Annotated in this window: 53 protein-coding genes, 1 tRNA gene, 1 pseudogene and 1 riboswitch (1 of these 56 cut by a window edge); of the genes and pseudogenes, 30 read left to right on the top strand and 25 right to left on the bottom strand. The window is 64.6% G+C overall.

Annotation, left to right across the window (positions count from 1 at the left end; translation table 11 throughout):
- Positions 1-620, bottom strand: partial view of an ECF transporter S component gene (locus ACSVIE_RS16095; protein WP_426004387.1) — the 5' portion only. The gene continues 1 nt to the left of window position 1, outside the view; the window shows 620 of its 621 coding nt (coding positions 1-620); the start codon lies at positions 618-620; its stop codon straddles the left edge of the window (only 2 of its three bases are visible, at positions 1-2).
- 78 nt (positions 621-698) lie between these two features.
- A riboswitch (TPP riboswitch) is annotated at positions 699-835 on the bottom strand.
- A 135-nt stretch (positions 836-970) separates the two neighbouring features.
- Here ACSVIE_RS16095 and ACSVIE_RS16090 point away from each other — a divergent pair.
- Both ACSVIE_RS16090 and ACSVIE_RS16085 read left to right on the top strand, forming a co-directional pair.
- Positions 971-1648, top strand: a complete 678-nt coding sequence (locus ACSVIE_RS16090; RefSeq protein ID WP_426004389.1) for an NUDIX hydrolase — start codon at positions 971-973, stop codon at positions 1646-1648.
- 63 nt (positions 1649-1711) lie between these two features.
- Positions 1712-1972: a DUF4235 domain-containing protein gene (locus tag ACSVIE_RS16085; protein WP_442424488.1), complete on the top strand. Its 261-nt coding sequence runs from the start codon at positions 1712-1714 to the stop codon at positions 1970-1972.
- Positions 1973-2059: 87 nt separating this feature from the next.
- Here ACSVIE_RS16085 and mnhG read toward each other — a convergent pair whose 3' ends face one another.
- The 6 genes from mnhG to ACSVIE_RS16055 are packed head-to-tail and all read right to left on the bottom strand — an operon-like array spanning position 2060 to position 8353.
- Entirely contained in the window at positions 2060-2464 is a 405-nt protein-coding gene (mnhG, locus tag ACSVIE_RS16080) for a monovalent cation/H(+) antiporter subunit G (RefSeq protein WP_426004392.1), read from the bottom strand.
- The gene (locus ACSVIE_RS16075; RefSeq protein WP_426004393.1) at positions 2454-2732 is read right to left on the bottom strand and encodes a monovalent cation/H+ antiporter complex subunit F; all 279 of its coding nucleotides are present in this window, start codon (positions 2730-2732) and stop codon (positions 2454-2456) included. The genes mnhG and ACSVIE_RS16075 overlap by 11 nt, the downstream gene beginning before the upstream one ends.
- Entirely contained in the window at positions 2729-3295 is a 567-nt protein-coding gene (locus tag ACSVIE_RS16070; protein WP_426004394.1) for a Na+/H+ antiporter subunit E, read from the bottom strand. The genes ACSVIE_RS16075 and ACSVIE_RS16070 overlap by 4 nt, the downstream gene beginning before the upstream one ends.
- The gene (locus ACSVIE_RS16065; RefSeq protein WP_426004396.1) at positions 3292-4857 is read right to left on the bottom strand and encodes a Na+/H+ antiporter subunit D; all 1566 of its coding nucleotides are present in this window, start codon (positions 4855-4857) and stop codon (positions 3292-3294) included. The genes ACSVIE_RS16070 and ACSVIE_RS16065 overlap by 4 nt, the downstream gene beginning before the upstream one ends.
- The gene (locus tag ACSVIE_RS16060) at positions 4854-5354 is read right to left on the bottom strand and encodes a Na(+)/H(+) antiporter subunit C (RefSeq protein ID WP_442424487.1); all 501 of its coding nucleotides are present in this window, start codon (positions 5352-5354) and stop codon (positions 4854-4856) included. The genes ACSVIE_RS16065 and ACSVIE_RS16060 overlap by 4 nt, the downstream gene beginning before the upstream one ends.
- A complete protein-coding gene (locus ACSVIE_RS16055) occupies positions 5351-8353 on the bottom strand; it encodes a Na+/H+ antiporter subunit A (RefSeq protein ID WP_442424486.1) in 3003 nt (1000 codons plus the stop codon). The genes ACSVIE_RS16060 and ACSVIE_RS16055 overlap by 4 nt, the downstream gene beginning before the upstream one ends.
- A 196-nt stretch (positions 8354-8549) precedes the next feature.
- Here ACSVIE_RS16055 and ACSVIE_RS16050 point away from each other — a divergent pair, with 196 nt between their 5' ends.
- From ACSVIE_RS16050 to ACSVIE_RS16040, 3 genes are all read left to right on the top strand, one after another.
- Positions 8550-9953, top strand: coding sequence for an MFS transporter (locus ACSVIE_RS16050; RefSeq protein ID WP_442424485.1), 1404 nt, complete (start codon positions 8550-8552; stop codon positions 9951-9953).
- Between the two features lie 121 nt (positions 9954-10074).
- Positions 10075-10557, top strand: coding sequence for a cation:proton antiporter regulatory subunit (locus tag ACSVIE_RS16045; RefSeq protein ID WP_426004401.1), 483 nt, complete (start codon positions 10075-10077; stop codon positions 10555-10557).
- An 8-nt stretch (positions 10558-10565) separates the two neighbouring features.
- The gene (locus tag ACSVIE_RS16040) at positions 10566-11765 is read left to right on the top strand and encodes a cation:proton antiporter (protein ID WP_426004402.1); all 1200 of its coding nucleotides are present in this window, start codon (positions 10566-10568) and stop codon (positions 11763-11765) included.
- Between the two features lie 142 nt (positions 11766-11907).
- Here ACSVIE_RS16040 and dcd read toward each other — a convergent pair whose 3' ends face one another.
- On the bottom strand, positions 11908-12483 hold the full coding sequence (gene dcd, locus ACSVIE_RS16035; RefSeq protein WP_426004403.1) for a dCTP deaminase: 576 nt from the start codon (positions 12481-12483) through the stop codon (positions 11908-11910).
- A gap of 110 nt (positions 12484-12593) precedes the next feature.
- On the opposite strand from dcd, the gene ACSVIE_RS16030 reads away from it, so the two are divergent.
- The gene (locus tag ACSVIE_RS16030) at positions 12594-14621 is read left to right on the top strand and encodes a CAP domain-containing protein (protein WP_442424484.1); all 2028 of its coding nucleotides are present in this window, start codon (positions 12594-12596) and stop codon (positions 14619-14621) included.
- Positions 14622-14714: 93 nt separating this feature from the next.
- On the opposite strand, the gene ACSVIE_RS16025 is transcribed toward ACSVIE_RS16030, so the two are convergent.
- The gene (locus ACSVIE_RS16025; RefSeq protein WP_442424483.1) at positions 14715-15011 is read right to left on the bottom strand and encodes a hypothetical protein; all 297 of its coding nucleotides are present in this window, start codon (positions 15009-15011) and stop codon (positions 14715-14717) included.
- Between the two features lie 357 nt (positions 15012-15368).
- On the opposite strand from ACSVIE_RS16025, the gene ACSVIE_RS16020 reads away from it, so the two are divergent.
- Positions 15369-16868, top strand: coding sequence for a M15 family metallopeptidase (locus tag ACSVIE_RS16020; protein ID WP_442424482.1), 1500 nt, complete (start codon positions 15369-15371; stop codon positions 16866-16868).
- A 69-nt stretch (positions 16869-16937) separates the two neighbouring features.
- Positions 16938-17008, top strand: a tRNA-Gly gene (locus tag ACSVIE_RS16015).
- 79 nt (positions 17009-17087) lie between these two features.
- Here the strand turns inward: ACSVIE_RS16015 and ACSVIE_RS16010 are convergent.
- Positions 17088-18509: an MFS transporter gene (locus ACSVIE_RS16010; RefSeq protein WP_426004407.1), complete on the bottom strand. Its 1422-nt coding sequence runs from the start codon at positions 18507-18509 to the stop codon at positions 17088-17090.
- A gap of 170 nt (positions 18510-18679) precedes the next feature.
- On the opposite strand from ACSVIE_RS16010, the gene ACSVIE_RS16005 reads away from it, so the two are divergent.
- From ACSVIE_RS16005 to ACSVIE_RS15990, 4 genes and pseudogenes are all read left to right on the top strand, one after another.
- Positions 18680-19534 (top strand): LysR substrate-binding domain-containing protein, encoded by an 855-nt coding sequence (locus ACSVIE_RS16005; protein WP_426004408.1) that lies wholly within the window; start codon positions 18680-18682, stop codon positions 19532-19534.
- Positions 19535-19604: 70 nt separating this feature from the next.
- Positions 19605-20378: a sugar phosphate isomerase/epimerase family protein gene (locus ACSVIE_RS16000; protein WP_426004409.1), complete on the top strand. Its 774-nt coding sequence runs from the start codon at positions 19605-19607 to the stop codon at positions 20376-20378.
- Between the two features lie 121 nt (positions 20379-20499).
- Positions 20500-21394: pseudogene (pyk, locus tag ACSVIE_RS15995) on the top strand (pyruvate kinase); the annotation flags it as partial.
- 443 nt (positions 21395-21837) lie between these two features.
- The gene (locus ACSVIE_RS15990) at positions 21838-22935 is read left to right on the top strand and encodes an AAA family ATPase (RefSeq protein WP_442424481.1); all 1098 of its coding nucleotides are present in this window, start codon (positions 21838-21840) and stop codon (positions 22933-22935) included.
- A gap of 25 nt (positions 22936-22960) precedes the next feature.
- Here the strand turns inward: ACSVIE_RS15990 and ACSVIE_RS15985 are convergent, their stop codons facing one another.
- The 3 genes from ACSVIE_RS15985 to ACSVIE_RS15975 all read right to left on the bottom strand — a co-directional run bounded on the left by ACSVIE_RS15985 (position 22961) and on the right by ACSVIE_RS15975 (position 24711).
- Entirely contained in the window at positions 22961-23116 is a 156-nt protein-coding gene (locus ACSVIE_RS15985; RefSeq protein WP_442424480.1) for a hypothetical protein, read from the bottom strand.
- A gap of 21 nt (positions 23117-23137) precedes the next feature.
- Positions 23138-23446, bottom strand: a complete 309-nt coding sequence (locus ACSVIE_RS15980) for a hypothetical protein (RefSeq protein ID WP_442424479.1) — start codon at positions 23444-23446, stop codon at positions 23138-23140.
- 227 nt (positions 23447-23673) lie between these two features.
- Complete coding sequence (locus ACSVIE_RS15975) at positions 23674-24711, bottom strand: LacI family DNA-binding transcriptional regulator (protein WP_442424478.1); 1038 nt, start codon at positions 24709-24711, stop codon at positions 23674-23676.
- A gap of 197 nt (positions 24712-24908) precedes the next feature.
- Between ACSVIE_RS15975 and ACSVIE_RS15970 the strand changes: the two genes are divergently transcribed.
- The 3 genes from ACSVIE_RS15970 to ACSVIE_RS15960 are packed head-to-tail and all read left to right on the top strand — an operon-like array spanning position 24909 to position 28128.
- Complete coding sequence (locus ACSVIE_RS15970; protein WP_442424477.1) at positions 24909-26078, top strand: Gfo/Idh/MocA family protein; 1170 nt, start codon at positions 24909-24911, stop codon at positions 26076-26078.
- Entirely contained in the window at positions 26078-27292 is a 1215-nt protein-coding gene (locus ACSVIE_RS15965) for a dihydrodipicolinate synthase family protein (protein ID WP_426004434.1), read from the top strand. The genes ACSVIE_RS15970 and ACSVIE_RS15965 overlap by 1 nt, the downstream gene beginning before the upstream one ends.
- Entirely contained in the window at positions 27289-28128 is an 840-nt protein-coding gene (locus ACSVIE_RS15960) for a sugar phosphate isomerase/epimerase family protein (RefSeq protein ID WP_442424476.1), read from the top strand. Before ACSVIE_RS15965 ends, ACSVIE_RS15960 begins: the two co-directional genes overlap by 4 nt.
- Before the next feature lie 101 nt (positions 28129-28229).
- Here ACSVIE_RS15960 and ACSVIE_RS15955 read toward each other — a convergent pair whose 3' ends face one another.
- Positions 28230-29312 (bottom strand): YihY/virulence factor BrkB family protein, encoded by a 1083-nt coding sequence (locus ACSVIE_RS15955; RefSeq protein WP_442424475.1) that lies wholly within the window; start codon positions 29310-29312, stop codon positions 28230-28232.
- Between the two features lie 128 nt (positions 29313-29440).
- The gene (locus tag ACSVIE_RS15950; protein WP_442424512.1) at positions 29441-30706 is read right to left on the bottom strand and encodes an ROK family protein; all 1266 of its coding nucleotides are present in this window, start codon (positions 30704-30706) and stop codon (positions 29441-29443) included.
- Between the two features lie 58 nt (positions 30707-30764).
- Between ACSVIE_RS15950 and xylA the strand changes: the two genes are divergently transcribed.
- From xylA to ACSVIE_RS15915, 7 genes are all read left to right on the top strand, one after another.
- Positions 30765-31952, top strand: coding sequence for a xylose isomerase (xylA, locus tag ACSVIE_RS15945; RefSeq protein ID WP_442424474.1), 1188 nt, complete (start codon positions 30765-30767; stop codon positions 31950-31952).
- 72 nt (positions 31953-32024) lie between these two features.
- The gene (gene xylB, locus ACSVIE_RS15940) at positions 32025-33455 is read left to right on the top strand and encodes a xylulokinase (RefSeq protein ID WP_442424473.1); all 1431 of its coding nucleotides are present in this window, start codon (positions 32025-32027) and stop codon (positions 33453-33455) included.
- Between the two features lie 69 nt (positions 33456-33524).
- Positions 33525-34508 (top strand): LacI family DNA-binding transcriptional regulator, encoded by a 984-nt coding sequence (locus tag ACSVIE_RS15935; RefSeq protein WP_442424511.1) that lies wholly within the window; start codon positions 33525-33527, stop codon positions 34506-34508.
- Positions 34509-34706: 198 nt separating this feature from the next.
- On the top strand, positions 34707-36485 hold the full coding sequence (gene araB / locus ACSVIE_RS15930) for a ribulokinase (protein ID WP_442424472.1): 1779 nt from the start codon (positions 34707-34709) through the stop codon (positions 36483-36485).
- Positions 36482-37189 (top strand): L-ribulose-5-phosphate 4-epimerase, encoded by a 708-nt coding sequence (locus ACSVIE_RS15925; RefSeq protein ID WP_442424471.1) that lies wholly within the window; start codon positions 36482-36484, stop codon positions 37187-37189. The genes araB and ACSVIE_RS15925 overlap by 4 nt, the downstream gene beginning before the upstream one ends.
- 56 nt (positions 37190-37245) lie before the next feature.
- On the top strand, positions 37246-38775 hold the full coding sequence (gene araA, locus ACSVIE_RS15920; RefSeq protein WP_442424470.1) for an L-arabinose isomerase: 1530 nt from the start codon (positions 37246-37248) through the stop codon (positions 38773-38775).
- On the top strand, positions 38772-39668 hold the full coding sequence (locus ACSVIE_RS15915; protein ID WP_442424469.1) for an aldose 1-epimerase family protein: 897 nt from the start codon (positions 38772-38774) through the stop codon (positions 39666-39668). The genes araA and ACSVIE_RS15915 overlap by 4 nt, the downstream gene beginning before the upstream one ends.
- Positions 39669-39740: 72 nt before the next feature.
- On the opposite strand, the gene ACSVIE_RS15910 is transcribed toward ACSVIE_RS15915, so the two are convergent.
- The 7 genes from ACSVIE_RS15910 to ACSVIE_RS15880 form a co-directional block, all read right to left on the bottom strand.
- Entirely contained in the window at positions 39741-40583 is an 843-nt protein-coding gene (locus ACSVIE_RS15910; protein ID WP_442424468.1) for a substrate-binding periplasmic protein, read from the bottom strand.
- A 26-nt stretch (positions 40584-40609) separates the two neighbouring features.
- Positions 40610-41263, bottom strand: a complete 654-nt coding sequence (locus ACSVIE_RS15905) for an amino acid ABC transporter permease (protein WP_442424467.1) — start codon at positions 41261-41263, stop codon at positions 40610-40612.
- Positions 41260-41898, bottom strand: a complete 639-nt coding sequence (locus ACSVIE_RS15900; RefSeq protein WP_442424466.1) for an amino acid ABC transporter permease — start codon at positions 41896-41898, stop codon at positions 41260-41262. The genes ACSVIE_RS15905 and ACSVIE_RS15900 overlap by 4 nt, the downstream gene beginning before the upstream one ends.
- Position 41899: 1 nt before the next feature.
- A complete protein-coding gene (locus ACSVIE_RS15895; RefSeq protein WP_426004450.1) occupies positions 41900-42670 on the bottom strand; it encodes an amino acid ABC transporter ATP-binding protein in 771 nt (256 codons plus the stop codon).
- A gap of 23 nt (positions 42671-42693) precedes the next feature.
- A complete protein-coding gene (locus ACSVIE_RS15890; protein ID WP_426004451.1) occupies positions 42694-43479 on the bottom strand; it encodes a hypothetical protein in 786 nt (261 codons plus the stop codon).
- On the bottom strand, positions 43472-43966 hold the full coding sequence (locus tag ACSVIE_RS15885) for a RidA family protein (RefSeq protein ID WP_426004452.1): 495 nt from the start codon (positions 43964-43966) through the stop codon (positions 43472-43474). Before ACSVIE_RS15885 ends, ACSVIE_RS15890 begins: the two co-directional genes overlap by 8 nt.
- A 150-nt stretch (positions 43967-44116) precedes the next feature.
- Positions 44117-45034, bottom strand: a complete 918-nt coding sequence (locus ACSVIE_RS15880) for a LysR family transcriptional regulator (RefSeq protein WP_426004453.1) — start codon at positions 45032-45034, stop codon at positions 44117-44119.
- A gap of 130 nt (positions 45035-45164) precedes the next feature.
- Between ACSVIE_RS15880 and ACSVIE_RS15875 the strand changes: the two genes are divergently transcribed.
- A complete protein-coding gene (locus tag ACSVIE_RS15875) occupies positions 45165-46445 on the top strand; it encodes an amidohydrolase (RefSeq protein WP_442424465.1) in 1281 nt (426 codons plus the stop codon).
- Between the two features lie 25 nt (positions 46446-46470).
- Positions 46471-47436 carry a LysR family transcriptional regulator gene (locus tag ACSVIE_RS15870; protein WP_426004455.1) on the top strand — a complete coding sequence of 322 codons (966 nt, stop codon included), beginning with the start codon at positions 46471-46473 and terminating at the stop codon, positions 47434-47436.
- Between the two features lie 2 nt (positions 47437-47438).
- On the opposite strand, the gene ACSVIE_RS15865 is transcribed toward ACSVIE_RS15870, so the two are convergent.
- Positions 47439-48515, bottom strand: coding sequence for a LacI family DNA-binding transcriptional regulator (locus tag ACSVIE_RS15865; RefSeq protein WP_442424464.1), 1077 nt, complete (start codon positions 48513-48515; stop codon positions 47439-47441).
- A 127-nt stretch (positions 48516-48642) separates the two neighbouring features.
- On the opposite strand from ACSVIE_RS15865, the gene ACSVIE_RS15860 reads away from it, so the two are divergent.
- The 4 genes from ACSVIE_RS15860 to ACSVIE_RS15845 are packed head-to-tail and all read left to right on the top strand — an operon-like array spanning position 48643 to position 53736.
- Positions 48643-49017 (top strand): L-rhamnose mutarotase, encoded by a 375-nt coding sequence (locus ACSVIE_RS15860; protein WP_442424463.1) that lies wholly within the window; start codon positions 48643-48645, stop codon positions 49015-49017.
- Positions 49014-50180 (top strand): L-rhamnose isomerase, encoded by a 1167-nt coding sequence (gene rhaI, locus ACSVIE_RS15855; RefSeq protein WP_442424462.1) that lies wholly within the window; start codon positions 49014-49016, stop codon positions 50178-50180. Before ACSVIE_RS15860 ends, rhaI begins: the two co-directional genes overlap by 4 nt.
- 5 nt (positions 50181-50185) lie before the next feature.
- Entirely contained in the window at positions 50186-52222 is a 2037-nt protein-coding gene (locus tag ACSVIE_RS15850; RefSeq protein WP_442424461.1) for a bifunctional aldolase/short-chain dehydrogenase, read from the top strand.
- Between the two features lie 8 nt (positions 52223-52230).
- Complete coding sequence (locus ACSVIE_RS15845) at positions 52231-53736, top strand: rhamnulokinase (RefSeq protein WP_442424460.1); 1506 nt, start codon at positions 52231-52233, stop codon at positions 53734-53736.
- On the opposite strand, the gene ACSVIE_RS15840 is transcribed toward ACSVIE_RS15845, so the two are convergent.
- Together ACSVIE_RS15840 and ACSVIE_RS15835 are read right to left on the bottom strand one after the other, a co-directional pair.
- Positions 53715-53993: a putative quinol monooxygenase gene (locus tag ACSVIE_RS15840; RefSeq protein WP_426004463.1), complete on the bottom strand. Its 279-nt coding sequence runs from the start codon at positions 53991-53993 to the stop codon at positions 53715-53717. The two genes, ACSVIE_RS15845 and ACSVIE_RS15840, sit on opposite strands and share 22 nt — an antisense overlap.
- A gap of 102 nt (positions 53994-54095) precedes the next feature.
- Positions 54096-55019 (bottom strand): AEC family transporter, encoded by a 924-nt coding sequence (locus ACSVIE_RS15835; protein ID WP_442424459.1) that lies wholly within the window; start codon positions 55017-55019, stop codon positions 54096-54098.
- Positions 55020-55145: 126 nt separating this feature from the next.
- Here ACSVIE_RS15835 and panD point away from each other — a divergent pair, with 126 nt between their 5' ends.
- Both panD and ACSVIE_RS15825 read left to right on the top strand, forming a co-directional pair.
- Positions 55146-55577: an aspartate 1-decarboxylase gene (gene panD / locus ACSVIE_RS15830; RefSeq protein WP_426004465.1), complete on the top strand. Its 432-nt coding sequence runs from the start codon at positions 55146-55148 to the stop codon at positions 55575-55577.
- A 164-nt stretch (positions 55578-55741) separates the two neighbouring features.
- Complete coding sequence (locus ACSVIE_RS15825) at positions 55742-56668, top strand: AEC family transporter (RefSeq protein WP_442424458.1); 927 nt, start codon at positions 55742-55744, stop codon at positions 56666-56668.
- The last annotated feature ends 120 nt before the right edge of the window (positions 56669-56788 follow it).

Genomic DNA, 56788 nt, shown 5'->3' with positions numbered 1-56788 from the left:
CAGTTGAAGACGGGCTCCGAGGCGGCCTTGCGCGATGCGAAGGCGCTCAACACGCCGGTTTTGGCCAGGCCCCGGGTGGCGACCCAGGAGAGGGCACCGGCAATGATGGCGCCGGACAACGTGCAGAACGCGATGTAGGCCAGCTTGTCCACGGCCTCGTAGGCGATGTTCCAGCCCCACGGCATGAAGGAGTCGTTGAGGCCGCAGAAGAGGCCCGCACCGGCACCGGCCAGCAGCGCCGTGGGGAGGTTGAACTTCTTGTAGCGGAACGCAGCGAACACCAGCTCGGCACCCAGGCCCTGCAGGACGCCGGAAATCAAAACGGTGGTGCCGTACTGGGAACCCATGATCAGCTCACCCGTCGCGGCCACAGCCTCGCAGAACAGCGCGGCACCGGGTTTGCGGATGATCAGCATGCCCAGAACTGCGGGGATCATCCAGCCGCCGGCAATCAGGCCGGTCAAGGGCGGGTAGGCCGCGTTCATGGGAATGGATACGATCGCGGCGCCCTGGGACCATGCCCAGAAGATCACGCCGCCGGCGATGGCGATCAAAGCTGCCACCACGATGTCTACTACACGCCAGTTGTAACTGGTCTTCTTCACGCTTGCCGTGGTCATTTCTTTGCCTCCTGAGGTTACAGGAGGGGAAAGTGCTCCCCGGATTCCCGGCAGGCATGCGCCACCGGTGTTCCGGACACTCTGAGAAGCTCGACTCCCTTGCGCCGGTACTAACCGGATCAGGTTCGAGGGTCTGCGGCTGTCCGCACTCTCAGCGCCCTCGCGTCACCTGCATCCCTGCAGGGTTCGACGGCGGCGCTCCCCTGTCGTTATCAATCTGCCCTGATGGGCGAGGTCCAGTTTACACCCGGGTCCGTGCGTTGGCCCTCGCTGGCAGTCATAAAGGGTTGCGGTTTCTCCCGGCCCGTTTGCCGGCTTCCTCTCTCATGCACACCTGAGAGAATGACTTCATGACGGATCATCCCGGCTTAGGCCAGCCTGCACCCGAACCACGGCTCGCTGCCAGCGTGATCCTGCTCAGGGACGCCGCCGACGGGCTCGAGGTCTTCGTCCAGCACCGGGTGTCCACCATGGACTTCGCCGCGGGCATGGTGGTCTTTCCCGGAGGCCGCGTGGATGCCGCGGACAGTGAAGGGTGGGACTACCCGCAGGAGTTGCTGGCAGGGCACGCCGATGCGTGGTCGGAAGCATCCATCGCCGCCAACCCGGACCAAGCCATCCGGGAAGCGGGCACCGTGCTGACTGCCGCCCTCCGCGAGGTGCAGGAGGAAGCCGGACTCACGCTTGAGCCTGCAGATCTGCGTCCGTGGGCCAACTGGGTGACCCCGGTGGACATGCCCAAGCGCTTTGACACCTACTTCTACGTCGCCAAGGCCCGTGACGGGGCAGCGCCCCAACACCAAACAACGGAAGCCTGGCAGTCGCTCTGGATGCCCGTGGCCGGCGTCCTCTCCGCTGAAGCCGAAGGCACGCTCCACCTCATGCCACCCACCTACTACCTGCTCAAGGAACTTGCGAGCCTGGGCACCGTGGATGCTGTGTGGGGCGCCCGGCACCCCGTAGTTCCCGTCCTGGCACCCCGGGGTTCCATGGCGGCCTTCCTGAAAGACAGGGAAAACCGCCGATAAAGGCTCCCATTGCGCCCGCGAATGGTGCCTGGTGCACGCTGTAGGTGAGGTTAGGCTTGGGACATGAACTTCTTCTTCAAGCTGCTGGGGACCGGAGTGAGCCTCGGAGCAGGATTCGTCGGCACCAAACTGGTCAACCTGGCTTGGGAGAAGGCCAGCGGCAACAAGCCGCCCGCAGGTCATGACGACCTCGAAACCAGCCTGCGCTCAGCACTGACATTCGCGCTGGTTTCGGCCTTCGTGAGCACCCTCATCCAGGTCCTAACCAGCCGCGGCACGCAGCGCGCGATCGCCCGCTTCGCCAAGACGCACGACATCGTCTGACCCGCTGCCCGGGGACAAGCCAAGGCACCCCACCACCGGCGGCGCACCCTTGGGCGACCCATTTCCAAGGTGCCCTGACCGCCGGACTCAGCGGCCGGCGTCGTGCGTTCCGTCCCCCGGATGTTCACCGGCAGCCCGCTGGACCACGGCCTCAAGTTCGTCCTTGGTGAGGAGCTCGCGGTGGCCGTGCTTGGTCCGGTAAGCGGAACGGCCCACCATGTGCGCGGACACGGGCGCGGTCAGCAACTGGAATATCCAGGCCACCAGCAGGACCGGCCACACCCACCACGTCCGCATCTGCAGGCCGATGGAGGCCAGCATCAGGAAGAGGCCCAGAACCTGCGGCTTGGTCGCGGCGTGCATGCGGCTCATGAGGTCCGGGAACCGCAGCAGGCCGATCGCCGCGCCCAAGGACATGAGGGCGCCGACCACCAGGAAAACGGCCGTCAGAACATCGATCACGGCGTCTACGCCCGTAGCGTCAGGAGTCATTGCTCTGTTCCCGCCTTTCGGCCACGAACCTGGCCACCGTCACGGAACCGATAAAGCCGATCACGGCCAGGGCCACCAGCAGCATCAGGTTGTTGAGGTGCCGGTTGATGGCCATGTCGATTGCCAGGGCCGCGCCCACGATGGCCAGCAGCACGTCGGATGCCAGCACACGGTCCAGCAGGGAAGGCCCGATCGCAATGCGGATGATGGCACCGGCCCCTGCCAGGCTAAGGATCACGGCAGTGACCACCAGGACAAGTTCCTTCACAGCGCCGCACCTTCCATGCCCGGACGCGTTTCGCTTCGGAGCGCCTCTACTTCTTCGCGTGTGCCCATGATCCTGATCAATCCGGCCTCGATGTTCTGTACCTCCCGGCGGATTTTGTCGATGTCAGCCTGGTTGTAGATGTTCAGCGCGTGCAGGTACAGCGTGGACGTCGACCGGTCCACCTCCACCACCAGCGACCCGGGAATCAGGGAAATGACGTGGCCGGTGGCCGTCACCATAAGGTCCGAATGGCTCCGCAACGGAACCTCGACGACGGCGCTGCGCACCTTGGGTCCCTTCACCACGGCCAGGTACAGCACCAGGAAGCTCGCCGCCACCACTTTGCCGAGGAACAACAGGGCAAAGGGAACGGCCCGCAGCACATTGAACCGGCCGCTGAGTTCCACCGGCGGCAGGTAGAACAGCTTGGCCACCACAATGGCGATCAGTGCGCCGAACAGCAGGTTGCCCGGGCTAAAGTCCTGCCACAAGGCACCCCACACGATGACCAGCCAGATGAGCAGCGGGAGTTCGGTGCGGAAGGAGATCGGCTTGCGGCTCATTTGGCACCGCCCTGGGCCAGCGGCGGAACTGGGGCGGCATCTCCCAGGACTGAATGGATGTACGCCGAACGGTCAAGCATGATTTCCGCGGAGCCTCCTGCCAGTTGGAAGAGCGGGCCGGCAAAGACGGTCAGGGCAACCCCGAACACCACCAGGCCGGCTGTGGAACCCACCATGGTCCGCGGGAGGACGCCCACGTTGCCGGGTGTCTGCAGGACGGGATCGGGGAAGTCCGCGTCTTCGGGTTTCCGCCAGAACGCCCTGTTCCACACCCTGGCTATGGCCAGCAGGGTCAGGAGGCTGGTGACCACGCCGCCCACCACCAGGACGATCGCCAACGGCGTCCCCAGCTCGACCCCGGCCTGCAGCAGGCCCAGCTTCCCGAGGAATCCGGAGAACGGCGGAATGCCGGCGAGGTTCATGGCTGGGACAAAGAACAGCAGGGCCAGGAGCGGGGACAGCTTGGCGAGCCCACCCAGCCGGTCGATGGAGGACGACCCACCGCGCCGTTCGATGAGCCCTGTGACCAGGAACAGGCTTGTTTGCACGGTGATGTGGTGCGCAACGTAGAAGACCGCGGCGCCAAGTCCTGTCACGGAGGACATGGCCAGCCCGAACACCATGTACCCGATGTGGCTGACCAGGGTGAAGGAGAGCAGACGCTTGATGTCGCTCTGCGCCAGGGCACCAAGGATCCCCACCACCATGGTCAGCAACGCAACCACCATCAGCGGGACGTTGAGCGTATCGCCGGGAAACAGGAGTGTCTCTGTCCGGACCATGGCGTAGACACCCACTTTGGTCAACAGACCGGCGAACACGGCAGTGACCGGGGCGGGGGCTGTCGGGTAGGAGTCAGGGAGCCAGAACGACAACGGGAAGACGGCCGCTTTGATCCCGAAGGCCACCAGGAGCATCACGTGCAGCAGGTTCTGGGTGCCTTGATCCAGTTCCGCCAGCTTGATGGCGAGGTCGGCCATGGTGATGGTGCCGGTGGCTCCGTAGATCATGGCAATGGCGATGAGGAACAGCACCGACGACACCACCGAGACCACCACGTAGGTGACACCGGCCCGGATGCGCGGCCCCGTCCCACCCAGCGTCATCAGCACATAGCTGGCGGTCAGGAGGATTTCAAAGCCCACGTAGAGGTTGAAGAGGTCGCCGGTGAGGAAGGCGTTGGAGACGCCGGCCACCAGGATCAGGTAGGTCGGGTGGAAGATCGAGACGGGAGCTTCCTGGTCTCCGTCGGCCATGCCCTGGCCCGTGGCGTAGATGAGGACAGCAAGGCTCACCACCGTGGAAACCACGAGCATCAGCGAGGAGAACTGGTCCACCACCAGCACCACGCCCCAGGGTGGAAGCCAGCCACCCAGCGTGACCGACGTCGTTCCGCCGTCCCACACGGAGAAGAGGAGCAGGCACTCGAGGAGCAACGTGGCGCTGAGGATGCCGATGCTGACCATGCGCTGCGCCGCCGTGTGACGGATCAGCACGAAGGCAAGGGCGGCGCCCAGGATCGGCAGGAGGACAGCGAGCGGGGACAGGTTGGCGAGGTTCACGCACTGCCTCCTTCCTGGTTCTTCACCGTGTTGGGGGTTTCGGTCGCCTCGGCCGGGGAAAGGTCTTCCGTAGACGAGGGGGTTACTGCGAACTCGGACGTTTCCAGCGGAACGATCGCGTCGTCCTCGGCATCGAAGCTCGGCGTATTGGCCACGCGGCGGTCTTCGATATCGTCCTGGATGTCGTCCTGGCGGGCCAGGGCCCACGTGCGGTAGATGATGCCGAGCATGAAGGCCGTGACTGCAAACGAGATCACGATCGAGGTGAGGATCAAGGCCTGCGGCAAAGGATCGTTATAGCTGCCGGGATCGGTGTCCTTGTTGAACAGGGGGGCCAGTCCGGCGTATCCACCGGTGCAGAGAATCAGCAGGTTGGTCGCGTTTGCCAGCAGCATCAGGCCCAGCAGCACCCGGGTGAGGCTCCGTTCCAGGATCAGGTAGATGCCGCAGGCGTACAGGACGCCCATGACAACCAGCAGGGTCAGGTTGATGGTCATGAGTTGCCCTTCCCTGAAACGGCCTGCTCGGCGGCGTCGGCTTCCGCGAGCGGTACGCGCTTGCCTTCGAAGTGTTCATCGATCTCGGCGCCCAGGCTGCGGAGTACATCCAGGGCCAGACCGACCACCACGATGTACACGCCGATATCGAAGATGGTGGAGGTGACGAACTTGACGTCCCCGAACACCGGCAACCAGAACTCGATAATGGCGCTCTGGAACACCTGCCCACCCAGGAGGAGCGGCACGAAACCGGAGGCGGCAGCCGTCGCAAGTCCCGTTCCCAGCAGTGTTCCGGCGCTGACTGTCGCTGCTTCACTGAGCTCGAACCGGCCACCGGCAAGGTATCGGATGGTCAGGGCCAGGCCGGCCGTCAGGCCGCCGGCGAATCCGCCGCCGGGGAGGTTGTGTCCAGCCAGGAGCAGGTAGATGGAGAACACGATCATCGAGTGGAAGATCAGCCGGGTGACCACCTCGAAGATGATGGACCTGCGCTCCGGTGCCAGCGTGCGGCCGGCAACCAGCCAGGCGTCACGCGCTACATCGCTGAACTTGCGCGCCACGGCCAGCGTGACGCCGTCGCGGGAGTCACGGTCGACGCCGGTGCGGCGCCCCACGCTGCCCTCCGGCACCGAGGCTGCGGTTCTGATGCGGTCTCCCCGGCTCCGCACGAAGATCAGGCTGGCCACACCGGTGGCGGCCACGGCCAGCACGGAGATCTCACCGAAGGTGTCCCAGGCGCGGATGTCCACCAGGGTCACGTTGACGACGTTCAGGCCACCTCCGCCTTCATAGGCCAGCCGCGGGAATTCAAGCGACACCGGAGTAGCAACACGCGCACCCATGGCAAAGATGGCCACGAAGATCATGGTGATGCCAAAAGCTGCCCCGATGATCACACGGATCACCCGGAGCCGTCCTCCGGTCCGGTCCCTGAGCTCGGCGGGAAGGCTTCGCATGGCCAGGACGAACGCCACCAGCACGATTGTTTCCACCAGCATCTGGGTCAGGGCGAGGTCCGGCGCACCCTGCAGCGCGAACATCAGCGCGATGCCGTACCCCGTGACGGACACCATGAGCACAGCAAGGAACCGTTTGTTGGCCCGCACCGCAGCCAAGGCCCCGGCAATGATGCCCACGCCGGCGATCATCTGCAGCGGGGAGTTGGGGTCAATCCAGTACATGCCCTCCGGCAGCGGCCTGTTGGCCAGCAACAGTGCGGCCAGAGGCACCGCGAAGGCAACCGACAGGATCACCGTCAGGTAGAAGTACAGCGAACCACGCTGGGTACGGCCGGTGACCCAGACCGCGATGTCATCCAAGGCGCCGATGGTGTGCTGGTACGCCCGGTCCCCATCAACCCAGTCGGGCACCAGGCCCTGTGCCCGGGCCACCACATTGCGTCCGTAGAACATCGCCGCTCCGGCTACGAACGTGATGGCCGTCAGCCCCAGCGCGGGGGTGAGGCCGTGCCACAAAGCCAGGTGGCCGGCGTCGGCGGTTTCACCGGGGGCGGCAAACAGGGCGGCATAAGGCTGGATCCACGTGTCCACCGGTACCGGCCACAGGCCATAGACAACCGTCAGGAAACTCAGGATCGCCGGCGCCGCCAGGAACGAAGGCTTGATCGCCTTGAACGGCGTGGGTTCCACGCCCGGCTTGGTGGCGAACGCACCCCACATGAAGCGTGCGCTGTATGCGAAGGTCAGGATGGACCCGGCCACCAGGCCGGCCAGGATCCAGATTCCCCAGGCAGGAGCATCGTGTCCCGTGCCGTAGTGGACGAAGGCCTCGAACACCGATTCCTTGGCCACGAATCCGGCCAGCGGCGGAACGCCTGCCATGGAGGCCGCGGCAACTGCGGCCACGATTCCGAGGGCGCGGGAGGACCTGAAGACGCCGGACAGTTTGCGGATGTCACGGGTCCCCGACTGGTGGTCGATGATGCCCACCACCAGGAACAACGCGGCCTTGAACAGGCCGTGGGCCAGCAGAAGGGCCAGGCCTGCCAGGGCGGCGTCCGGGCGGCCAAGCCCCACCACCATGGTGAGGAAGCCGAGTTGGCTCACCGTGCCGTACGCGAGGATCAGTTTGATGTCCGTTTGGCGGAGGGCCCGGTAACCGCCCACCAGCATGGTGGCAAGGCCCAGTCCCAGCGTCAGCGGCAACCAGAACTCCGACGCGGCAAATCCCGGGGCCAGCCTGGCAACGATATAGATACCGGCCTTGACCATGGCAGCGGCGTGCAGATAGGCACTCACCGGCGTCGGCGCGGCCATGGCGCCGGGCAACCAGAAGTGGAAGGGGACCAGCGCCGATTTGGTCACGGCACCTACCAGGACCAGTACGACGGCGGCACTCACCGCGCCCTGCATGGGACCGGTCATCAGGGACCCTGCTTGTTCGAGGACGCCGGAGATGCGGTACGTGCCGGCTGCCTGCCCGAGGATGATCAATCCCACCAGCATCGCAAGGCCGCCTGCAGTGGTGACCATGAGTGCCTGGAGGGCCGAGCGGCGGGCTGCCAGGCGGGTCCGGGCATACCCGATCAGCAGGTAGGAAAGGATGGTGGTGAGCTCCCAGAAGATGAAGAGCATCAACAAATCATCTGAGGTCACAAGACCGAACATCGCGCCGGCGAAAGCCAGTAACTGCGCGCCGAAGCCACCCAGCCCCGGGTCCTTGGTCTTGAAATACCGGGCGCAGTACACCAACACCAGGGAACCGACGCCCAGGACCAACAGGGACATGACCCACGCCAGGACATCCATCCTGAAGGCAAACTCAAGCTTGAGGTCCGGGATCCACGGGAGGACTTCCTCCAGGGTTCCACCCGTGCGCCCCTCTGCGGGGTAGACCGCGCCGTACTGGAAAAGCAGCCACACAAAGGCACCGGCAGGCACAGCTGCCAGGACGTGGAAGGCGTTCCGACCAAGTTTCTTAAAGATGAAGGGCGCCACAGTTGCCGCTGCAAAGATGATGGCAAGGACTGTGATCACTTTTTCTCCGCAAAGTCAGGAACGAGTTGTCAAAGTTGGAGCAGGCGGTCATACGTTGGGTTCGGAAGATCCAGTTTATCAAGGTGAACAGCCACTTTTTTGCACGATGACGTCCGGAGGAGTATCTTGCCCCCTTTATCCACATAGCGGTCTGTCGGGTGCAGGCACCCGGTCGAGTCCCGATAGCATGCACCTTATGAACCCGGCCGCGCTCCCCCATGCTTCCCAGCCGGCCTCCGAGCTCGCCTCGGGGCCCGCCGCCTCCAAGAAGGGCCAGATCCTCGCGTGGGCTTCCTGGGACTGGGGCTCGGCTGCCTTCAACGCCATCATGACCACCTTCGTGTTCACGGTGTACCTGACCTCCAACGCCTTCGGTGGGGAGGACACGGCATCCGCTGCCTTGGGAACTGCCCTGGCCATCGCCGGCCTTGCCATCGCTGTCCTGGCGCCCGTCACCGGTCAGCGCTCCGACGCCGGGGGACGCCGCAAGTTGTGGCTGGGAGTGAACACAGCGGCCACCGCAGTCCTGACCGCCCTGTGTTTCTTCGTCTTTCCCCGGCCCGAGTTCCTCCTGCTGGGCGTCTGCCTGATTGCGCTGGGGAACATTTTCTTTGAGTTTGCCGGCGTCAACTACAACGCCATGCTTGCCCAGATCTCCACGCCCAGGAACATCGGCAAGGTCAGCGGCTTCGGGTGGGGCATGGGCTACCTGGGCGGGATCGTGGCACTGCTCCTGGTGCTGCAGCTCTTCGTGCAACCGTCGTTCCAGTGGTTCGGTGCCTCCACCGAAGACTCCCTCAACATCCGGCTCGTGGCGGTCTTCTCGGCGCTGTGGTTCTTTGTGTTCGCGCTCCCCGTATTGTTCGCCGTGCCCGAGGTTCCTGCAAAGAGGGACACAGCTTCCCTGGGGTTCCTTGCCTCCTACAAGCTCCTCTTCCGGCGCATCGCAGCCATTTACAAGACGAGCCCGCACACTATCTATTTCCTCCTGTCCAGCGCCATCTTCCGCGACGGATTGGCTGCGGTCTTCACTTTCGGTGGTGTCATCGCAGCCGGAACGTTTGGGTTCGAGCTCAAAGACGTCATCTTCTTCGCGATCTTCGGAAACGTCGTAGCGGCTGTCGGTGCCATCATCGGCGGCTTCCTGGACGACAGGATCGGACCGAAGGCCGTGATCATGCTGTCGTTGGTCGGCCTGCTCATCGCGGGCACCTTCATCCTGGTCCTCGGCAACGGCACGTACGTTTTCTTCGGCAACGAGTGGCCGGGCGCCAACACTTTTTGGATCTTCGGCCTGCTGCTGTGCCTGTTCGTCGGGCCTGCACAGTCGTCCTCCCGCGCCTACCTGGCCAGGCTTGCACCTGAAGGCGAATCCGGGGAGCTCTTCGGCCTATACGCCACCACGGGACGCGCCGTCAGCTTCCTGGCACCGACGCTCTTCACGGTGTGCATCACCATCGCGGCCCCCTTGGTTGACGAAGGCGAAGCCCAACGCTGGGGCATCCTGGGCATCATGGTGGTGCTGCTCGCGGGTCTGTTGGTGCTGCTGCCCGTCAAGCCGCCCAGCAGGACGCGCATTGCCGTCGTACCGCAGAACTGACCGGCAAGATACAGGGCCTGCCGCCCACGGACAGCGACATCGGCGGCAAGCCGCGGCACTCACGCTGCAGCCCAACGCGAACGCCGTACCAGCGTGCATTCAAGAGAGTTAAGGTGGAGTCATGAACGTGGATGAGACTGAACTTCCGGGCCTCGGGGTCCGCAAGGATTTCGTCACGGCCTCGGGCCGCCGGATCGGTGTCGTGGAACTTCGGGAAGGTGAAACCGAGCTCTTCGTGTCCACCTGGGACGACCCCGATACCTGCCAGGCGTCCATTCCCCTGACGGCCGATGAAGCCGCCACGCTGGGCAACCTCCTGGGCGGCCAACACATTGCCATGCGGCTCGCGGAGGCACACCGCGAGGTGCCGGGCATCGTCACGCGCCAGTTCTCCATCGCCCCGGATTCCCCCTTCATCAACCAGCCCATGGGCAAGGCACAAATACGTACCCGCAGCGGCGTCTCCATTGTGGCGATCATGCGCGAAGGCGAGGTCGTTCCGTCGCCGGCACCGGACATCGTTCTTCACGCCGGGGACCTGCTGGTGGCAGTTGGCACGCAGGAGGGCCTCGACTCTGCCGCTGACATTCTCCGTAACGGCTGAACCCCGTTATGGATCCACTCGCCCTAGCCCTCGTTGAACTGGGGGCCGTCGTCTTTTGCCTCGGTCTCCTTGCTCGGCTTGCGGGCAGGATCGGCATGTCCCCCATTCCGCTGTACCTCGTGGGAGGGCTCGCGTTCGGAGCGGGCGGATTCGTCAAGCTGGACGGAATGCACGAGTTCGCCCACTTGTCGGGTGAAATCGGGGTCATCCTGCTGTTGTTGATGCTCGGCCTTGAATATACGGCGGCGGAGCTTGTCACCGGGCTGAAGCGCTCGTGGCGGGCGGGCGTGATGGATTTCGTGTTGAACTTCATCCCCGGCGCTGCCATTGCGGTGCTGCTGGGGTGGGGCGTGGTGGGCGCCATAGTGATGGGCGGCGTTACCTACATTTCGTCATCGGGGATTGCCGCGAAGGTGATCACCGACCTGGGGCGGATCGGCAACCGTGAAACTCCCGTGGTGCTTTCCATCCTGGTCTTCGAAGACCTCGCCATGGCCGTCTACCTGCCCATCCTTACCGCGATTCTGGCGGGCGTCGGGTTCCTGGGCGGTTTGCAGACCGTAGGCATTGCCCTGGCGGTTGTCACGGTGGTCCTGCTGATCGCGCTGCGGCACGGCCACCGGGTATCCAAGGCAGTCCACAGCGAGAACTCCGAAGTCTTCCTCCTGAACGTGCTGGGCCTGGCGCTCCTGGTAGCCGGCATCGCTTCGGCCCTGCAGGTGTCGGCGGCTGTGGGGGCATTCATGTTGGGCATCGCCATATCCGGCGCCACAGCCCACAACGCCACCCGGATCCTCGAGCCCCTGAGGGACCTCTTTGCGGCGATTTTCTTCGTGGCCTTCGGGCTGAACACCGATCCGCGGTCCATCCCGCCAGTTCTTGGATGGGCCCTGGCCCTGGCGCTGCTCACCGCGCTGACCAAGATGCTCACCGGCATGTGGGCGGCCAAGCGGGCGGGAATCGCTGTTCCCGGCCGGTTCCGTGCGGGTGCGGCGTTGATTGCCCGCGGCGAATTCTCGATCGTCATCGCCGGGTTGGCGGTGGCTTCGGGAGCAGTACCGGGCCAACTAGCCGCACTGGCAACTGCGTACGTACTCATCATGGCCATCCTCGGCCCGCTGGCAGCCCGCTTCGTGGAGCCGGTGGTCAAGGCCCTGCGCAAGACACCGGGGTCGCCGCCACGGACGCCGGAGCGGACTCCCGCCTAAGGCCTACCCCGGACTCCCGCCGGGGACGCTCGCATTGGGGACGCTCACCCCTTGGGACGCTCCCGTCGGGGACGCTCCCGTTTGGGACGCTCCGCCCGTTGGAGCAGAGCCTCCTGCCGCGCGACCCCGCGCAGAGAAGGCCTTAGATGGCGGTCTTGTGGAAGTTCAGGTGGCTGCGGCTGGCGGTCGGACCGCGCTGGCCCTGGTAGCGGTTGCCGTATTCACCTGATCCGTAGGGGTGCTCGGCTGAGGACGTCAGCCGGAAGAAGCACAACTGGCCGATCTTCATGCCGGGCCACAGCTTGATGGGCAGCGTTGCCACGTTGGACAGCTCAAGGGTGACGTGGCCGGAGAAGCCGGGATCAATGAATCCGGCTGTCGAGTGGGTCAGCAGGCCAAGGCGTCCCAGGGAGGACTTGCCTTCCAGCCGGGCAGCGATATCGTCCGGGAGGCTGACGGTCTCGAAAGTGGAGCCAAGGACGAACTCGCCGGGGTGGAGGATGAAGGGCTCGTCGCCCTCCACTTCGACCAGGCGCGTGAGTTCCGGCTGCTCTTCGGCAGGGTCGATGTGCGCGTATTTGTGGTTGTCGAACAGGCGGAAGAACCTGTCAATCCGGACGTCCACGGATGAAGGCTGAACCATCGCGGGGTCGTACGGGTCAAGGACAATCCGTTGGGAGTCAATTTCGGCACGAATATCGCGGTCAGAGATCAGCACAGCATCAAAAATACCGCATGCATTGTCCCTGCCGTCCCGTGCGACTATAGTTCCCGGACAGGTTAAGCCGCGCCCGGAGTTTGGGGGCAACGAGCATTCGCGGGGTAATTGTGGGGAAATGGGCAGCGCCTGCGGCAGTCGCCGTGGCCGGCGCACTTGCAGTCATGGTGGCGGCGTCCAGCCAGCTGCTGCCGGCTACCGAAGCCATCCCGGGCTCAGGCACCACGCCCTCTGCCGGCACACCTTCCGCTTTAACCGCCCCGGAGGCGGGTACGACGGCGGAGCCCTCACCTTCCGCTGCACCCGTCGCGACCGGTAGCGTCCCGGAGGAATCCGCCACCCCCATTCCTGATCCCGCGGCAGTACCTGGAATGCCGGGCGGGGCACCCACGCGACCGATCGCCGTCGACCCTGTAGTGGAGTCTCCGCCGCCGCTGCCATCCATCGGACCGTCATGGGGTCCAGGCGGGCCCGCACCCGAGGCTCCGTCCGGTCCGGCGCCCTCCGTTCCTGCCGGCCCGTCACCTTCGGCGGCTCCCACGCTGACCGCCGAGCCTACTCCTTCCGCACCGGCAGCGGGCCCGTCTCCTTCCGCGGAGCCCACCCCCTCGCTCACGGCGAGCAACACGCCCTCGGCAAGCCCCACAACCCGGGCCCCGTCCGCGGAGCCCACACGCACGCCCTCACCTTCGGCGAGCCACACCCCGAGTCCCACCCCAACCCCCACGGCGAGCGCCCCACCACAGGGCACATCCACCCCCTCGCCGTCGCTCGCGCCCTCATCAGAAGCGACGCAGACCCCGGCCCCCACGTCCACCCCGTTCCCGGGCAAGACCCCCGGCGCCGAAGCCGACCCCGGCAACGGCGCCTTGGCCCTGCTTCCCGACGACAACACCGCCGCGATCCTGACCGTTTTCAACGCCATCAACAGCTACCGGGCGTCACTGGGCCTTGCCCCGGTCAAGTACCACGCCACCGTGGCCGGCCTGGCGCAGGAGTGGTCCAACAGCATCGCCAGCCGGGAAGTGATCCAGCACCGGCCCAACTTCTGGACCGACCCCCGGGCCCTCAACCCGAACAACGGTGCCGGTGAGGTCATTGCCGTCCGGTGGGACCGGGATGCGGCCCAGCTTGTGGAGTGGTGGAAGAGATCCCCAGGGCATGACGCCCTCCTGCGCGATCCGCGCTTCAACGTGATGGGCATTGGCATCACGTACACGGACGGCAACTGGCAGACCACCCCCAACCGCTACACGCTGTGGGGCGTGGTGAACTTCTTCGGCTACACCACCTTGCCGGCGGGAACCACCACGCGGCCGGGCGGAACGGTCACCCCGCCCACTGATCCGGTGGGAGTATGCCAGCCGGGAGACAAGTACCAGCCACCGACCGTCGACCTGCGTACAGCTTCGATCCGCAGCGCCGCGGACCTGGTGTCCATTGGACCGGACGGAACGGTCTATTCCTACCCGTCCCTGGGCAATGCGAAATACGGGGCAGCCCGCAAGATCGGTGTCGGTTTCACCGGGCTGAAGGATCTCTTCGTCACCGACTGGGACCGCGACGGCGTGTTCGACCTGATTGCCCAACGCACCGATGGTGCCCTGCTGGTGTATCCGGGCAGGCAGTCGGGCGGGTTCGGATCGCCCGGTGTCCTTGGGCATGGCTGGCAGTCATTGAACCTCGCCATCGGCACCTGGTGCGCCAATAACCGCCTGCCCCAGATCGTGGCCATGGACGCGTCCGGAGGCTTGTGGTTCTACAAGAACTCGGGCCTGTCATACATCCGCACCCAGGCGGCGATCGGTACTGGCAACAGATCTGTCAGGCTCAGCATGGTCGATTACAACGCTGACGGATTCCAGGACCTCCTGGCAGTGGAACCGAATGGCTACCTCCGCCTGTACAGGGGTTCGGGATTGGCCACTCCCAAGCAGGAGTCCAGGCCGATCGTGGGCGCAGCGTGGACTGACTACTCGGGCATCCGGGCGCTGCAGGGCGTCAACGGCCCTGACACCACCGGCGTTGCCGGCCTGGGAACCAATGGGGTGCTGGAGTACTGGGACCTGACGTCCGGAAAGCTCACCACGCCGGTGGCGGTGGGCGGCGGATGGTCCGGCTTCAAGCTCGCGCAGTAGACGCGCTGCCCGGCGCGGTGCCGGCACCCAAGCCAGGTTCCGGCGTCGTACTTAAAGCGTCTTACCTAAAGCGTCGTACCCAACACGGGACCGTCACGCCGCCGGGCGTGACTCAATCACCGTCTTGAGTTGTTCCAGCTGCGCGACCTCGGCCTCCATGGTCTTCTGGATCATGCCGCCCATGAGTTTCTGCAGGCCTTTGGGGTGGAGCTCCAGCGCGAACCGCAACCGCGTGGTCTTGCCCTCGGTGCTGAGGTAGTAGCCCCCGGTGGGCCGGGCGGGTCCTGCCACCACGGCAAACCGCACCTCGGCGCCGGGGCGCGATTCGGTGATCTGGAAGTCCGCGGCAATGGGCCGGCCTCCGGGTCCGTTGAGGGTCTGCTGGTACACCGCGCCGTTCTCGCCCTGGACACCGGCCTTCAGGGAGATGCTCCGGACGCCAGAGGGCGTTGTTCATTCCGTCCATCAGGAAGCCATAGACGGTCATGGCATCCCTGTCGATCACCACTTCATGGGCTGCAAATGCCACGGAGACCTCTTTCGGCGTACGTTCACGGTGTCGTAGCCCGGTTCCCCATACACTGCAGCTAACACCTTCAGAATAGACAGCGCCGCTCACGCAGGACACATTGCTGACGAGCCTTGACCGAATGGTTACCTCCCGGCCGGGTGTCGTCATGCGGCTGACACATCCCGCCTGTCCGGGTAGAGTTCTTCCGGGCCGGTATTAATCAAATTGGGGGCGTAATGCGACGTTTGGACCACCGCACTTTTGTTGGAAAAGCGCGACGGCGGGTGGCCGCGTGTGCGGCATTCCTGGCTGTCGCTGTGGCTGGCGGTGTTGTGTCCGCGGCTCCTGCGCTTGCTGCGCCTGCACCGGCCGTCTCCGGTGCTGCGAAGGCTGCCGTACCCACCACGGCGAACCCGCTGCCGAGCGTCGATCCTATTGGGGATCCGTCCAGCTTTTCCGTGCTGGTCAACAAGTCCCGCCCGTTGAACCCCCTCAGCTATGTCCCGCATGACCTCATCAACGCCCGCGGTTCAGGCCAGTACATGCGCGCTGAAGCCGCCGCATGGTTGAACGGGCTGTTCCAGGGCGCGGCCGATGCCGGAACGGGTGGCCTGTCCATCATCAGCGGGTACCGGTCTTATGCCACGCAGCAGCAGGTCTATTGGGGCTATGTGAACCAATACGGCCAAGCCTACGCCGACACCATCTCCGCCAAACCGGGCTACAGCGAGCACCAGACCGGCCTTGCCATGGACATCGGCAACGCGGGCGGCTCCTGTGGCCTCAGCACCTGCTTCGGCGACACCGCCGCAGGCAAGTGGGTGGCGGCAAACGCCCACAAATACGGGTTCATCGTCCGGTATCCCAATGGCTACACAGGGACCACGGGCTACAGCTACGAACCCTGGCACCTGCGCTATGTAGGTGTCGCTCTGGCTACTGACATGCAGCGCCGCGGCTTCCCGACGTTGGAGCACTACTTCGCAGGCAACACCGCCCGCTCCGCGAGCATCAAGTCCGGCGCCGACCTTGTGGCAGCCGATTCTTCCGGCAGGCTGTTGCGCTACCCCGCGACGGCGGCAGGCGGCTACATGGCGCCTGTCCAGATCGGTTCGGGCTGGACCGGATTGAAGCAGGGCTTCGTGGTGGACTGGGACATCGACGGGGTGTACGACATCCTGGCCCAGTGGAACAACGGTGTCCTGGGCGTTTACCGCGGCCTCCCGGGTGGAGGTTTTGCCGGCCAGGTAGTGGTGGGCAACGGCGGCTGGGAGCAGATGACCATCACCGTGGGCAAGTGGTCCCACAGCCATCCCCGCCCCAGTGTGGTGGGGTACTTCCCTGACGGCGTCCTGCGCTACTACCCCAACACGTTTGGTGGGGCGTTGAGCGGGCCGCAGATCATCGGCAAGGGCTGGAACGGCATGGAACTGACCATGGCCGACTGGGAAGGCGATGGCGCCAACGACATCCTTGCCCGAACAGCCTCGGGCGCGCTCATCAACTACCGAGGGGACGGCTGGGCAGGTTTCTTCGGACCGGCGACCACCATCGGTACAGGCTGGCAGTACATCCGGGCCTTGGTTCCCAGCTTTGGGCTGACCGGTGCAGGCACACGCGGAATCACGGCGCGGACCATGGAAGGCAACCTTTACAACTACGGACTGGGCCGGGGTCAATGGACCACGTACGGCCAAGTGGGCTCCGGCTGGAACGGCCTGCAACTGTTCAAGTAGCGCGCCTGTCATCGGCAGCCCTTGATCTGCGCTAAGCTGGGATTCGCTCCGGCGTGCAGTCGGGGCAACGCGGGCGTAGCTCAATGGTAGAGCGCTAGCTTCCCAAGCTCGATACGCGGGTTCGATTCCCGTCGCCCGCTCTCTTCATTTCCATCCCCGCTGACCTGGTTCGTGGCCCTCAAAGCCGCTACGCGCCGGCTTTGAGGGCCACACATCCCGCTAGGCCGAGGCTGCGGATGTCTCCACGATCCTGAGCACCCGGCGGCGGTCACGCAGGTTGACCTTGAGCTGCAGCGAGGAGCGCCGGGCAAGGACCACGGCCACCACGCCTGCTGCGAGTGCCGGAACACCGCCCGATACCAGGATGGCAAGGTGCGGGCCCAGGTGCTCGGCCAGCCATCCCATCATGGGACCGCCGATCGCCTGGCCACCGATCAGCACCACCAGGTAAAGGCTCATGACACGGCCACGGATGCCCATGTTGGAGCTGGTCTGCACCATCTGGTTGGCCGCAGTAAGGAACATCAGGCACCAGAACCCGGCCAGGACCATCGCTGCGCTGAACCAGACCATGGAGGGCATGGCAGCGGACAGGCAGAGCATCAGACCGTACAGCCCGGCAGAGGCCACCACGGAGCGCAACCGCAGTTGCCGGCGCCGTGTGGAGGCAACCGCTCCCGTCAGTGCCCCGAGTGCAACCATGGCGTTCAGCAGGCCGTAGCCTCCGGCGCCGGCGTCGTACACATGGTCCGCGAAGGCGGCCAGCAGCACGGGGAGACTCATCGCGAAAACTGCCACGAAACCTGCCATCAGCCACGGCCAGTAGATGGTGGGCTTGGCGAGCGCGTAGCGAAGACCCTCGCGCAGCATGCCCTTCCGGCGCGGGGTGGGTTGGCTCAGGTGGAGCTGGTCCTTGCGAAGGATCATCAGCATGGCCACTGTGGAGCAGCAGGCCGCGGCGTTGCCGGCAAAAGCCCAGCCGGCGCCCACGGCGGTGAGCAGCCAGCCGGCGAGCGCGGGCCCGATCAGGCCGCCCAGCTGGAAAGTTGTGGAGTTCACGCTGATGGCGTTGCGCAGGTATTTGGGGCCGACGAGTTCGTTGACGAATACCTGCCGGGCCGGCTGGTCCAGCACAGTCACGAACCCCAGGAGCACGGCAATGATGTACACGTGCCACACCTGCACTACGTGGGTCAGGGACAGGATCGCCAGCGCGGCAGCCAGGACTGCGGCCGCCGACTGGCAGATGATGAGGATCTTCCGCTTGGCGAAGCGGTCCGCCATCATGCCGCCCCAAGGACCAAGGAACAGTGACGGCATGAACTGCAGCGCCACGGTGATTCCCACAGCGGTGACGGAACCGGACAGCTCCAGCACCATCCAGTCCTGGGCGATTCGCTGCATCCAGATGGCGATCACGGCAATAAAGTGGCCAAGGGCGAAGATCCTGAAGTTGGGGACCTTCAAGGAAATGAACGTGTGCCGCCAGGGCAGCTTTTCACTCACGACGGCGAGTGGCTGGGTGACGGGGTCCGTCTGGTTTGTGTCCTGCAAGGGGTTAGTGTCCTGCAAGGGACCAGCGGACAGGGAATCGATGACGGGCTGGCTGACATGTGCCGCTGAAGGCGGTGGGGGTGCCAAAGTTAGTCCTCGGATTAGGAGTTTCGGTGGGATGGCTTTAACGCTATGGTTGCCTGCAGCAATTGTGGAAGCCTATTGGGCCTATAAGTAGCATTGCGGAATGCAATGATCGTCCAGCGCTGGAGCAGCACTTTGGCCCCTGTCGCGGCAAGCACTCAAAGGAGTTTTGCGTGTTCGAACCCGTCCAGCTGCGCTCATTCCTGGCCGTCGCTGAAACGCTGAGCTTCACCAAGGCAGCGGACCGCCTTGGCCTGGCCCAACCCACTGTCAGCCAGCACGTGCGCAAGCTCGAGGCGGCAGCGAAGAGGGTCCTCGTAGCCAGGGACACCCGCGAGGTCCGGCTGACGGACAATGGCGACGCCATGGCCGGCTTCGCCCGGAGCATCCTGGCGGCCCACGACTCTGCGTCGCGATATTTCTCGGGTTCGGCGATGCGCGGACGACTCCGTTTCGGCACCGCCGACGACCTCGCCATTACAGGCCTGCCCCGGATCCTGCGTGAGTTCAGGCAGCTGTACCCGCAGATCAACCTCGAGCTGACCGTGAGCCAGAGCGACCAGCTCTACAAGAGGCTCAATGCCGGTCAACTGGATCTGGTCTTTGTGAAGTGGGTGGCGGGAGCCAAGGAAGGGACCGTGGTGCGGCATGACAATTTCGCCTGGGTGGGTCTGGAACAGACCGTACTCGAACCCGGCGCTCCCGTGCCGCTGATCGCGTACCCGGCTCCCAGCCTGAGCCGGAAGCTGGCCATCGACGCCTTGGAGGCAGCCGGAAGGACCTGGCGGATCACCTGCAGCACCAAGCAGATCAGTGGCGTACTGGCCGCCGTCCGCGCGGGCATCGGGGTAGCCGTCATGCCGGCCTCGCTGGTTCCGGAGGATCTCAAAGTGATCACCCAGCGCTTCGACCTGCCGCCGGTGGGAGATGTCGATTTCACGCTCATCAGGAACCCCCTGGCCAACGCCGAGGTCATCGATGCCCTGACCCAGGCCATCATGGGCCGGACGTTGAACAAGTCCTCCTGACCGTGTTCGGTTTTGTCCGGACAGACTCCTCGCTCTTCGCGGGTAAGCGCATTCCAGCTATCCTGAACCAATGATCGACCTCACAACGCTGCCAGACCTCACGCCGGGCATTTGCTCCGTCACCCTCAGGGACAAAGGGATCGACGAGGTGGTCCGTATAGCCGCCGAAGCGGGCCTGGCCGGCATTGAGTGGGGCACGGACGTGCACATCAAGGACACGGACTCCGCCGAACACGCCAGGAAGGCGGGTGAAGAGGCAGGGCTTCGCGTCCTGTCTCTGGGCTCCTACTACCGGGCAGGATCCTTCGCCGGCTTCGACCACCTCCTCGATCTGGCCACGACCCTGGGCGCACCGAGGATCCGTGTCTGGGCCGGCGACGTCGGCAGCCATGAGGCCACCGACGAACACTGGGAATCGGTAGTCAGCGACTCCCAGCGGATTGCGGGCCTGGCGGAAGAACATGGCATCACCATCGCCTTCGAGTACCACGGCAATACCCTCACTGATACACCGGAAACCACCCTGGAGTTGCTGCGCCGCGTGGACCACGCCAACATCGGCACCTACTGGCAGCCCGCCGTCGGGCTTTCCGACCAGCAGGCGCTCGACTCGCTTCACCACGTCCTGCCGCACGTGGTGGGTGTGCATTGCTTTTCGTGGGGGCCCAAGGCGGAACGCCATCCGCTGCGGGCGCGGAAACTGTTGTGGCAGACCGTATCCGACGTGCTGCGCGGGAACGGCCAGGACCTGGACATCATGATGGAATTCGTGGAGGACGACCTCCCGGAGAATGTCCTTCACGACGCCGCCTTCCTGCACGGCATCACCTTGGGCGAGGACTAGTCCGGCCCTGTCGGGTCCACCAAGGCCGGAACCATGACGGCAACAACCGGCACGTACTTCCCGTAAGGAGCGGCAGCACCACGTGCCGCGAGGGAGGCATTGGCACGATGTGCCAAAATGAAAACGCGTCCACGAAATCATGGACGAAGAAGGCCGCCGGGTTCCGGTGATCGCCAAGATCGAAAAGCCCCAGGCCCTGGACCAGCTCCACGAGATCATCGACGCGTTCGACGCGATCATGGTTGCCCGTGGCGACCTCGGTGTTGAACTGCCGCTCGAAGAGGTGCCGATCGTCCAGAAGCGTGCCATCGAACTGGCCCGCCGTTGGGCCAAGCCGGTCATCGTGGCCACGCAGGTCCTGGAATCCATGATCGACAACCCGCGCCCGACGCGTGCCGAGGCTTCCGACTGCGCCAACGCAGTACTGGACGGTGCGGACGCGGTGATGCTGTCCGGTGAAACCGTCGGTGGGTAAGTACCCGATCGACACGGTCAAGACCATGGCCCGGATCATCGAATCCACCGAGGTCCAGGGCCTGGAGCGCGTCCCCCCGCTGGGGACCAAGCCCAAGACCCGTGGCGGCGCCATCACCCGCGCCGCCGTCGAAATCGCCGACCAGCTGGACGCCAAGTACATCTGTGCATTCACCCAGTCCGGTGACTCGGCACGCCGCCTGTCCCGCCTGCGCCCCATCAAGCCGGTCTTCGCCTTCACCCCGGTGGAGCAGGTCTGGAACCAGCTGGCACTGACCTGGGGCATCCAGCCGGTCCTGGTACAGATGGTGGACCACACCGACGCCATGACCGCCCAGGTTGACCGCAGCCTTGAGGAAATGGGTCTGGTGCAGGATGGTGACCTGGTGGTCATCGCCGCCGGTTCCCCTCCCGGCAAGGCCGGATCCACGAACTCCCTGAAGGTGCACAAGGTGGGCGACCTGGCCGGCTCCACCCCCGCCGAGGAAGTCGTTAGTAGCCGCGAGAAGCTCAGCCCCTGGCCCGAAAAGAAGAAGGCCTAGCCTTCGCGGAAGCCGCGGAGGGGTCCTGCAACAGGCAGGATCGCCTCCGACATTTTTAGTGGACCTCAGGGGACGTCAGAAGAAGCACACCTCAAGCTGACGCCAGGCTGCACGGAGGACGCTTCAGACTAGGCTGAAAGCGCCATTCCCGGACATCGCTGGGCGCGCCTCAAAACCCCAAACCTTTAGGCTTGCGTTTACTACGTCCATCTTTTCGCCCCCTCGAGGGTCCGTTGGAGTGAGCATGCCTTGCCAAAAGACATCAAAGTTCGCGCTTGCGCCTCACCATCCGTCGTTGCTTTCCGATAATCCTCTATGCGGTTCAGCCAGACGGCAGATGGCAGGACATTTCCTGAAGGAAGGCAAGGAGTCCGTGGGCGGCTGCTCCTGAGGCGTAGACTCACAGGGACTCACAAGACTCACAAGGACTCACAGGAATCCGGATGATGAACCCTTTCCGCCCAACGGCGGGCGCCACTCCCCCTGAGCTTATTGGCCGCGAGGGGACCCTCGATGAATTCGAGTATGGCCTGCAGCTCGGCTCCGGGGCACCCGGCTTGCTGACCATCGTCACCGGCGCCCGCGGCATCGGCAAGACCGCCCTGCTCAGCGAGGCCCAGAACAAAGCCGCACAGCAAGGATGGGTGGTCATACCGGAAACCGCCACACCCGGATTCCTGGGACGGATGGGCGAAACCATGCGCGTGCACCTGGATGAACTCGGCACCGGCCCCACAGGCCGCAGGGTCACAGCGCTGGGAGTGGCCGGTTTCACCGTGACCACGCAGCTACCGCCGGAGCGCCAAGTTGACTGGCGGCGGCTGGGAAACCAGCTGCTGAACGTCCTGGCCGAGAAGAAGACCGGCCTCCTTTTCACCGTTGACGAAATCCACTCGGCAGACCGGACCGAACTGTCCCAGCTCGCCGCCGACGTCCAGCACTTCATCCGCGACGGACTTCCGATCGGGCTGATCTTCGCTGGACTGCCGGCGGCAGTCTCGGACCTGCTCAACGAGGGAGTGGCAACGTTCCTGCGCCGCGCAGACCGCATTGACCTGCACGCCGCGACCATCACGGCGGTCGAGCGCTCCTACGCCAGCACCTTCCGCGATGCCGGCATCAGCATCAGCGATGACCTGATCCAGGACGCGGCGAAGGCCACCGGAGGGTACCCGTTCCTGATCCAGCTCATCGGCTACCAGCTGTGGCGACAAGCCGAAATCAACAACATGGCACTTGAAGAAAAGAACGTCCGCCAGGCCATTGACGCCGCCACCCGCCGCCACGAGGCCACGGTGATCGAAGCCGCACTCTCCACGGCATCGGATAAGGACAAGGACTTCCTGCGTGCCATGGCAGTAGACGACGGACCCGTTGCCGCCGGTGACATCGGTAAACGGCTGGGCGCCAAGACCAACGTCGTGGCCAATTACCGGAACCGGCTCCTCGCAGCTGGACTCATCGAAGCCCCCGCCTACGGCAAAGTGGACTTCACCATCCCGGGCCTTCGCGAGTACCTCCGCAAGACAAGCGACCGATAACGGAGCTTTCACAAACGGCAGTGGGTTAGCGGCTCATGCTTTTTGCAGGAGTTTCCTGATGCCGGTGGCTGGTGTGGTTTTGCGGGACTGCGGCCGCCCGGGACTCCTCTACGGCCGGCAGCGGCAGCCCGACACGGCTGATGCCTTCGAAGGCCTCATCGATGCCGTCGGTTTCACTCAAGATGCCTACCCCCTGTTGGTCTTATCTTTCGATGTCCGGGCGGGTGGTCCCGCTCCGGGTAGTTGCATGGTTCTTGGCCTGCCCGAATGTGGGCGGCAGCATCGACCCCACCGGCCGTCCAGGTTCTTGGCCGGCGGTGCTTGCCCGGACAGCTTCGACCGCTTCACGATCCACCACCGCATTGGTTGCAGGAATGGCCGGGAGGGCGGCGGCGACCTGGGCGAGCTGGTGTTTGACGACGTTATTGATCTGCCGTGCACGGCGCAGGTCGTTGGAGGCCTTGTGCATGTCGTGGACCGCTTTGGCGACGTTCAGCAGCTGACGGAGCATGATCGCCTCGGCCGCGCTCAGTCGAAGTGTCGTACCAAAGGATCCTTTGATGAAACAATCCCACGACGCCGCAGCATCGCCGACGCCGACAGCACCTGCCTGAGTTTCGACTCCGCGTCATGCTCGACGGCGGGAATCACCGTCACCGCGTGAGGCCACTCGAGCGCTGGTGCGCCAGACGCGCAAGCCGCATGCCGCCGTCGGGAATTGCCCGGTCCGCCGGCGCGTCAGGCGGGGTTGTCAGCCGGAACTTCGGTGCTCCGGCGAAGCTTGACGGAACCGCTGACCGAGCCGCCTTCCGCTGCGCCGGCAGCGAGCCGGCCAATTTCTTCAAGGGGCAAGTACACGGTGGAAAGCGCAGGCCGGAAGTCGCGGAGGGTCTCGATGTCGTCGAAGCCCGCAATGGTGGCGTCCCGCGGAATCCATACCCCTTCGGACCGCAGCGAAGCAGTGATCCCGATGGCCATGACGTCGTTCACGGCAAAGATGCAAAGTCGCTCCGCTGATGCCTTGATGCGGGCAGCCAGGCCGGGGCCGGCGTCGTAGCCTCCGTCGCGGTTAAAGCCGGTGCGGATCACCTCTGCTTCGGGACGGCCAGCCTTCTTGAGCCCGCCCTGGAAGCCGCGGACACGGTCGTCGGACGTGAGCAGCCCCTCAGGACCGGCCACCACCAGGAAGTCGCCGTGGTGGGTACCCGCCAACTCGAGGGCCAGGGAAGCCGCAAGCTCCTGGTTAGGTACCTCCACCACGTGGTACCCCTCGGTGACTGAAGATCCAGCCACCGGATGGCCAACAACGCCGACTTGCCCTCCGTTGCGGCAATAGCGGTCCAGTTCGGCCGCGAGTTGGGCGTTCCCGTCTTTGTCCCCGGGGCGCACGGAGCGGGAACCTGCAATGACGATCGAGTCGGCGCGGCGCGCGGCGAAGGCGGCTACGGCTTCCTTCTCATCGAGCGGAGCCCCGGATGTACTGGCCAGCAACACCATGCGGTTCTGCTGGCGGGCGGCGTCCTGTACCCCGCGGGCGATGGCGGCGAAGTAGGGATCGGCAATGTCATGCACGATCAAGCCGATGAGACCCGAACTGGACTTGGCGAGCGCCTGCGCCTGGGCGTTGGGAATGTAGCCGAGCTTGTCTGCGGCTTCGCGGACACGCTCGGCGATTTCCTCGGCGGGCTTGCGTGAAGACCCGTTGAGCACCCGGGATGCCGTGGCCAGGGATACTCCTGCCAGGCGGGCTACTTCACTGAGTGTGCTGGCGGCCACGGGGCCCTCCTTCTCTGCAGGCGTCGGGGCTGGCGCTAAGGAAATTATGGCAGTCCCAGACCTATTTTGGGAAAGCGCTTGCCAATTGCAGGGGCAGTGAGGCATTATCGAAGCAATGGGAATGCGCTTTCCCACATAGTATTCGCACCAGCTGGCCGCACCGCAGCGGGCAAGCACACCAAGGCACTGGAGAAAACATGGGCTTCGAAACAAAGACGATCCGCATCGCCATGAACGGCATCACCGGCCGGATGGGTTACCGCCAGCACCTGCTGCGGTCCATCCTTCCGATCCGCGACGCCGGCGGCTTCACGCTGGAAGACGGCACCAAGGTCCAGGTCGAACCGATCCTGGTCGGCCGGAACGAAGCCAAGATCCGCGAGCTCGCCGAGCTCCACAAGGTCTCCGAATGGACCACCGACCTGGACGCCGTCATCAACGATCCCACCGTGGACATCGTCTTCGACGCTTCCATGACCAGCCTCCGCGCAGCCACCCTCAAGAAGGCCATGCGCGCCGGCAAGCACATCTTCACCGAGAAGCCCACCGCAGAAACGCTTGAGGAAGCGATCGAGCTGGCACAGATCGGCAAGGAAGCCGGCGTCACCGCAGGCGTGGTCCACGACAAGCTGTACCTCCCCGGCCTGGTCAAGCTCCGCCGCCTGGTGGACGAAGGCTTCTTCGGCCGCATTCTCTCCATCCGCGGCGAGTTCGGCTACTGGGTCTTCGAAGGCGACGTGCAGGCTGCACAGCGTCCGTCCTGGAACTACCGCAAGGAAGACGGCGGCGGAATGACCACGGACATGTTCTGCCACTGGAACTACGTGCTCGAAGGCATCATCGGCAAGGTCAAGAGCGTCAACGCCAAGACCGCCACGCACATCCCGGCACGCTGGGACGAGGCCGGCAAGGAATACAAGGCCACCGCGGACGACGCGTCCTACGGCATCTTCGAACTCGAAACCCCGGGCGGCGACCACGTCATCGGCCAGATCAATTCCTCCTGGGCCGTTCGCGTCTACCGCGATGAACTGGTGGAGTTCCAGATCGACGGCACGCACGGTTCCGCCGTCGCCGGTTTGAACAAGTGCGTTGCGCAGCAGCGCGCCCACACCCCCAAGCCCGTCTGGAACCCGGACCTTCCCGTCACCGAGTCCTTCCGCAGCCAGTGGCAGGAAGTCCCCGCCAACGCTGAACTGGACAACGGCTTCAAGCTGCAGTGGGAAGAGTTCCTGCGCGACGTCGTCGCCGGCCGCGAGCACCGCTTTGGCCTGCTCTCCGCCGCCCGCGGCGTCCAGCTGGCCGAACTCGGCCTGCAGTCCTCGGCTGAGCGCCGCACCATCGACATCCCGGAGATCACCCTCTAATGACCTCACTGATTCTTCCCACCAACGACGGCGGGACACGCGAGTACCGCCTCCAGCCCGCCACCTCGTGGGCCAAGCCGGCCGCTCCCCTGACGGCCCGCCGCGCTTACGCCGCAGCGCACGTCATCCCCGAGGTCGCTGCGGACAACACCCCCGGCGCCCCGGCACAGCTCGACTGGGATGCCACGTTGGCCTACCGCCACGAGCTGTGGTCCTACGGCCTGGGCGTTGCCGATGCCATGGACACCGCCCAGCGCGGCATGGGCCTGGACTGGGCAGCGACCCAACAGCTCATCAAGCGCACCGGAGCCGAGGCTGCCTCGATTGTTTCAGCCGGAAACGCGGCAATCACAGGCAAGTCCGTCCGCGACCTTGTGTCCTGCGGGGCCGGAACCGACCAGCTGGACATCGCTGCCCTTCCCGACGGCGCCGCCGGCATCCAGGCGGTGATCGAGGCCTACCGGGAGCAGATCGCCGTCGTCAGCGAAGCCGGCCCCAAGGTGATCCTGATGGCGTCCCGTGCCCTGGCCAAGGTTGCGAACGGCGCCGACGACTACCTCCATGTCTACTCCACGCTCCTGCAGGAAGTGGACCAGCCCGTCATCCTGCACTGGCTCGGCACCATGTTCGATCCCGCGCTGGCCGGATACTGGGGCTCGGACGATGTTTCCGTCGCCACCGAGACCTTCCTCAGCCTCATCCGGGAACACGCGGACAAGGTGGACGGCGTCAAGGTTTCACTGCTGGACGCCTCGCACGAGGTCGCCCTCCGCGCGAACCTCCCGGAAGGCGTCCGCCTCTACACCGGCGACGACTTCAACTACCCGGAACTGATCGACGGCGACCAAACCCACCATTCGGACGCCCTGTTGGGCATCTTTGCGGCGATCTACCCTGCCGCTTCGGTCGCCCTGCAGAAGTACGACGCCGGCAACGGTGCCGAAGGGCGAGCCATCCTGGACTCCACCCGTGAGCTCGGAAAGCACATCTTCAGTGCACCGACCTTCTACTACAAGACCGGCATTGCCTTCCTGTCCTGGCTCAACGGCAAGCAACCCGGGTTCCAGATGGTGGGCGGCCTGCACTCCGGCCGCTCGGTCCTGCACCTGGCGCGGACCTTCGAGCTGGCAGACCAGGCGGGCCTCCTCAGGGATCCGTCGCTGGCAGCCTTCCGGATGTCCGACTTCCTACGGATCAACGGGGTGGGCGCATGAGCGACTTCTCACGACTCTCCCTCAACAGCGCCACCACCAAGAAGTGGACCCTCGCCGAGGCCGTGGATGGTTGCGCACGGGCAGGCATTCCGGCCATTGGACCGTGGCGTGACCGCGTCGCAGAAGCCGGCCTGGACAAGGCCGCCAAGCTGATCAAGGATGCCGGACTCCGCGTCTCGTCCCTGTGCCGCGGAGGGTTCCTGACGGCAGCCGATGCCGAGGGACAAGCTGCTGCCCTGGCCGACAACTTCGACGCCGTCCGTGAAGCCGTAGTGCTGGACACCCAGGAACTGTTCCTGGTGGTCGGTGGGCTTGCTCCCGGCGAAAAGGACGTCGTCGCTGCCCGCCAGCGCGTGGCGGACCGCCTCGAGGAACTGGTCCCGTTCGCTTCGGAGAACGGTATCCGGTTGGTCCTTGAGCCTCTGCACCCGATGTACGCCGCGGACCGGGCACTGATCTCCACCCTTGGCCAGGCACTGGATCTCGCCGCGCCGTACGATGCGAAGGCTGTGGGCGTCGCCGTCGACACCTTCCACGTCTGGTGGGATCCGGACCTGAAGGCGCAGATCGAACGCGCCGGCCACGAAAACCGCATCGCTTCCTACCAGGTGTGCGACTTCAATGTGCCGATCGCTGCGGACGCGCTCCTGTCTCGCGGCATGATGGGCGACGGCGTCATCGACTTCGCGACCATCGGCACCTGGGTCAGGGATGCCGGATACACGGGCGATATCGAGGTTGAAATCTTCAACCAGGAAATCTGGGACGCCGACGGCGACTCGGTCCTGGAAACCATGAAACAGCGCTACGCGGAGCTCGTCCTCCCGTACGCCTAAAAGACTGGTCCTCCCGCAGATGCCCTAAGCTCCGCGGGAAGATCGCGCCACCAGCGGGTCCCTGCCAAGGTCACGGCAGGGGCCCGCTTTCATGGGGCTGTTTACGACTTGCGGTCAGGCTCCGGTTTTCCATGTTCCTCACGGATCTCCTGACCGCGACGGATCACTTCATCCTCTTGTTTCTGCTGCTTCTCGCTGCGTTTGGTGTCGCGGGGCGGGAGCTGGATGCTTTCTTCGGCTTCGATGCCGCCCTGCAACTGGCGTCCACGTTCCATTTCTGCGTCGAACTCGGCGCCGAACAGGAGGGACATGTTCAGGATCCAAAGCCACAGCAGCATGATGATCACGCCGGCCAGCGCACCATACGTCTTGTTGTAGTTGCTGAAGTTGGCGACGTAGAACCCGAAGCCCAGCGAGGCCAGGCCGAAGACCACCAGGGCGATGAAGGAACCCATGCTCATCCAGCGGAACTTGGGCTGTTTGACGTTTGGCGTGAAGTAGTAGAGCACTGCAATGACAACGACGGTCAGGAGGATCAGGACCGGCCACTTGGCAATGTTCCACACGGTCAGGAAGGTCTCGGACATGCCGATCGCGCCGCCGACCGCTTCGGCGACCGGGCCGCTGAGCACCAGCATGCCGGCTACCAGTGCCGCACCGACAACTGCGACGACGGTGACGGCCAGCATAGTGCCACGGAGCTTCACGAAGCCGCGGCCCTCGTCCACCTCGTACACGCGGTTCATGGCCCGACTGAACGCCGTGGTGTAGCCGGAGGCTGACCACAGGGCCACCAGAATACCGAAGACCAATGCGAAGCCGGCGGTGTTGGAGCGTGTCAGCTCCTCGATCGGCTGCCGCATGGCGTCAACGCCTGGGCCGGGAGCGAACTGCTGGACTATGTCCAGCAGCGCGGACGTTGTCTTTCCGGCATCACCGAACAGACCGATCAGGGACACCAAGGCAAGGAGTGCCGGGAAAAGGGACAGCACAGCATAGTAGGTGAGCCCTGCGGCAGCATCCGGACATTGGTCTTTGTTGAACTCTTTCAGCGTCCTCTTGGCGATGTACATCCAGGTGGGCTTGACGAGGTCGTTGGGACTGTCCGGCTTGCGGGAGTCTTCCGGAGCCGGGGCCTGGCCCGCCTTGGCTGTGCTGGTATGTGATGAATCTTGTGTAGTCATGAGGCACTCGTCCGTGGGGTAGATTGCGCGAACAACTGACTCATCAATAGTAAGCATGCTGATGATTGAGAGGGAAGCGCCCACGCCGGACAACCCGGCAAATCCTTGCCGAACGGCGGGCCTGCGGACTAAGCCAGCTTGCTCGCCAGCAGGAACTCGAACGGCGATTCGATCACCGAGCGGATAACCTGGCCCGCAGCTCCCAGCAAGGTACCCGAATGCTCAAGGCTCGAAACAACCAGGTTCTCCGGAGCCAACAGGCCGGGTGCGTGCCGCTCCAGGCTGGCCTCAAGCGCCGGCCTCAGCCACTGAGCAAGCACGGCAAAGTGTCCACCCAGGACCACGGCTTCAAGATCAAGCAGCCGCGCCGAAGACGCCAGCGCAACACCCAGGTACCTTCCGGCGTCCTGCACTGCCCGGGTAGCCCGCGGCTCATTGGCCGCCAGGGCTGCCAGCAGGTCATCAGTGCGCGTGGCCAGCGATCCCGGCGCGATGCCCGCAGACGAGAAGATCGCCTCCTGGCCGGCAAAAGTTTCCAGGCAGCCCGCCCCGCCGCACGAACAGGAAGGACCTTCAGGATGAACCACGATATGACCGAGTTCCCCTGCGGATCCGCCGGGACCCCGGTAAAGGTCCGAGTTGATGATGACGCCGGCGCCCACGCCGACTTCCCCCGAGACGTAGAGGAAATCCGGCCGCCCCGCGCCGTACCAAAGCTCACCGAGGGCTGCACTGTTGGCCTCGTTGGACAGCCGCACGCCGAGCGGCGCGCCATGCAGGAGGTTGCCCGGCGTCAAGAGCTCATGGTTCCAGTGCAGGTTCGGGGCTGACAGCACCAGATTCTGCCGCTCGTCCACCAGCCCGGGTACCGCCAAACCGCCACCGAGAACGGTGACGTCCTCCGCTGCCGCTACAGCCTCCGCCTGCCCCGCCAATTCCCGAAGGCTGTCCATCACCTCCGCGGGCCGCATGTCACGGTTGGGCGACTCCACGGCCGCGCTGAAGCGAAGCTTCCCGCCGAGGTCCACCAGACCCACCGCCAGGTAGTCGACATTGATTTCCATGCCCACCACGCCGCGCCGGGAACTCAGCTCCAGGCCCTGCCCCGGCCGCCCCCGCTCCCCGTCGCGGTACAGGCCGACTTCGGCCACCAGCCCGGATTCCACCAAATCCGCAACCAAGCTGGACACGGCTGCCTTGGTCAGCCCCGTTCCGGCGGCAAGCTGTGCGCGGCTGGGTTTTGAATCGCCCGTCCGGGCAATGGAGTCCAACACCAGGGAGAGATTACGACGGCGGACGTCACCTACGCGGCCGGGCGCGGCTTGCTCGTTCACAGGCTGACGCCTCCTGACAGTGTTGAAAATTTTTCCGCAGTTCCATTGACCATGATCCATCATCCCCCATATAGTTCAGGTTGAAAACTAATTCACCAGCTTTTGCAAAGGAGCAACCATGACCCCGCAGCCCACTCCCCAGGACCGCTTCACCTTCGGCCTCTGGACCGTCGGCTGGACCGGCGCCGACCCCTTCGGCGTTGCCACACGGCAGGCCCTGGATCCCGTGGAGGCCGTCCACAAGCTGAGCGAACTCGGCGCCTACGGCATCACCTTCCATGACAATGACCTGGTGCCCTTTGACGCTTCCGCGTCGGAGCGGGAGCTGATCCTCAAGAACTTCAAGGCAGCCCTGGCCGAGACGGGCCTCAAGGTCCCCATGGTCACCACCAACCTGTTCAGCCACCCGGTCTTCAAGGACGGTGGCTTCACCTCCAACGACCGCTCCATCCGCCGCTTCGCCCTCAGCAAGGTCCTGCGCAACATCGACCTCGCAGCCGAACTCGGTGCCGAGACCTTCGTGATGTGGGGTGGCCGCGAAGGCAGCGAATACGACGGTTCCAAGGATCTTTCCGCTGCCCTGGACCGCATGAAGGAAGGCGTGGACACCGCCGCCGGATACATCAAGGAAAAGGGCTACGGACTGCGCATCGCCCTGGAACCCAAGCCGAACGAGCCACGCGGCGACATCTTCCTGCCCACCGTCGGACACGGACTGGCCTTCATCGCCCAGCTGGAACACGGCGACATCGTGGGCCTCAACCCGGAAACCGGCCACGAGCAGATGGCCGGACTGAACTTCACCCACGGCATTGCCCAGGCGCTGTGGGCGGGCAAGCTGTTCCACATCGACCTCAACGGCCAGCGCGGTATTAAGTACGACCAAGACCTGGTCTTCGGCCATGGCGACCTCACCAGCGCCTTCTTCACCGTGGACCTGCTGGAGAACGGCTTCCCGAACGGTGGACCGCGCTACGAAGGACCGCGCCACTTCGACTACAAGCCGTCCCGCACCGACGGATACGACGGCGTGTGGGAGTCCGCCAAGTCCAACATGGCCATGTACCTGCTCCTCAAGGAACGCGCCCTCGCTTTCCGCGCGGATCCCGAAGTACAGGCAGCCCTGGCAACGTCCGGCGTCTTCGAGCTCGGAGAATCCACGCTTGCCGAGGGTGAGACCACCGCGGACCTGCTGGCCGATGCTGCCGCTTTTGAGTCGTTCGACGCAGACAAGGCTGCCGAACGCTCCTTCGCCTTCATCCGGCTCAACCAGCTGGCCATCGAGCACCTGCTCGGCGCCCGCTAAACCACAGCAATCCATGACCGGGTCCGGAGACCGTTTATCCGGGCCCGGCAACTGCATCACGAAGGAAAACCCATGCCGCTTGTCGCAGGGATCGACAGCTCCACCCAGTCCTGCAAGGTAGTCATCCGGGACACAGCCACCGGCGCTTTGGTCCGCCAGGGCCGCGCGTCACACCCGGAGGGCACCGAGGTTCACCCGGACCACTGGTGGACAGCACTTCAGGAAGCCATTGCCCAGGCGGGTGGACTCGACGATGTGGACGCTGTGTCCGTCGGCGGCCAGCAGCACGGCATGGTGTGCCTGGACGAATCCGGCGACGTAGTGCGGCCGGCGCTCCTCTGGAACGACACGCGGTCTGCCCCGGATGCCGAGGAACTGACACGGGAGGCCGGCGCCGGGGACCCTGAAGCCGGCGGCGTGCACTGGGCAGCCCTGACCGGAACGGTACCTGTTGCCTCGCTGACCGCCACCAAGCTCCGTTGGCTTGGGCGCAACGAACCCGGCAACGCCCGCCGGACCGCCGCCGTTTGCCTGCCCCACGATTGGCTGTCCTGGCGACTGGCAGGCCACGGCCCGGGGTCCGGCCCGGCTTCCCTTGAGCTGCTCCGCACCGACCGCTCCGATGCCTCGGGCACGGGATACTTCTCCGCAGAAAAGGGAGAGTACCTGCCCGAGGTCCTCAACAGCACGCTCGGCCACGTTCCGGTGCTGCCCGCCGTCGTCGGGCCTCTCGATGCCGCAGGCAAGACCCCGGCGGGTGCCCTGATCGGGCCCGGCGCCGGTGACAACGCAGCCGCGGGACTGGGTGTCAGCGCCTCGGTGGGGGACGTCGTGGTGTCGATCGGGACGTCCGGGACGGTCTTTGCCGTGTCGGACGTACCGGCCAGGGATGCCAGCGGACTGGTGGCAGGGTTTGCCGACGCCACCGGGCATTACCTGCCGCTCGCCTGCACGCTGAACGCCACCCGGATCTTCGATGCCACCGCATCCCTGCTTGGCGTCAACCTGAAGGAGTTCGGCGAGCTGGCGCTGTCGGCTCCTGAAGGCGCCGACGGCCTGACCTTGGTGCCATATTTTGAGGGGGAACGGACACCCAACCTTCCCGATGCCACAGGCTCCCTCCACGGGCTCACGGTGTCCAACTACACGCCCGCAAACCTGGCGCGCGCCGCCGTCGAGGGTGTCCTGTGCTCGCTGGCCGACGGCCTTGCCGCGCTGCAGGCACAAGGCGTTTCCGCCCGGAGGATCATCCTGGTGGGCGGCGGAGCGCAATCCCCCGCGGTGCAGCAGGTGGCTGCGGCCGTCTTCGGCCTCCCTGTCTTTGTCCCCGAGCCCGGGGAGTATGTGGCCGACGGCGCCGCCCGCCAAGCAGCGGGTGTCCTGACCGGCACGCTCCCCGAGTGGCCCCTGGACGGAACCAGCATCGAAGCCCGCCAGCAGGGCAGGGCTCCGGAATTCCTGTCCAGGTACCGGCGTCACGCCGCGAAGGCGGCCCTCGGCTGATCCAATGGTTCGGTGCTCTATCGTGACAGGGTGAGCACCGAACAATCCGCCCCGAATCGGCCTCCCGTCATGGAAGACGTGGCACGCGTGGCAGGCGTGTCCCACCAAACAGTGTCCCGGGTGTTAAACAACCATCCGAACGTGAGCAAGAAGACCCGCGAACGTGTGGAACAGGCCATCACCGAACTTGGTTACCGACGCAACACCGCCGCGCGGAGCCTGGTGACGAGGCGTTCGCAAACCATCGGGGTGCTTGGGAGCGAACTTGCCCAGTATGGACCGTCCCACACGCTTCTTGGGGTCCAGCAGGCAGCGCGCGATGCCGGGTACTTCGTCAGCGTGGCCGGCCTGCGGGACGTCACACCCGACACGATCAAAGATGCGATTGCACACTTCATGGACCAGGGAGTCGACGGGATCGTGGTCACAGTCCCCCACCCGGGAACCTTCGACGTCCTTAAGGACATCACCACGCAGGTGCCCCTGGTGGCCGTCGGCGCGAGCGGCGATGAGCATCTTAGCGGTGCCACGGTAGACCAACGCGGAGGTGCCCGACTGGTGGTGGAACACCTCGTGTCACTGGGTCACCAACGCATCGGCCACCTGTCCGGACCAGCCGACTGGATCGACGCCGCCGCGCGCATCGAAGGCTGGCAGGACGCCATTACTGACGCGGGGTTGGAGGCACCGGTCCTGATCGAAGGAGACTGGAGTGCCGAATGCGGCTATCGCGAAGGACTGAAAATTGCGGAGGACCGCTCCATCACCGCACTCTTCGTCGCCAACGACCAGATGGCTTTGGGCGTCCTCCGGGCCTTCCACGAGGCCGGAGTGCGCGTTCCGCAGGACATCAGCGTTGTCGGCTTTGACGACCAACCTGAATCCGCCTATTTCATTCCACCGCTCACCACCGTGGCGCAGGACTTCGAGGAATTGGGCCAGCGCTGCATCGGGCTGCTCCTGGACCGGCTGGAATCGGGCAAGCCCGGGGCGCCGGTCACGGTGGCGCCGAGGTTGGTGGTCAGATCCACGACGGCGGCAGCCGGCAGCTGAAGCGACACCCCCGCCCGAGCACCCAACTGGGTCGCATTTGTGCGCGTTTTGAGCGTTCATAACGCGCACTACTGCGACCTAGTTGGGGCGGGGTTCTTGACTTCCATGTTGTTAGCGCTAACAATTGCAACAGACCCTCAAGGACCCCCTTCACCCGACCCCGGCAATGAGGCCTTGGCCAGCCGGATGGAGACCACCATGACTACCTTTGAAAACTTCCCGCCCGACGAGCAATACGTCATCGGGGTCGACTACGGCACCCTGTCCGGCCGCGCCGTCGTGGTGCGTGTTTCGGATGGCAAGGAACTCGGCAGCGGGGTGTTCGAGTACCCGCACGCGGTTGTCTCGGACAGCCTCCCGGGCTCCGGCCGGCGGCTTCCGGCGGACTGGGCGCTTCAGGTGCCCAACGATTACCGCGACGTTCTGCGCCACGCGGTACCGGCCGCCGTCGCCGATGCCGGTATAGACCCGAAGAACGTGGTGGGTATCGCGACTGACTTCACCGCGTGCACCATGGTTCCGACGACGGCGGACGGCACGCCGCTGAACGAACTGGACCGCTTCGCTGACCGTCCCCACGCCTACGTGAAGCTCTGGCGGCACCACGCTGCGCAGCCGCAGGCGGACCGCATCAACGAGCTCGCCGAGGCGCGGGACGAAGCCTGGCTTCCCCGGTATGGCGGCCTGATCTCCTCGGAGTGGGAGTTCGCCAAGGGGCTGCAGCTCCTCGAAGACGACCCGGAAATTTACGCCGCGATGGATCATTGGGTGGAGGCTGCTGACTGGATCGTGTGGCAGCTCTGCGGAACATATGTCCGAAATGCCTGCACAGCCGGGTATAAGGGGATTTACCAGGACGACAAGTACCCCTCCGAGGACTTCCTGGCTGCCCTGAACCCTGGGTTCAAGGACTTTGTCTCCGAAAAGCTGGAACACACCATCGGCCGGTTGGGCGATGCCGCCGGCTACCTCACTGAAGAAGCCGCCGCTTGGACCGGGCTGCCTGCCGGGATCGCGGTGGCCGTGGGCAACGTGGACGCACACGTCAGCGCTCCTGCTGCGAACGCGGTGGAACCCGGGCAGCTCGTCGCGATCATGGGTACGTCCACGTGCCACGTCATGAACGCCGATGTCCTGCGCGAGGTCCCTGGCATGTGCGGCGTGGTGGACGGTGGCATCGTGGAGGGGCTGTGGGGCTATGAAGCAGGGCAGTCCGGTGTGGGCGACATCTTCGGGTGGTTCACCAGGAACGGTGTCCCGCCGGAATACCACGAGGCCGCCTCGGCACAGGGCGTCAGCATCCACGAGTACCTGACCGGGCTCGCGGCGGAGCTGGAAATTGGTGAGCACGGCCTGATCGCCCTCGATTGGCATTCGGGGAACCGCTCGGTGCTGGTGGATCATGAACTGTCCGGCGTTGTGGTGGGCCAGACGTTGGCCACCAAACCGGAGGACATCTATCGGGCCTTGCTCGAGGCGACGGCCTTCGGTACCCGGACCATCGTGGAAGCCTTTAGGGACTCGGGCGTTCCGGTGAAGGAATTCATCGTGGCCGGCGGACTGCTGAAGAACAAGTTCCTGATGCAGATCTACGCCGATGCCACCGGACTGCAGCTCTCCACGATCGGATCTGAACAGGGACCGGCCTTGGGTTCGGCTATCCACGCCGCCGTTGCTGCCGGTAAGTACAAGGACATCCGTGAAGCGGCCGCAGCGATGGCAGCGGAGCCCGGCGCCGTCTACACACCCATCCCGGAGAACGTCGCCGCCTACGAGGAACTGTTCCGCGAATACCGCACCCTCCACGACTACTTCGGCCGCGGAACCAACAACGTCATGCACCGCCTGAAGGCCATCCAGCGGACCGCGCGTGAAGGGACCATACGCGAAACCACGACGGCGACTGCCGCGGCACCGCTGGCGGCAGCACCGCCGTCGGACATCACCGCAGCCAGCATGGAAGGAGCCCCCGCATGACCGCGCTGCTGGATACTATCGCGAAGGTCCGCACGGAAGTCTGCGAACTGCATGCTGAACTTACCCGGTACGGACTTGTCGTCTGGACGGCAGGCAACGTGTCCGGGCGCATTCCGGGACACGAACTGATGGTGATCAAGCCCTCCGGTGTCTCCTATGACGAGCTGACCCCGGAACTCATGGTGGTCACGGACCTTTTCGGGACCCCCGTCCGGGGCATCAACACCGGCAGCGGCGGCACCGTCGATTGGGGCAACCCGGACCTTTCGCCGTCCTCGGACACCGCAGCGCACGCCTACGTGTACCGGAACATGCCAGAGGTCGGCGGAGTAGTGCACACGCATTCCACCTACGCCACGGCCTGGGCAGCCAGGGGTGAGGAGATCCCGTGCGTGTTGACCATGATGAGCGACGAATTCGGCGGGCCCATTCCCGTTGGTCCGTTCGCGCTGATCGGCGATGACTCGATCGGCCGCGGGATCGTGGAAACGCTCAAGAACTCCAATTCCCCGGCCGTGCTCATGCAAAACCACGGGCCGTTCACCATCGGCAAGGACGCCCGCGCAGCAGTCAAAGCGGCCGTGATGTGCGAGGAAGTAGCCAAGACCGTCCACGTCTCACGGCAACTCGGCGAACCGCTGCCCATCGATGAGGCCAAGATCGCCTCGCTTTACGACCGCTACCAAAACGTGTACGGCCGCTGAACCGGCCGGCCCCACCCGCCGACGCCCGGCCCCACCCTAACTTTCTGGAGAACCCCATGCCCAACAGCACGTCCGCAAACTCAACCACCCTGGATCACTACGAGGTCTGGTTCCTCACCGGCAGCCAGCATCTCTATGGCGAGGATGTCCTCAAGCAGGTCGCGGCCCAGTCCCAGGAGATCGCCGAAACGCTCAACGCCAGCGCAGATATCCCCGTCAAGCTCGTCTGGAAGCCCGTCCTGACCGACTCCGACGCCATCCGCCGCACGGCCCTTGAAGCGAACTCGGACGATTCCGTCATCGGCGTGACCGCCTGGATGCACACGTTCAGCCCTGCCAAGATGTGGATCCAGGGCCTCGACGCCCTCCGTAAGCCGCTGCTCCACCTGCACACGCAGGCCAACCGGGACCTGCCCTGGGCGGACATCGACTTCGACTTCATGAACCTGAACCAGGCGGCCCACGGTGACCGCGAATTCGGGTACATCCAGTCCCGACTCGGGGTGCCGCGGAAGACCGTCGTCGGGCATGTCTCCAATCCGGAGGTCGCCCGCCAGGTCGGCGCGTGGCAGCGGGCCTCCGCCGGTTGGGCCGCCGTGCGCAACCTGAAACTGACCCGCTTCGGTGACAACATGCGCAACGTCGCCGTCACCGAAGGCGACAAGACCGAAGCCGAGCTGCGCTTCGGCGTCTCGGTCAACACCTGGTCCGTGAACGAACTCGCCGAGGCAGTCCACACCGCAGCAGAGTCCGACGTCGACGCCCTGGTTGCCGAGTACGAGCGGCTCTACGACGTGGCTGACGAGTTGAAGGCCGGCGGCGACCGGCACGAATCGCTGCGGTACAGCGCCAGGATCGAACTCGGCCTGCGCAGCTTCCTGGAAACCAACGGATCCGCGGCGTTTACTACCTCGTTCGAGGACCTGGGCGAACTCCGCCAACTCCCCGGCATGGCCGTCCAGCGCCTCATGGCCGACGGCTACGGCTTCGGCGCCGAGGGTGACTGGAAAACCGCCATTCTGGTCCGCGCAGCCAAAGTCATGGGCGGCGGCCTGCCAGGCGGTGCGAGCCTCATGGAGGACTACACCTACCACCTGGAACCGGGCAGCGAAAAGATCCTCGGCGCCCACATGTTGGAGGTCTGCCCGTCCCTCACGGCAAAGAAACCGCGCGTCGAGATCCATCCCCTGGGCATTGGCGGCAAGGAAGACCCCGTCCGGATGGTCTTTGACACCGATGCAGGGCCCGGCGTCGTCGTCGCGCTGTCCGACATGCGCGATCGGTTCCGCCTGGTCGCCAACGCCGTGGACGTCGTCGACCTCGACCAGCCCCTTCCCAACCTGCCAGTGGCCCGCGCACTCTGGGAACCCAAGCCCGACTTCGCAACCTCCGCCGCCGCGTGGCTGACCGCCGGCGCCGCCCACCACACGGTACTGTCCACGCAGGTGGGCCTGGAGGTGTTCGAAGACTTCGCCGAGATCGCCCGCACGGAACTGCTCACCATCGACGAAAGCACCACCATCAAACAGTTCAAGAAGGAACTCGCCTGGAACGCGGCCTACTACAAGCTGGCAGGCGGCCTGTGAGCGCAGAATACAGCCTGAAAGCCGGCGGCTACGAGGCGGTTGTCACGGAACGTGCCGCAGCGTTGCGTGTTCTGCAGTTCGAAGGCCGGGACCTTGTGGTTCCGTTCCCCGAAGGCGGCCCGATCCCGGACTACCGCGGCATCATCGCCGCGCCGTGGCCGAACAGGATCGCTGACGGGAGATACACCTTCGACGGCGTCACCCACCAACTGGCCGTCAGCGAACCGGAGCGTGGAACCGCGTTGCATGGCCTCGCCTACCCCCTCGACTGGGCCCTGAAGGAGCACGACGCCGGTTCAGTCACCTTGACGTGCACGGTGGGGCCCACGGAGGGCTATCCGTTCGTGGTGGATCTGACCGCGCACTACGCCCTGTCCGACAGTGGCCTGCATTGCGCTGTTACTGCACACAACGCCGCAGACGTCGCAGCGCCCTACGGCGTCTGCCCGCATCCGTACCTGGTGGCGGGCTCCTCGCCCTTGGACGAGTGGATTCTGGAAGCGCCGGTGGGAGCTTTCCTGGAAGTCACGCCGGACCGGCTGCTGCCTGTTTCACTGGCCTCGGTGGACGGCCACGAATTCGATTTCCGCGCCGCACGGGCCATCGGCACCACCGAAATCGACCACGCGTTTACGGACGTCACCTTCGACGGCGGGCTGGCGCGGCTGTCGCTGCGGGACCCGGCGGGCACCGGCGTCGGAATGTCATGGGACGAAAGCTGCCGCTGGCTGCAGATCCATACGGCAGAGAAGCCGGCCCCCATCCCGAGCCGGATTGGGCTGGCCGTGGAGCCGATGACGTGTCCCCCGGACGCGTTCAACAGCGGCACGGACCTGATCCGCCTGGAACCCGGGGCAACGCACACGGCGTCCTGGTCCATCTACTCCCTCTAAGCCCAACTGGGTCGCAGCAGAGCGCGTTTTGAGGGTTCAAAACGCGCTCTGCTGCTACTTAGTTGGGTGGGGTTAGCCGATCAGGCGGGCGTCGCCGGTGTTGATTGCGGAGGCTGGGAAGCCGTTCTTCACCACGATCTTCTCCAGCGTGCCATCCTTGCGCAGGCCTTCCACGTAATCGTTCAGGGCCTTGAGAAGTCCGGCGTTGTCCTTGGTGACCGGGAGACACGTCTGCGGCGGTTCGAGCGAAGCCTTGATGGCATTGTCCGGCTCCAGCACTTCCACCCTGAGTCCGTTGCTGTTGTTGTGTGCCTCGCCGAAGCCATCGATACCAACGTCAAGACGACCGGACTTCAGATCCTGGAACAGGTCCACCGGAGCCTTGTACAGCTGGAGTTCTCCGCCGAGGTAGCTCTTGGCGTCATCCACCCAGACGTTTCCGTTGACGGTGCCAACCTTCTTGCCCTTGAGATCGGTGACCTTGTTCAGGCCGTCCTTGGAGATCAGCACCATCTGGTCGGTGTAGATCGGATCGGTCAAGGACAGGATTTCGGCGCGTGCCTTGGAGCGCCACCAGCCGCCCGTGGCCACATCTGCGCGGCCGCCTTGGACTGTGGGGATCACCGCTGCTGCGGCTGCGGAGACCGTGGTGATGGTGAGGCATTCCTTGGCAGCGAAGCCCATGAGGATGTCGCCGTCGACTCCCCCGAGTTCGTTGCCCTTGAACGTGACATACGGAGGCGCTTCATACACCGCCACCGTCAGGGCGCCCTTCTTCATGGTGCTGAATTCAGACGCAGGTTTGCAGTCGGCCGGGGTACTGGAGCCGGCGGCTTGAGTGCCACCGCCACAACCGCTGAGGGCCGCAGCAAGCGTCACGGCAGCCACTGCCGACGCAATCATTCGTAGTTTCATGGTGGTTCCTTTGCCTGGATGGCGTGTCAACGGTGACGTGCCAATCGATGCTCGACGAAGTTGCTGAGGGAACTCGCAGGGATGGTGATCAATGCGTACATCAGGCCCGCGAGGGTGAGGATGCTCAGGTAGCGGAAAGTGATGGAGCCGATGGAGTAGGCCTGGCTCATCAGTTCCGGCATGGCAATGGTGTAGGCCAGGGAGGTAGCCTGGAACACCATGATCGCGAATCCCATGAGCGGCGGGATGGCGATTCTGATCCCTTGGGGAATCACAACAAAGCGAAGGATGTCGCGGCGGGCCATGCCCAGGGCATGCCCCGCTTCCACCTCACCGCCAGGCACTGCCTGCAGACCGCCACGGATGATCTCGCTGGTGTAAGCCGCGGTGGTGAAGGCGAGCGCCAGCGATGCCGCGACGAAGGACGTCAGCGTCATGCCAGCCGTCGGAAGTCCAAAGTAGAACAGCTGCAGGACGACCAGGGCCGGGGTGCCGCGGCCGATCTCGATCACGCCAATGGACACAACCCGTACGGCGCGGTTCCCGGAACCTGCGCCCAAAGCCAGGACGAGGCCCGCCGGAAGCCCGATCAGCAAGGTGACGAAAGTCAGCTGGAGACTCAGTCCCAGTCCGCCCAGCAGATCCGGGAAGTACTCCACCCAGTCGTTGAAGAATGTCATCGCGCAACCCTCTTTCGGAGCCTGGCATCCAGCAACCGCGTTGCCCACGCACAGGGAATCGTCATGGCAACGTAGAGTCCCGCCGCCCAGAGGAACGGCACTATGGCGTCGCCAGTCACTGTGGATTCGTGGCCGGCCCAATAGATGGTGTCCTGTACGCCGATCACGGAAGCCACGGAGGAATCCTTCAGGAGTCCTATGGCGAAGGTGGCGGCCGCGGGTATGGACACCCGAAGCACTTGCGGACCGATGATCGTAGCCAGCGTCGCCGCCCGGGACAGTCCCAGGGCATCGCTCGCTTCCCACTGGCCCTCATGGATAGCGGTCAAACCGCCCCGGTAGATCTCCGCCACGTAGGCAGAAGACACCAGCCCGAATCCGATCACTGCCGCTGCAAAGGAACTCAGCTCGATCACCCCGGTCCCAATACCGAAGTAGATGATGAACAGCCACGCGAGCGGTGGAATGCCCCGGAGTAATTCGATGAAGCTTCTGGCAACGAACCGCACAGTTGCAAACCGCGAGCGCCGCGCCAAAACCAAGGGCACTCCCCCAAGGGCACCGAAAAGCAGGGAGGACAGTGTCAGCAGCAGCGTCATGGTGACGCCTTGGGCCACTACGCCAAGATGTTCCATGTCAGCGCTCCAATACGGCCCGCAGGAACTTCCGCGTGCGGTCCATGCTGGGGGAGGTAAAGACGTCGGCCGGGTCACCTTGCTCCAAAATGGCGCCGTCGGCCATCACCACCACGCGATCCGAGACGTCCCTGGCGAACTGCATCTCGTGGGTCACCACCACCATGGTCATGCCCTCTGCGGCCAGTTCCCGCATGACGGCAAGGACTTCCAGGCCTACCTCGGGGTCAAGGGCCGACGTTGGCTCATCGAACAGCATGACCTGCGGATCGAGTGCCAGCGCCCGGGCAATCGCGATGCGTTGCTGCTGGCCCCCGGAACAACGGCCCGGGTATTGCTGCGCCTTGTCCGTCAGGCCCACCCGCTCGAGCAACGTCAAGGAACGGGCGTCGGCTTCGGCCCGGGTCCTGCCCAGCACACGTTCCTGGGGCAGGGAAATGTTCCGGAGGACTGTCATGTGCGGGAAGAGGTTGAAGGACTGGAACACCATGCCCACGTTGCGGCGCAAACGGACCAGGTCCTTATGGCTGATGTCGGTTCCGGCGTCTACGTGGTTGCCTTCGACCGTGATGCGACCGCTGTCCGGGACTTCCAACAGGTTGATGCACCTGAGCAAGGTGCTCTTGCCGGCGCCGCTCGGCCCAATGATGGCGACTACTTCGCCCTCGCGGACGGACAACGAGACATCGTTGATCACCGTGTGCTCCCCGAACCGTTTCACCACGGATTCCAGCAATATGGCCGTCCGATGCTGTTCGGTGTCTTCTTGCATGGTTGATTCGTTCCTGACTTGGGTCATTGCTCTGGCGCGAACTGTGGGGAGGGTGGCAGGGTGCCGGCGGCAGCACCGGCGTCGAACCCTTTGCCCAGCGCGTTCAGCGCGAAGGAGGCGACGTCGAGAATCGGCACGTTGGTGTACTTGCGGATCTCCTGGCGGAATTCAGGCAGGAGCGTGCATTCGAGGACCAGGACGCCGATGTTTTCCAAGCGCCCGCCCGGGCCGAACTCCCGCTTGGCCACGGCGGCCACGCCTTCCTTCAGCAACGCCTGGTCCCAGCCGTTGCCGAGGGCGTGGTCGTTGGTGAGCATGGTGGCCCAACCGGCCTCGCTTTCCATTCCGGCAATGACAATGCGGGAGGACAACACGTGGTCGCCAAGGAGCTTGGTGGCAAGGGGCTCCGAGACCGTAAGGATGCCGATGTCCTTGCTGGTCAGTACCGAGGCAATCGGCAACAGGTCGAGGCCGCTGGTGATGACGTTGGCGGTTTGGCGCATGTCCTTGCGTGCGTAGAAAAAGAAGCCGCAGTCGGTGATGACCAGGGGGCAGTGGGCGAGCTTTTCGCTCGCCGCCCAGAAGGCTTCGATGGCTTCAGGTTCACCGTTGACCAGGGGCTCGACGCGGGCGCCGCGGGCCACGGCGTAGGCAACGGGAAGTCCCTGCCAACTGGCCGGGTTTTCGAAGAAGCCCACGGGGTTGCCGCTGATGCCGGGCGCATCCGGGGTAAGGCACTCCACATAGTCCACGGGATACGAGTCGAGGTCGCAGAGGATGACGCCGAGCTGGGGCTTGATGCTAGTCATTGCGCTCGCCCGGAACGTCGAGCAGCGCCGGAGTGCCGCCGTCGAACGCTTCCACGCGGGTGGCCGCGCTGCCAACGATCGCAACCGCGTTGACCTCCACCCTGATGCCCGGCAGGTTCAGTTCCTCGCCGATCAGGATGCCGGTGGCCGTGGGGCCGGGGGCCGGGAAGTAGCTGAAGCGGATGTCGTAGGTACGCTGCCATTCCTCGTAGCTGAGTTCACCGGCGTAGAAGGTGTTGAACTGGACGACGTCGCCCATGGTTCCGCCGAGTTCCTCGATGACCCGCTTCAGCGACTCCATGACGGATTTGCACTGGGCCACGATGTCGCCGGGGTTGCGGACGTTGCCCTGTTCGTCGAGATCCTCCTGGCCACCGACGTAGATCATGTCCCCCACGCGGATGCCGTGGCTGTGGTTGATCTTGAAGTGGCCAGGCACCTGCCAGTGGCCGGGAAGTTCTGCGAAACGGCGTTCGAGGATGGTCATGTCTTTCGTTCTCCTTTGTGGTGATCGTCACTGATCACTTCAAGCATGGAACGAAAAACAGGCCTTCAACCGGGCAACAGAACGAGGTTTGCTGGGGCTGCCGCAAGACTTTCTTGGGCTGCTGTTTAAGGTTCGACGGCGGAGCCCGGCTCAGGCGGCCGCGGCACCAAGGAGGGTGTGGATTTCGTCCAGGACGGCCTTGACGATGGGGCGCCGGGCGTCGCTGCTGCGGGTGACCGTCAGGACGCGGCGCCGGATCCCCGGTTTGTCGAAGGCATGGATCCCGACGGGCGCCACCGTGTCATCCACGGACAACGGGGGCAGCAGCGAGATGCCCCTTCCGCGGGAAATGGCTTCAACCAGCAGGAGCAGATCGTCCACCACCCAACTGCCCCTGGGCTCGAACCCCTCGGTCCGGCAGGCAAAGCGCACGGCCTGCCCGCAGGCCCCGGCTTCAGGAGTGAGAACCCAGTCGGCGTCTTTGAGGTCGGTCAGCTTCAGCCGCGGCGGCACCTTGTAGTCAGGGGCCGTCACCAGCACCAGGGGTTCGTTCATGACCTCGCGGGTCACCAGGTAGTCAGGGAATGCCACGGGCACGTTGTCGTAGAGGTCTACGATCGCAACGTCCAAGGCTCCGTTCAGCAATTGCTCGATGCTGTCCACCGGTTCCACCACGTTGACGGTAAGTTCGACGTCGGGCGCAGTCACCTCAAGCTTTTCCGCGACCGGCAGGAGGACATTCCGGGCAAGGGAGGGAATGGAGCCGATCCGCACCCTGCCTGCGAGATCGCCACTGAGCTGGTCCATCTCGGCGCGAGTTTCTTCGAGGAGCCGGATCACCGCCCGCGCCCGTTCCACCAGGATCTCGCCGGCTCCGGTCAGGCCGGCACCGCGGGATGAGCGGTCCAGGAGCTGCACTCCGGCTTCCCGCTCCAGGATGCTGATTTGCTGCGAAACCGCCGATGACGTGATGCCGAGGACCCGGGCTGCGCCAGCCAGCGATCCTTGCCGCGCTACCTCGTTGAGGAGGCGAAGACGGGAGACATCCGGGAGCGGCTTTTCGGTCATGGAACATTCTTGCATGGTTAGCTGTTCTTAAGTCAGATCCGAATGTATCTTAAGTTAAACAACGAGCTTGCTACCGGGCAATGATGCCCGGCAGCAAGCCACCCAAGAACTTCCCCCGAAAGGACGCCACGTGAACACCGTGGGAACCCACCCGTCCAGCCCTGCCCTCACTGGCATCCTCGGAGCCACTGACTCCCTCGCGCGGACCATCGCGAGCACCATCGAGGACCTCGCACCTGATCTTCGCGAACTCAGCCATGGCATCCACGGCATCGCCGAAGTTGGCTTTGAGGAGCGACTGTCAGCCGCCTTCGTAGCCGACTTCCTCCGCTACCGGGGCTTCAAGGTTCAGGCGGGACGGTACGGCCTGCGAACCTCCCTGCGCGCAGAGGTGGGCTCGGGTTCACCCAGGATTGCAGTCCTGGCCGAATACGATGCCTTGCCCGGCGTAGGCCACGGCTGCGGACACAACGTCATCTGCGCAGCGGCCGTCGGAGCTTTTATTGGGCTCGCTTCGCAGATTGAACACCTCGGCGGATCGGTTGTCCTGATGGGGACCCCCGCCGAAGAGAACGGCAACGGCAAAGAACTCATGGCCCGGGCCGGCGCGTTCGACGACGTCGACGCCGTCGTCATGCTGCATCCGTTCACGGGTGAATACGAGGTTGCGTCCTTCGCATCCCTGGCAGTCCGGGATGTGGATGTGACCTTCCACGGCGTCGCCGCGCATGCATCGTCGGCGCCACAGCTGGGCCGAAATGCCCTCGACGCCGTGGTCGCGGCCTACCAGGGAATAGCGGCACTGCGCCAGCACATCCCCGCCACGGATCGGCTCCACTGCCTCATTGTCGAGGGCGGGTCAGCGGTGAACGTCGTCCCCCACCTGGCGAGCGCCGTCGTCGAAATCCGTTCCCTTGACCCGGACGGACTGGTTGAGCTGTCGGAGAAGGTGCAGAACATCCTGGAGGGGGCGGCGCTCATGACGGGAACCCGGCTGGAGACTACGTGGGATCCGTTCCCCGCGTACTTGCCGGTCCGCAGCAACCAGGCCCTGGCGGCCAGATACCACCGGCATATCTCCGAGCGCGGGCGCAGCATCACCTTGGAAACGGAACTGGTGGGTGGCGGCTGGTCGACCGACCTGGGGAACCTCAGCCTGCGGATTCCGTCCATCCATCCGACGATCAGCATCTCCCGCGAAGCCACGCCCATGCACACGGTGGAGTTCGGCCAGCACGCCATCAGCCCGTCAGGCGACCAAGCCGTAGTGGACGGCGCCATCGGCTTGGCCTTGACCATGGCCGACTATCTGGCAGATGAGCGGCTCCGCGAGCAGGCGCAGTTGGATTTCGAGGCCGCAGGTGGAGCGGTGAACGTGGCGCAACTCCTCACACCACCTTCTGGAAAGTAGCAATGCCGTGTTAAATCCAGTCCATTTGCGCACGCTGTCAGTGGTCCTCCGGACGGGCTCCTTCGCAGACGCTGCCCGTGAGATTGGATACACAGGATCAGCGGTATCCCAACAGGTTGCCGCTCTCGAACGGGCCGTGCAGGCGCCGCTGGTGGAACGCGACGCGCAGAGCATCCGCCCCACGGAGGCGGCGAAGTTCCTGGCCGCCCGGGCAAGCGACATTATCAACGCACTCGTCACGCTGGAGGACGAGATCAAGGGGTTCAGCAAAGGCAACTACGGCCTGATGCGACTGGGGAGCTTCAGTACCGCCAGCCAACGGCTGCTGCCCTCGGGACTGGCGTCCTACCTCCGCCGGCACCCCAACTCCACCGTGGAACTTGAAGAGGACTGCCCTGCCGAACTGGCGGGCATGGTCCGGGATGCTGCCCTGGATGTCGCGGTGGTGTTCCACTACGACCTCGTCCCGCAGCAGTGGCCCTCCAATGTTGCGGCCGTTCCACTGCTGGCCGAGGAACTCATGCTCCTGCTGCCGGAGAACCACAGGCTTGCCGGGGCCGACTCCATCACTCTCCAGGATCTGGCAAAGGAGGGCTGGGTGTCCACCAAGGAGGACTCCTCCGGTGACGCATGCCTCAGGCACCTGTGTGCGAGTGGAGGGTTCGCGCCGCGCATCAGTGTGCGGAGCAACAACTACGACGCCATCCGCGGCATGGTGCGGTCCGGGGTGGGCATTGCGCTCGTGCCAGCGCTCGACCATGTTGCTACGGACAAGATCGTGGCCAGGACCATCAGCGGCTGCGTCGCCCGGCGGCATATCTCCGCCCTTCACCAGAAGTCGGAGACCGGCGTTTCCATCACCAGCATCCTGCAATGCCTCGGCCGCTCGGCGGACCGCCTTGCCGCCTCAGCGCCCGGCATCTCCCGTCAGACGAAGCAGCCCGATGCTGTGGTGCCGCTCGGCTACCTGACGAGCCTCCGCGCGTCGTAATCTCACCCAACTGGGTCGCATTTGTGCGCGTTTTGTACGCTCAAAAAGCGCACAAATTCGACCGACGTGGGGGCGCCGGCGGTGCGTTTGCGGACCCCGAGCTCGGGAGTGAACACGACGGCGCGGTGCTTGGTCCCACCGCTCTCCTGCTCCTCGGCGAGAAGCTCGACGGCGGTCCGCCCCAGCGCCTCGGTGGGCTGGCGGATGGAGGACAACGGGACGACTGCGGAGATGGCGAAATCGATGTCGTCGTAGCCAATCAGCGCCACGTCCTCCGGAATGCGAACAGTCCGCAGCATGGTGAGTGACTGCATGACGCCGAGCGCCAGGAGGTCGTTGGAACAGAAGACGGCTTCGGGGCGCTCTCCCGGTTCCCGCTCCACCAGCTTGTTGCCTACCTGCCGTCCCGCCAGGACGGTCTGGCCTGCAGAGTCGAGGACCTCAATGGATGCACCTTCCACCTCGGAAACAGCACGTTGCGCACCCTTAAGGCGGTGCGCCACCTGGCGGATGGAGGGGCTGCCCACAAAAGCCAAACGACGGCGGCCGATGTCCAGCAGGTGCCGGGCGGCCAGATAGCCACCTTCTTCGTCATCAACGGAGACCGAGCTGCAGCGGCCTTCATCAGCGAGCTGGTCCACCAACACCGTGGGCACGCCGCGCTCGCGCAGGGTATCGATCCGTTCGGAAACATCGCACACGGGTGAGATGAGCAGACCCTGGACACGCTGCTCCTGGAACAGGTCCATGTAATGCGCTTCGCGGGCAGCATCCTGGCCACTGTCCCCCACGAGGACTACACTCCCCATCGCCGTTGCGGCGTCCTCGGCCGCCCGGGCGACAGACGAAAAGAAGGGGTTTCCGACGTCGAGTACCACCAAGCCGATGGTGCGGCTCTGGCCTGCGCGGAGTTGCCGGGCAGCGTCGTTGCGGACGAAACCCAGTTCAGCGATGGACTTGAGGACGCGCTCCTTGGTCCGCTGCGACACCCTGTCCGGGTAATTCAGCACATTGGACACGGTACCCACGGCAACCTTGGCATGGGTGGCGACGTCTTTGATGCTCGCTGTTTGGGACATGCTTTCCGATCTCCCCGGGCTCGAATTCTCAAGTACAGGCAATGCCTTGACACCCCCTTTTGTGCGGGGTAGTTTGAATCGTAACAAATGAAACGATTCAAAGACGAGTAACCCCGGAGAACCACAGATGAGGGTATGTTTCCGCTCCTCCGTCCAGCCAGAGTTGATGGACGAGTACAAGCGCCGCCACGCCGCCGTATGGCCGGAAATGCTCCGTGCGCTCAAAGATGCGGGCTGGAACAACTACTCGCTCTTTCTGGCGTCAGACGGACAGTTGATCGGCTACTTGGAATGTGAGGACTACCAGGCGGCACAAGCCCGAATGGCCCTCACGGAGGTCAACGCACGATGGCAGACCGAGATGGCCACACTCTTTGCCAACAGCGATGTCCCTCCGGACGAGGGCTTCGAAATCGTCGAGGAAGTTTTCAACCTGGAAGACCAACTGGCTTCGGCTTCCGAAGCCGGCAACGCCCCTACCCATCAGAAGGAACAAGCATGAACACCACAGAATCGGCCCTTGGCCGCTTGGGGGAACTGGCCATTGAAGTGCCGTCCTGGGCCTATGGGAATTCGGGGACCCGGTTCAAGGTCTTCGGCACTCCGGGTACGCCTCGCACCGTCCAGGAGAAGATCGCCGACGCCGCGAAGGTTCACGAGCTCACGGGGCTCGCACCTACTGTGGCGCTGCATATCCCGTGGGACAAGGTGGAGGACTACTCGGAGCTCCGGGAGTATGCGGAAGGGCTCGGCGTTGGTTTGGGCACGATCAACTCGAACACGTTCCAGGATGATGAGTACAAGTTCGGTTCCCTGACTTCGTCCAACGAATCGGTCCGCCGCCGGGCGATTGAGCATCACTTGGACTGCATCGGGATTATGCACGCCACCGGTTCCCGGGATTTGAAGATCTGGCTGGCCGACGGCACAAATTACCCGGGCCAGGACGACATGCGCGGCCGGCAGGACCGCTTGGCCGAGTCGCTCCAGGAAATCTACGCTGCCTTGGGCGATGAGCAGCGGCTGGTGTTGGAGTACAAGTTCTTCGAGCCCGCTTTCTACCACACCGATGTTCCGGACTGGGGTACCTCCTACGCCCAGACACTTGCCTTGGGTGAGAAGGCCTTCGTGTGCCTGGACACCGGCCACCACGCCCCGGGCACCAATATCGAGTTCATCGTGATGCAGCTCCTGCGCCTGGGCAAGCTCGGGTCGTTCGACTTCAACTCCCGCTTCTACGCCGATGACGACCTGATCGTCGGCGCGGCTGACCCGTTCCAGTTGTTCCGCATCATGCACGAGGTCATCCGCGGTGGCGGCTTCGGTGCAGAATCGGGAGTTGCGCTCATGCTGGACCAGTGCCACAACCTGGAAGAGAAGATCCCGGGCCAGATCCGCTCGGTGCTCAACGTGCAGGAAATGACTGCCCGCGCCCTGCTGGTGGACACCGCAGCATTGAACGAGGCCCAGCGTGCCGGGGATGTCCTGGCCGCGAACGGCATTTTCAACGATGCCTTCTACACCGATGTCCGCCCGGTCCTGGCCGAATGGCGTGAATCCCGCGGCCTGCCCGCCGACCCGATCGCTGCCTACAAGGCCAGCGGCTACCAGAAGAAGATCAACGAGGACCGCGCAGGCGGCCAGCAAGCCGGATGGGGCGCTTAATTCAAATGAGCAACAAAACTGTTGAAGACCTGATCACCCGTTCCAACCGCCTCGGCGCGGACAAGCGGAACACCAACTTCGCCGGCGGCAACACCTCCGCCAAGGGCACCGAGAAGGACCCGGTCACCGGCCAGGACGTCGAGCTCCTCTGGGTCAAGGGATCCGGCGGTGACCTGGGCACCCTGAAAGCGGAGAACCTTGCTGTCCTCCGGCTCGACCGGCTCCAGGCGCTCAAAGCCGTGTACCCCGGCGTCGAGCGTGAAGACGAAATGGTGGCCGCGTTCGATTACTGCCTGCACGGCAAGGGCGGCGCAGCGCCGTCGATCGATACCGCCATGCACGGCCTGGTGGACGCCGCGCACGTGGACCACCTGCACCCGGACTCGGGCATTGCGGTCGCGACGGCGGTGGACGGCGAAGCGCTCACGTCCAAGATTTTCGGTGACAAGGTGGTGTGGGTTCCCTGGCGTCGTCCCGGGTTCCAGCTGGGTTTGGATATCGCAGCGATCAAGGAAGCCAACCCGCAGGCCATCGGCACCATCCTGGGCGGGCACGGCATCACCGCGTGGGGCGCCACGTCCGAGGAGGCCGAGGCCAACTCCCTCTGGATCATCGACACCGCCGAAACCTACATCAAGGAGAACGGCAAGGAACAGCCCTTCGGCCCTGCCCTGCCGGGCTACGGCGCCCTCCCCGAAGCCGAGCGCAGGGCCAAGGCAGCAGCGTTGGCCCCGGTGATCCGCGGCCTGGCCTCCACCGACAAACCGCAGCTGGGGCACTTCAGCGATGACGCCGTCGTGCTTGAATTCCTGGCCGCGACCGAGCACCTGCGCCTTGGCGCGCTCGGCACCTCCTGCCCGGACCACTTCCTCCGTACCAAGGTCAAACCCCTCATCCTCGACCTGCCCGCGGACGCCTCCATCGAAGACTCCGTGGCCCGCCTGAAGGAGCTGCACGCCGAATACCGGCAGGACTACCAGGCCTACTACGACCGCCACGCGGACGCAGATTCACCCGCGCTGCGCGGCGCGGACCCGGCGATCGTGCTGGTCCCGGGCGTGGGTATGTTCTCCTTCGGCAAGGACAAGCAGACCGCACGGGTGGCCGGGGAGTTCTATATCAACGCGATCAATGTGATGCGCGGGGCCGAGGCGATCTCCACGTACGCCCCGATCGAGGAATCCGAGAAGTTCCGCATCGAATACTGGGCCCTGGAAGAAGCCAAGCTCGCCCGCATGCCCAAACCCAAGTCCCACGCGACCCGCATCGCTTTGGTGACCGGTGCGGCGTCGGGCATCGGCAAGGCCATCGCCACCCGTCTGGCGTCCGACGGCGCCTGCGTGGTGATTGCCGACCTCAACCTTGAGAACGCGGAGAAGGTTGCAGAGGAACTGGGGGGACCCGACGTCGCCATCGGCGTCCAGGCCGACGTGACCGACGAAGCCCAGATCGACGCCGCGATCGCCGAGGCCGTGCTCGCCTTCGGTGGCCTGGACCTGGTGGTCAACAACGCCGGCCTGTCCATCTCCAAGCCGTTGCTGGAAACCACCGAGAAGGACTGGGACCTGCAGCACAACGTCATGGCCAAGGGCTCGTTCCTGGTGTCCAAGGCCGCAGCGAAGGTCATGATCGACCAGGGCCTGGGCGGAGACATCATCTACATCTCCTCCAAGAACTCCGTGTTCGCCGGCCCGAACAACATCGCCTACTCCGCCACCAAAGCCGACCAAGCCCACCAGGTCCGCCTGCTCGCCGCGGAACTCGGCGATCACGGCATCCGCGTCAACGGCATCAACCCCGACGGCGTGGTCCGCGGCTCCGGCATCTTCGCCGGCGGCTGGGGAGCCAAGCGGGCGGCTGTGTACGGGGTGGACGAGCAGGAACTGGGCAAGTACTACGCCCAACGCACCCTCCTCAAACGCGAAGTGCTCCCCGAACACGTAGCCAACGCCGCCGCAGTGCTCACCAGCAACGAACTCTCCCACACCACCGGCCTCCACATCCCCGTGGACGCCGGCGTCGCGGCAGCGTTCCTCCGATAGGTCACATCGTGAACAACGCTGCAACGACGAGCACCGCCCCGGCCAACGCCGGGGCGGTGCCCGCTCCCCATGCCAAACAAGTCTTCGCCGCCATCGACATCGGCGCGTCCTCCGGTCGCGTCATGCTCGGCCGCGTCTGCCCCTCCACAGGCGCCACTCTGGAGACCGTCCACCGTTTTCCCAACGGGGTCGTGGAGCTCGACGGCGGACTCCACTGGGACTTCGACGCCCTCTTCGCCGAGGTACTCAAGGGCCTGGCGGCCGCTGCTTCGGTAGCAGCGGCGAAGGGGGAACGGATCGCCAGCATTGGGATCGATACGTGGGCGGTGGACTACGGACTGGTGAACTCTTCGGGGGAATTGGTCTCAGTGCCCTTCAGCTACCGCGACGAGCGCAGCCGTTCCACCGTCTCACGGGTCCACGCGGCCATCCCCCCGGAGAAGCTCTACGCGACCACGGGATTGCAGTTCCTGCAGTTCAACACCGTGTACCAACTCGCCGCCGAGGCAGTGCTCGACGGATTGCAGGCACTTCTCATCCCGGACCTGATCGCCTTCCTCCTGACCGGAGTCCGCCGGACCGAAGCCACGAACGCGTCCACCACCGGGCTGTTCGATGCTGTTTCCGGCCAGTGGGCCACAGAGTTCCTGGACGCCTTGGGGCTGTCACGGGACATCTTCCCACCGCTCATCCAACCCGGGGAAACAGTCGGCACCCTCCTGCCTGCGATCCGCGAGCAGACCGGGCTTCCCGAGGACACCGTCGTAGTTGCCGTGGGTTCCCACGACACCGCCTCGGCCGTCGCAGCCGTCCCCGCGCTGGACCAGGATTTCGCCTACATTTCCTCCGGCACGTGGTCCCTGGTGGGCGTGGAGCTGGATGCACCGGTGCTCACTGAAGCCAGCCGGACAGCGAACTTCACCAACGAGCGCGGCGTGGACGGAACCATCCGCTACCTTCGCAACGTCGGCGGGCTGTGGTTGCTCAGCGAATGCCAACGCACCTGGGCAGCCCAGGGCTTCAGCCAATCACTGCCTGCCCTGCTCGACGCCGCCGCGGCATTGCCGCCGGGTGGTCCGCAGATCAACGCTGACGATCCCACGTTCACGGCGCCGGACAACATGCCCGAACGCATCCGCGCAGCCGTTCGGCACAACGGCGACGTACTCGCGGACCGGCCTGCCGCCGTCGTGCGCTGCATCATGGACAGCCTTGCAGCAGGTTACGCACGGACGCTGGCCGACGCCGAACGGCTCACCGGCCGCAGCACCAGCGTGGTGCACATAGTGGGCGGCGGCTCCCAGAACCGGCTCCTCTGCCAACTGACCGCGGACGCTACCGGCAAACCCGTGATCGCGGGGCCGGTGGAGGCGACCGCGCTGGGCAATGTGCTGGTGCAGGCCCGGGCCGCCGGAGTGGTCACGGGCGGGCTGGCTGAACTGCGCTCGCTTGTGGCCTCAGGTACGGAACTGGTGCGCTACGAGATTGGTCGTCAGAGTCCCGTCACCGTATAGCGGCGCTGGATGCCGGCCGTGGCCCGGCCCCATTCGCTGGCAGCGACGCGGTCTTGGTGTGCCCTGAATGATGCGGCGTCGTCGAACAATTCATCGACCTGCCACACGCAGGGGTCCTCGGTTGCGTTCACTTGGAAGGAGACGCAGCCGGGTTCGGCGAGCGTCAATTCGACGTGGCGGGCCAGATGCTCGACGACGATCGCCGCCTCATCCAGGTCCTGGCAGACGAGTTGCCCAGTAAGACGTACTTCGGTCATGGTTCCTCCTGTTCGCGGGAAACGTGCGTGGTCGCCGGAACTTTCCAGGGGTCCTGGCGTGTTTGCCGCGACTTCACGATTCCGGCCCGGCGCGGCCACGCGCTACCCCATCACCCACGCCGCCCCCAGCAGCAGCGGCACTGCAAGGATTGACGTGGTCACGGCGGTTGATTGTGCGATCTTCTGGCCCACCCCATACCTGAGTGCATAGAGCACCACGTTCTGCCCGGTGGGGAGGATTGCGCAGGCCGTGACAACAAAGGTGCTGAAGGAATCGAGGCGGAAAACAAAGACCGCCAGCACCCACGCCATTGCCGGCTGGATCACGGATTTCAAGGCGATGGCCAGCGCCGTGGGAGCCCTCTCCCCGATCCCCTGCCCGGCGGACAATCCATGCAACGACATGCCAAAAATGATCAGCATGAGCGGCACCGCGAGTTGGGCCACAAGCCTGAGGGGATCGAGCGTCCACGACGGTAACTCGATGCCCAAAGCGCTCACAATGACACCGAGGATCGCCGCCACGGTCACGGGGTTCCTGAAAGGCGTGGCCAGGATCCGCCACACGGAAACTTTGGTGGCAGTCGGGTTCGTGAGGTCAAGGATGGTCAGGGCGATCGGTGTCACCACGGCCAGCTGGAACAACATGATGGGCACCACGTAGGTGGTGCTGCCCAGGATGTATTGGGACAGCGGGACGCCCAAATTGGTCGAGTTCACAATGCCCGTGGCCAAAGCGCCGATCGTGGTTCGCCTGACACCCCAGCGGAAAATTGCGCCGGCCAGGGCAAACACCAGCATGACAGCCGAGGCCGTAACCAACGAGATCAAGCCCGTCGGGCTCAGGACATCGCTGATGTGCCGGGACGCAATCGTGGAGAACATCAGGCTCGGCAAGCCCACCATGAACGTGAGCGTCGAGAGCACCTTGCTGCCCTGCGGCCCCAAGGCGTTGGTCTTGCCCAGGACGTAACCAACCAACAGGACCACGCCCACCACAAAGAAGCCTTTCAGTACTCCGTCCAAGCTTCTTGTCCTTTGATTCGGCGATGGTGGCCCCCAGCGATGGTAACCGCTTTCACGCCGCCCAGGGCCCGAACGTCTGCTACGTCACAGCGCCCGTGAAGGGTCCCGCGCTAAACTGATCGCATTATGATCCGCACAATGTTCAAGTCCAAGATTCACCGCGCTACGGTGACTCATGCCGACCTCCACTATGTCGGTTCGGTCACCGTTGACCTGGACCTTCTGGACGCTGCCGACATCCTCCCCGGCGAACTCGTCTCCATTGTGGACATCACCAACGGGGCCCGCCTGGAGACCTACACCATCGCCGGCGAGCGCGGTTCGGGCGTGATCGGCATCAACGGTGCCGCTGCGCACCAGGTCCATGTGGGCGACCTCGTCATCCTGATCACGTACGCGCAGATGACCACGGAAGAGGCCAAGTCCTACGAGCCCAGAGTGGTCCATGTAGGTGCGGACAACCAGATCCTGCAACTCGGCAACGATCCTGCCGAGGCGCACACTCCGGGCCTGATGCGCCCGCCGCACGCCTTGAGCAACGCGGCGCATCTCAGCTGACCCAGCCACACGCATAACCACGACGGCGGCACTCACGCGGGTGCCGCCGTCGTGCTTTAACGCGGTGTCCGGATGACGGACGATTGGCCCGAAAACGCTTACTGACCCAATAAATCTGATTAGGCTGGGACGGTGACCCACCGCTTCCCTGCCAGCACGCCGCCATGATCGGTGTCCTGTCCGGTTTCTTCGTGGTGTGGGCCATCATCCTGGTGGGCATGTTCGTTGGCCGGCGCAACATCCTCGGGGAGAACGCGCGGTCGGTCCTCAGCTCGTTGACGTTCTTCGTCGCCAGCCCGGCCCTGCTGTTCGAGACGTTGAGCAAGGCCAAACTGCACGATGTGTTCGCGGCGCCCCTGCTGGTTACGGCAGTCGGGGCGACCATCACCGGGCTATTGTTCTTCCTCATCGCCAAGTTCTGGTTGAAGCGGAGCCTGCCGGAGTCGCTCATGTCCTCCATGAGTTCGTCGCTGGCCAACTCCGCGAATCTCGGCATCCCCATTGCGGTGTTTGTCCTGGGAGATGCGAGTTACGTTGCCCCGCTGCTCATTTTCCAGCTGGCCTTCTTTACCCCGCTCTACCTGATGGCCCTGGATGCGAGCACCAGCACGCACCGGACCACTCCCCTGCGCTTCCTGCTGATGATCGTGAAGAACCCGATGATTGTGGGCTCGGCTTTGGGTCTGATCGTGGCCGGCACGGGGTTCCAGGTGCCGACGCTGATCCTGGAGCCGATCCATCTCATCGGTGGCGCAGCGATTCCGGCCATGCTGATGGCGTTTGGTATGAGCCTCAATGGTTCACGGCCCCTGCAGAAGTCTGAAGGCAGACAGCTGGACACCCTCCTGGCGAGCGGCTTCAAGCTGATCGTGCACCCCTTGATCGCCTACCTGTTTGCCCGCTTCGCGTTGAACATGGACGGCCATGCCTTGTTCGCGGTGGTGGTGACCTCCGCGCTGCCCACCGCCCAGAACGTGTTCGTCGCGGCCAACCGGTATCAGGCGGGCATCACGGTGGCCAAGGACACGGTGCTCATTACGACCATCGTTGCCGTCCCCGCGATGATCGCCATAGCTCTGCTGCTCACCTAACCGCCCCCTCACCCAAGTAGGTCGCATTTGTGCGCGTTTTGACGGGGCGGTTTCTAGCGGTTATCGCAACAGGAAGGTTCTGATCATCTCATTTGGGGTGCAGAAGTCGAATCGTTGGCG

This window comes from Paenarthrobacter sp. NCHU4564, from assembly GCF_052156435.1.
Taxonomy (GTDB): domain Bacteria; phylum Actinomycetota; class Actinomycetes; order Actinomycetales; family Micrococcaceae; genus Arthrobacter.
Note: the sequence above shows the minus strand (reverse complement) of the source record. Positions and strands in the feature narration are given on the sequence as shown.

Bases quoted from the DNA above. Each gene is read 5' to 3' on its own strand.
- ACSVIE_RS16090 (WP_426004389.1), top strand. From the start codon at position 971: ATGACGGATCATCCCGGCTTAGGCCAGCCTGCACCCGAACCACGGCTC.
- ACSVIE_RS16085 (WP_442424488.1), top strand. From the start codon at position 1,712: ATGAACTTCTTCTTCAAGCTGCTGGGGACCGGAGTGAGCCTCGGAGCA.
- mnhG (WP_426004392.1), bottom strand. From the start codon at position 2,464: ATGACTCCTGACGCTACGGGCGTAGACGCCGTGATCGATGTTCTGACG.
- ACSVIE_RS16070 (WP_426004394.1), bottom strand. From the start codon at position 3,295: ATGAGCCGCAAGCCGATCTCCTTCCGCACCGAACTCCCGCTGCTCATC.
- ACSVIE_RS16060 (WP_442424487.1), bottom strand. From the start codon at position 5,354: ATGACCATCAACCTGACCCTGCTGGTTGTCATGGGCGTCCTGTACGCC.
- ACSVIE_RS16050 (WP_442424485.1), top strand. From the start codon at position 8,550: ATGAACCCGGCCGCGCTCCCCCATGCTTCCCAGCCGGCCTCCGAGCTC.
- ACSVIE_RS16045 (WP_426004401.1), top strand. From the start codon at position 10,075: ATGAACGTGGATGAGACTGAACTTCCGGGCCTCGGGGTCCGCAAGGAT.
- ACSVIE_RS16040 (WP_426004402.1), top strand. From the start codon at position 10,566: ATGGATCCACTCGCCCTAGCCCTCGTTGAACTGGGGGCCGTCGTCTTT.
- ACSVIE_RS16020 (WP_442424482.1), top strand. From the start codon at position 15,369: ATGCGACGTTTGGACCACCGCACTTTTGTTGGAAAAGCGCGACGGCGG.
- ACSVIE_RS16000 (WP_426004409.1), top strand. From the start codon at position 19,605: ATGATCGACCTCACAACGCTGCCAGACCTCACGCCGGGCATTTGCTCC.
- ACSVIE_RS15990 (WP_442424481.1), top strand. From the start codon at position 21,838: ATGATGAACCCTTTCCGCCCAACGGCGGGCGCCACTCCCCCTGAGCTT.
- ACSVIE_RS15980 (WP_442424479.1), bottom strand. From the start codon at position 23,446: ATGCTCCGTCAGCTGCTGAACGTCGCCAAAGCGGTCCACGACATGCAC.
- ACSVIE_RS15970 (WP_442424477.1), top strand. From the start codon at position 24,909: ATGGGCTTCGAAACAAAGACGATCCGCATCGCCATGAACGGCATCACC.
- ACSVIE_RS15965 (WP_426004434.1), top strand. From the start codon at position 26,078: ATGACCTCACTGATTCTTCCCACCAACGACGGCGGGACACGCGAGTAC.
- ACSVIE_RS15960 (WP_442424476.1), top strand. From the start codon at position 27,289: ATGAGCGACTTCTCACGACTCTCCCTCAACAGCGCCACCACCAAGAAG.
- ACSVIE_RS15955 (WP_442424475.1), bottom strand. From the start codon at position 29,312: ATGACTACACAAGATTCATCACATACCAGCACAGCCAAGGCGGGCCAG.
- ACSVIE_RS15950 (WP_442424512.1), bottom strand. From the start codon at position 30,706: ATGGATCATGGTCAATGGAACTGCGGAAAAATTTTCAACACTGTCAGG.
- xylA (WP_442424474.1), top strand. From the start codon at position 30,765: ATGACCCCGCAGCCCACTCCCCAGGACCGCTTCACCTTCGGCCTCTGG.
- xylB (WP_442424473.1), top strand. From the start codon at position 32,025: ATGCCGCTTGTCGCAGGGATCGACAGCTCCACCCAGTCCTGCAAGGTA.
- ACSVIE_RS15935 (WP_442424511.1), top strand. From the start codon at position 33,525: ATGGAAGACGTGGCACGCGTGGCAGGCGTGTCCCACCAAACAGTGTCC.
- araB (WP_442424472.1), top strand. From the start codon at position 34,707: ATGACTACCTTTGAAAACTTCCCGCCCGACGAGCAATACGTCATCGGG.
- ACSVIE_RS15925 (WP_442424471.1), top strand. From the start codon at position 36,482: ATGACCGCGCTGCTGGATACTATCGCGAAGGTCCGCACGGAAGTCTGC.
- araA (WP_442424470.1), top strand. From the start codon at position 37,246: ATGCCCAACAGCACGTCCGCAAACTCAACCACCCTGGATCACTACGAG.
- ACSVIE_RS15910 (WP_442424468.1), bottom strand. From the start codon at position 40,583: ATGAAACTACGAATGATTGCGTCGGCAGTGGCTGCCGTGACGCTTGCT.
- ACSVIE_RS15905 (WP_442424467.1), bottom strand. From the start codon at position 41,263: ATGACATTCTTCAACGACTGGGTGGAGTACTTCCCGGATCTGCTGGGC.
- ACSVIE_RS15900 (WP_442424466.1), bottom strand. From the start codon at position 41,898: ATGGAACATCTTGGCGTAGTGGCCCAAGGCGTCACCATGACGCTGCTG.
- ACSVIE_RS15895 (WP_426004450.1), bottom strand. From the start codon at position 42,670: ATGCAAGAAGACACCGAACAGCATCGGACGGCCATATTGCTGGAATCC.
- ACSVIE_RS15890 (WP_426004451.1), bottom strand. From the start codon at position 43,479: ATGACTAGCATCAAGCCCCAGCTCGGCGTCATCCTCTGCGACCTCGAC.
- ACSVIE_RS15885 (WP_426004452.1), bottom strand. From the start codon at position 43,966: ATGACCATCCTCGAACGCCGTTTCGCAGAACTTCCCGGCCACTGGCAG.
- ACSVIE_RS15880 (WP_426004453.1), bottom strand. From the start codon at position 45,034: ATGACCGAAAAGCCGCTCCCGGATGTCTCCCGTCTTCGCCTCCTCAAC.
- ACSVIE_RS15865 (WP_442424464.1), bottom strand. From the start codon at position 48,515: ATGTCCCAAACAGCGAGCATCAAAGACGTCGCCACCCATGCCAAGGTT.
- ACSVIE_RS15860 (WP_442424463.1), top strand. From the start codon at position 48,643: ATGAGGGTATGTTTCCGCTCCTCCGTCCAGCCAGAGTTGATGGACGAG.
- rhaI (WP_442424462.1), top strand. From the start codon at position 49,014: ATGAACACCACAGAATCGGCCCTTGGCCGCTTGGGGGAACTGGCCATT.
- ACSVIE_RS15850 (WP_442424461.1), top strand. From the start codon at position 50,186: ATGAGCAACAAAACTGTTGAAGACCTGATCACCCGTTCCAACCGCCTC.
- ACSVIE_RS15840 (WP_426004463.1), bottom strand. From the start codon at position 53,993: ATGACCGAAGTACGTCTTACTGGGCAACTCGTCTGCCAGGACCTGGAT.
- panD (WP_426004465.1), top strand. From the start codon at position 55,146: ATGATCCGCACAATGTTCAAGTCCAAGATTCACCGCGCTACGGTGACT.
- ACSVIE_RS15825 (WP_442424458.1), top strand. From the start codon at position 55,742: ATGATCGGTGTCCTGTCCGGTTTCTTCGTGGTGTGGGCCATCATCCTG.